Annotated in this window: 54 protein-coding genes and 1 pseudogene (1 of these 55 only partly in view); 11 read left to right on the top strand and 44 right to left on the bottom strand. The window is 66.6% G+C overall.

Features of this window, described 5'->3' with window-relative positions:
- From D9599_RS15550 to D9599_RS15540, 3 genes are all read left to right on the top strand, one after another.
- Positions 1–278 carry the 3' portion of an IS5 family transposase gene (locus D9599_RS15550; RefSeq protein ID WP_198382193.1) on the top strand. It extends 544 nt beyond the left edge of the window, so 278 of the gene's 822 nt are visible here — the last part of the coding sequence; the start codon falls outside the window, past its left edge; it ends in the stop codon at positions 276–278.
- A 192-nt stretch (positions 279–470) separates the two neighbouring features.
- Positions 471–1,580 (top strand): S-(hydroxymethyl)glutathione dehydrogenase/class III alcohol dehydrogenase, encoded by a 1,110-nt coding sequence (locus D9599_RS15545; protein WP_198382192.1) that lies wholly within the window; start codon positions 471–473, stop codon positions 1,578–1,580.
- Between the two features lie 409 nt (positions 1,581–1,989).
- Entirely contained in the window at positions 1,990–4,635 is a 2,646-nt protein-coding gene (locus D9599_RS15540) for an excinuclease ABC subunit UvrA (protein WP_198382277.1), read from the top strand.
- 256 nt (positions 4,636–4,891) lie between these two features.
- Here D9599_RS15540 and D9599_RS15535 read toward each other — a convergent pair whose 3' ends face one another.
- The 9 genes from D9599_RS15535 to D9599_RS15495 form a co-directional block, all read right to left on the bottom strand.
- A complete protein-coding gene (locus tag D9599_RS15535; RefSeq protein WP_072493507.1) occupies positions 4,892–5,461 on the bottom strand; it encodes a type 1 glutamine amidotransferase domain-containing protein in 570 nt (189 codons plus the stop codon).
- Between the two features lie 31 nt (positions 5,462–5,492).
- Entirely contained in the window at positions 5,493–6,632 is a 1,140-nt protein-coding gene (locus D9599_RS15530) for a glutathione-independent formaldehyde dehydrogenase (protein WP_198382191.1), read from the bottom strand.
- A 248-nt stretch (positions 6,633–6,880) separates the two neighbouring features.
- Positions 6,881–7,228 carry an IS66 family insertion sequence element accessory protein TnpB gene (gene tnpB / locus D9599_RS15525; RefSeq protein ID WP_198382190.1) on the bottom strand — a complete coding sequence of 116 codons (348 nt, stop codon included), beginning with the start codon at positions 7,226–7,228 and terminating at the stop codon, positions 6,881–6,883.
- Entirely contained in the window at positions 7,225–7,593 is a 369-nt protein-coding gene (gene tnpA, locus D9599_RS15520; protein WP_198382189.1) for an IS66-like element accessory protein TnpA, read from the bottom strand. The genes tnpB and tnpA overlap by 4 nt, the downstream gene beginning before the upstream one ends.
- 470 nt (positions 7,594–8,063) lie before the next feature.
- Positions 8,064–8,357, bottom strand: coding sequence for a putative quinol monooxygenase (locus D9599_RS15515; protein ID WP_037093999.1), 294 nt, complete (start codon positions 8,355–8,357; stop codon positions 8,064–8,066).
- 111 nt (positions 8,358–8,468) lie between these two features.
- A complete protein-coding gene (locus D9599_RS15510) occupies positions 8,469–9,209 on the bottom strand; it encodes an SDR family oxidoreductase (protein ID WP_178823784.1) in 741 nt (246 codons plus the stop codon).
- Positions 9,210–9,226: 17 nt separating this feature from the next.
- The gene (locus D9599_RS15505) at positions 9,227–9,403 is read right to left on the bottom strand and encodes a hypothetical protein (RefSeq protein ID WP_156450915.1); all 177 of its coding nucleotides are present in this window, start codon (positions 9,401–9,403) and stop codon (positions 9,227–9,229) included.
- Between the two features lie 11 nt (positions 9,404–9,414).
- Positions 9,415–9,711: a putative quinol monooxygenase gene (locus D9599_RS15500; RefSeq protein ID WP_066521495.1), complete on the bottom strand. Its 297-nt coding sequence runs from the start codon at positions 9,709–9,711 to the stop codon at positions 9,415–9,417.
- A gap of 71 nt (positions 9,712–9,782) precedes the next feature.
- Positions 9,783–10,577 (bottom strand): type 1 glutamine amidotransferase domain-containing protein, encoded by a 795-nt coding sequence (locus D9599_RS15495; protein WP_198382188.1) that lies wholly within the window; start codon positions 10,575–10,577, stop codon positions 9,783–9,785.
- A 113-nt stretch (positions 10,578–10,690) separates the two neighbouring features.
- Here D9599_RS15495 and D9599_RS15490 point away from each other — a divergent pair, with 113 nt between their 5' ends.
- A complete protein-coding gene (locus D9599_RS15490; protein ID WP_198382187.1) occupies positions 10,691–11,626 on the top strand; it encodes a LysR substrate-binding domain-containing protein in 936 nt (311 codons plus the stop codon).
- A gap of 111 nt (positions 11,627–11,737) precedes the next feature.
- A protein-coding gene (locus tag D9599_RS15485) for an IS5 family transposase (protein WP_198382186.1) occupies positions 11,738–12,495 on the top strand; the annotation gives its coding sequence in 2 pieces (ribosomal slippage) (positions 11,738–12,071 and positions 12,071–12,495; 759 coding nt in all).
- A 384-nt stretch (positions 12,496–12,879) separates the two neighbouring features.
- Here the strand turns inward: D9599_RS15485 and D9599_RS15480 are convergent.
- From D9599_RS15480 to D9599_RS15345, 29 genes are all read right to left on the bottom strand, one after another.
- Positions 12,880–13,194 carry a hypothetical protein gene (locus D9599_RS15480; RefSeq protein ID WP_198382185.1) on the bottom strand — a complete coding sequence of 105 codons (315 nt, stop codon included), beginning with the start codon at positions 13,192–13,194 and terminating at the stop codon, positions 12,880–12,882.
- A gap of 67 nt (positions 13,195–13,261) precedes the next feature.
- Positions 13,262–15,016: a ParB N-terminal domain-containing protein gene (locus tag D9599_RS15475; RefSeq protein WP_198382184.1), complete on the bottom strand. Its 1,755-nt coding sequence runs from the start codon at positions 15,014–15,016 to the stop codon at positions 13,262–13,264.
- 396 nt (positions 15,017–15,412) lie between these two features.
- The gene (locus D9599_RS15470) at positions 15,413–20,503 is read right to left on the bottom strand and encodes an N-6 DNA methylase (protein WP_198382183.1); all 5,091 of its coding nucleotides are present in this window, start codon (positions 20,501–20,503) and stop codon (positions 15,413–15,415) included.
- A 352-nt stretch (positions 20,504–20,855) separates the two neighbouring features.
- Entirely contained in the window at positions 20,856–21,149 is a 294-nt protein-coding gene (locus D9599_RS15465) for a hypothetical protein (RefSeq protein ID WP_198382182.1), read from the bottom strand.
- On the bottom strand, positions 21,134–21,805 hold the full coding sequence (locus tag D9599_RS15460) for a hypothetical protein (protein ID WP_198382181.1): 672 nt from the start codon (positions 21,803–21,805) through the stop codon (positions 21,134–21,136). The genes D9599_RS15465 and D9599_RS15460 overlap by 16 nt, the downstream gene beginning before the upstream one ends.
- Positions 21,802–21,984: a hypothetical protein gene (locus tag D9599_RS15455; protein WP_198382180.1), complete on the bottom strand. Its 183-nt coding sequence runs from the start codon at positions 21,982–21,984 to the stop codon at positions 21,802–21,804. The genes D9599_RS15460 and D9599_RS15455 overlap by 4 nt, the downstream gene beginning before the upstream one ends.
- 9 nt (positions 21,985–21,993) lie before the next feature.
- Positions 21,994–22,452: a hypothetical protein gene (locus tag D9599_RS15450; protein ID WP_198382179.1), complete on the bottom strand. Its 459-nt coding sequence runs from the start codon at positions 22,450–22,452 to the stop codon at positions 21,994–21,996.
- 52 nt (positions 22,453–22,504) lie between these two features.
- Positions 22,505–22,969, bottom strand: a complete 465-nt coding sequence (locus D9599_RS15445) for a DUF6876 family protein (RefSeq protein WP_198382178.1) — start codon at positions 22,967–22,969, stop codon at positions 22,505–22,507.
- Positions 22,970–23,138: 169 nt separating this feature from the next.
- On the bottom strand, positions 23,139–23,861 hold the full coding sequence (locus D9599_RS15440) for a phosphoadenosine phosphosulfate reductase family protein (RefSeq protein WP_232480548.1): 723 nt from the start codon (positions 23,859–23,861) through the stop codon (positions 23,139–23,141).
- Complete coding sequence (locus tag D9599_RS31380) at positions 23,821–24,147, bottom strand: hypothetical protein (protein ID WP_232480547.1); 327 nt, start codon at positions 24,145–24,147, stop codon at positions 23,821–23,823. The genes D9599_RS15440 and D9599_RS31380 overlap by 41 nt, the downstream gene beginning before the upstream one ends.
- On the bottom strand, positions 24,144–25,118 hold the full coding sequence (locus D9599_RS15435; RefSeq protein WP_198382177.1) for an ArdC family protein: 975 nt from the start codon (positions 25,116–25,118) through the stop codon (positions 24,144–24,146). The genes D9599_RS31380 and D9599_RS15435 overlap by 4 nt, the downstream gene beginning before the upstream one ends.
- Positions 25,119–25,260: 142 nt before the next feature.
- Positions 25,261–25,593: a hypothetical protein gene (locus D9599_RS15430; RefSeq protein ID WP_198382176.1), complete on the bottom strand. Its 333-nt coding sequence runs from the start codon at positions 25,591–25,593 to the stop codon at positions 25,261–25,263.
- Between the two features lie 11 nt (positions 25,594–25,604).
- Entirely contained in the window at positions 25,605–25,952 is a 348-nt protein-coding gene (locus D9599_RS15425; protein ID WP_198382175.1) for a hypothetical protein, read from the bottom strand.
- A 158-nt stretch (positions 25,953–26,110) separates the two neighbouring features.
- Entirely contained in the window at positions 26,111–26,485 is a 375-nt protein-coding gene (locus tag D9599_RS15420) for a hypothetical protein (RefSeq protein ID WP_198382174.1), read from the bottom strand.
- 116 nt (positions 26,486–26,601) lie between these two features.
- Positions 26,602–26,931, bottom strand: coding sequence for a hypothetical protein (locus D9599_RS15415; RefSeq protein ID WP_198382173.1), 330 nt, complete (start codon positions 26,929–26,931; stop codon positions 26,602–26,604).
- Complete coding sequence (locus D9599_RS15410) at positions 26,928–27,731, bottom strand: XF1762 family protein (RefSeq protein WP_198382172.1); 804 nt, start codon at positions 27,729–27,731, stop codon at positions 26,928–26,930. The genes D9599_RS15415 and D9599_RS15410 overlap by 4 nt, the downstream gene beginning before the upstream one ends.
- Before the next feature lie 3 nt (positions 27,732–27,734).
- Positions 27,735–28,325 carry a hypothetical protein gene (locus tag D9599_RS15405; RefSeq protein ID WP_198382171.1) on the bottom strand — a complete coding sequence of 197 codons (591 nt, stop codon included), beginning with the start codon at positions 28,323–28,325 and terminating at the stop codon, positions 27,735–27,737.
- Between the two features lie 56 nt (positions 28,326–28,381).
- Positions 28,382–28,750: a hypothetical protein gene (locus tag D9599_RS15400; protein ID WP_198382170.1), complete on the bottom strand. Its 369-nt coding sequence runs from the start codon at positions 28,748–28,750 to the stop codon at positions 28,382–28,384.
- Entirely contained in the window at positions 28,747–28,920 is a 174-nt protein-coding gene (locus D9599_RS15395; RefSeq protein WP_198382169.1) for a hypothetical protein, read from the bottom strand. Before D9599_RS15395 ends, D9599_RS15400 begins: the two co-directional genes overlap by 4 nt.
- A gap of 202 nt (positions 28,921–29,122) precedes the next feature.
- Complete coding sequence (locus tag D9599_RS15390) at positions 29,123–29,968, bottom strand: hypothetical protein (protein ID WP_198382168.1); 846 nt, start codon at positions 29,966–29,968, stop codon at positions 29,123–29,125.
- 51 nt (positions 29,969–30,019) lie between these two features.
- A complete protein-coding gene (locus tag D9599_RS15385) occupies positions 30,020–32,071 on the bottom strand; it encodes an ATP-dependent helicase (RefSeq protein WP_198382167.1) in 2,052 nt (683 codons plus the stop codon).
- Complete coding sequence (locus D9599_RS15380) at positions 32,055–32,393, bottom strand: hypothetical protein (protein ID WP_198382166.1); 339 nt, start codon at positions 32,391–32,393, stop codon at positions 32,055–32,057. The genes D9599_RS15385 and D9599_RS15380 overlap by 17 nt, the downstream gene beginning before the upstream one ends.
- Positions 32,390–33,343 carry a DUF3991 and TOPRIM domain-containing protein gene (locus tag D9599_RS15375; RefSeq protein WP_232480546.1) on the bottom strand — a complete coding sequence of 318 codons (954 nt, stop codon included), beginning with the start codon at positions 33,341–33,343 and terminating at the stop codon, positions 32,390–32,392. Before D9599_RS15375 ends, D9599_RS15380 begins: the two co-directional genes overlap by 4 nt.
- 823 nt (positions 33,344–34,166) lie before the next feature.
- Positions 34,167–34,829: a ParA family protein gene (locus D9599_RS15370; RefSeq protein WP_255531586.1), complete on the bottom strand. Its 663-nt coding sequence runs from the start codon at positions 34,827–34,829 to the stop codon at positions 34,167–34,169.
- Positions 34,830–35,230: 401 nt separating this feature from the next.
- Entirely contained in the window at positions 35,231–38,521 is a 3,291-nt protein-coding gene (locus D9599_RS15365) for an error-prone DNA polymerase (RefSeq protein WP_198382164.1), read from the bottom strand.
- Positions 38,522–38,527: 6 nt separating this feature from the next.
- The gene (locus D9599_RS15360; protein WP_198382163.1) at positions 38,528–40,039 is read right to left on the bottom strand and encodes a DNA polymerase Y family protein; all 1,512 of its coding nucleotides are present in this window, start codon (positions 40,037–40,039) and stop codon (positions 38,528–38,530) included.
- Entirely contained in the window at positions 40,029–40,265 is a 237-nt protein-coding gene (locus D9599_RS15355) for a hypothetical protein (RefSeq protein ID WP_140883778.1), read from the bottom strand. Before D9599_RS15355 ends, D9599_RS15360 begins: the two co-directional genes overlap by 11 nt.
- 153 nt (positions 40,266–40,418) lie before the next feature.
- Entirely contained in the window at positions 40,419–41,693 is a 1,275-nt protein-coding gene (gene repC, locus D9599_RS15350; protein ID WP_198382162.1) for a plasmid replication protein RepC, read from the bottom strand.
- A gap of 362 nt (positions 41,694–42,055) precedes the next feature.
- Entirely contained in the window at positions 42,056–42,439 is a 384-nt protein-coding gene (locus tag D9599_RS15345; RefSeq protein WP_198382161.1) for a hypothetical protein, read from the bottom strand.
- Between the two features lie 333 nt (positions 42,440–42,772).
- Between D9599_RS15345 and D9599_RS15340 the strand changes: the two genes are divergently transcribed.
- The 5 genes from D9599_RS15340 to D9599_RS15320 all read left to right on the top strand — a co-directional run bounded on the left by D9599_RS15340 (position 42,773) and on the right by D9599_RS15320 (position 46,689).
- A complete protein-coding gene (locus tag D9599_RS15340; protein ID WP_198382160.1) occupies positions 42,773–43,573 on the top strand; it encodes a UPF0489 family protein in 801 nt (266 codons plus the stop codon).
- Positions 43,570–44,586 carry a tyrosine-type recombinase/integrase gene (locus D9599_RS15335; RefSeq protein ID WP_198382159.1) on the top strand — a complete coding sequence of 339 codons (1,017 nt, stop codon included), beginning with the start codon at positions 43,570–43,572 and terminating at the stop codon, positions 44,584–44,586. Before D9599_RS15340 ends, D9599_RS15335 begins: the two co-directional genes overlap by 4 nt.
- Positions 44,583–45,332 carry a hypothetical protein gene (locus D9599_RS15330; RefSeq protein ID WP_198382158.1) on the top strand — a complete coding sequence of 250 codons (750 nt, stop codon included), beginning with the start codon at positions 44,583–44,585 and terminating at the stop codon, positions 45,330–45,332. The genes D9599_RS15335 and D9599_RS15330 overlap by 4 nt, the downstream gene beginning before the upstream one ends.
- Positions 45,329–46,141, top strand: a complete 813-nt coding sequence (locus D9599_RS15325; RefSeq protein WP_198382157.1) for a ScpA family protein — start codon at positions 45,329–45,331, stop codon at positions 46,139–46,141. Before D9599_RS15330 ends, D9599_RS15325 begins: the two co-directional genes overlap by 4 nt.
- Positions 46,142–46,248: 107 nt before the next feature.
- Entirely contained in the window at positions 46,249–46,689 is a 441-nt protein-coding gene (locus D9599_RS15320; RefSeq protein ID WP_309228637.1) for a helix-turn-helix transcriptional regulator, read from the top strand.
- Positions 46,690–47,148: 459 nt separating this feature from the next.
- Here D9599_RS15320 and D9599_RS15315 read toward each other — a convergent pair whose 3' ends face one another.
- From D9599_RS15315 to D9599_RS32450, 6 genes and pseudogenes are all read right to left on the bottom strand, one after another.
- Positions 47,149–48,936, bottom strand: a complete 1,788-nt coding sequence (locus tag D9599_RS15315; protein ID WP_198382156.1) for an AIPR family protein — start codon at positions 48,934–48,936, stop codon at positions 47,149–47,151.
- Positions 48,933–49,952, bottom strand: a complete 1,020-nt coding sequence (locus D9599_RS15310; RefSeq protein ID WP_198382155.1) for a PD-(D/E)XK motif protein — start codon at positions 49,950–49,952, stop codon at positions 48,933–48,935. The genes D9599_RS15315 and D9599_RS15310 overlap by 4 nt, the downstream gene beginning before the upstream one ends.
- On the bottom strand, positions 49,936–52,794 hold the full coding sequence (locus D9599_RS15305) for a Z1 domain-containing protein (protein ID WP_198382154.1): 2,859 nt from the start codon (positions 52,792–52,794) through the stop codon (positions 49,936–49,938). Before D9599_RS15305 ends, D9599_RS15310 begins: the two co-directional genes overlap by 17 nt.
- 6 nt (positions 52,795–52,800) lie before the next feature.
- Positions 52,801–54,264, bottom strand: a complete 1,464-nt coding sequence (locus D9599_RS15300; protein ID WP_198382153.1) for an ATP-binding protein — start codon at positions 54,262–54,264, stop codon at positions 52,801–52,803.
- A 50-nt stretch (positions 54,265–54,314) separates the two neighbouring features.
- Positions 54,315–56,345, bottom strand: a complete 2,031-nt coding sequence (locus D9599_RS32280) for a sigma-70 family RNA polymerase sigma factor (protein WP_309228636.1) — start codon at positions 56,343–56,345, stop codon at positions 54,315–54,317.
- A 183-nt stretch (positions 56,346–56,528) separates the two neighbouring features.
- Positions 56,529–56,741, bottom strand: a pseudogene (locus D9599_RS32450) (ankyrin repeat domain-containing protein); the annotation flags it as partial.
- Positions 56,742–56,978: 237 nt separating this feature from the next.
- Here D9599_RS32450 and D9599_RS15290 point away from each other — a divergent pair.
- Positions 56,979–57,330, top strand: a 352-nt coding sequence (locus D9599_RS15290; RefSeq protein ID WP_232480544.1) for a very short patch repair endonuclease, incomplete at its 3' end; no start/stop codon positions are given.

The raw sequence follows: 57,330 nt of genomic DNA, 5'->3' as shown, positions 1-57,330 counted from the left end.
GGCCCTGGCTGAAGCACCTCTTCGCGGATGCGGGCTACGACCGGACGACGCTGATGGACAAGGCCGCTTTCCTCGATTTCGTCGTTGAGATCGTCAGGCGCTCCGATCCGAAGGGGTTCCACATCCTCCCGCGCCGCTGGGTGGTGGAGAGGACGTTCGGCTGGATGATCCGCTGGCGGCGCCTGGTCCGCGACTACGAGCAGCGCCTCGACGTCTCCGAGGCCATGATCCACGTCGCCATGGGTGCCCTCCTCCTGCGAAGGGTCGCCCATCGCTGATTTCTCAAACAGTCACTTAGAAGCCAGCCCCTGCTGCCTTCTCTGGTTTGAGATCCTCGTTAGGACACCTCTTGTATACTGCTATGGAGTATGATAAAGATACTCCCTACTAGTATGAGAATGTCGACGAATTTGCGCTGACGCAACGGCCTCGCACCAGCAATCAGTTTAACTCAACGAGGGTATCCCAACATGAAATCTCGCGCCGCTGTAGCCTTCGAGGCGGGCAAGCCACTCGAAATCGTCGAGATCGATGTCGCCCCACCCCGGAAAGGCGAAGTCCTCATACGGGTGACGCACACCGGTGTGTGCCACACCGACGCGTACACGCTGGCGGGGAGTGATCCGGAGGGTGTTTTCCCGGTGGTTCTGGGCCACGAGGGCGCGGGCATCGTTGTCGAGGTCGGTGAAGGCGTCACCAGCGTCGGGCCGGGCGATCACGTGATTCCGCTCTACACCGCCGAGTGCGGCAAGTGCGACTTCTGCCTGTCGGGCAAGACCAACCTGTGCGTCGCTGTCCGCGAAACGCAGGGCAAGGGCTTGATGCCCGATGGGACCACCCGCTTTTCGTACAATGGTCAGCCCCTCTATCATTACATGGGCTGTTCAACCTTCAGTGAATATACTGTCGTCGCCGAAGTCTCGCTCGCCAAGATCAATCCCGAGGCAAACCCCGAACATGTCTGCCTGCTCGGCTGCGGCGTCACGACCGGCATCGGCGCAGTCCACAATACCGCCAAGGTCCAGCCCGGAGACTCGGTGGCCGTGTTCGGCCTCGGTGGCATCGGCCTCGCGGCGATTCAGGGTGCGCGCCAGGCGAAGGCGGGTCGCATCATCGCCATCGACACCAATCCGTCCAAGTTCGAGCTGGCACGCCAGTTCGGTGCGACCGAGTGCATCAACCCCAAGGACCATGACAAGCCCATCCAGCAAGTGCTGATCGAGATGTCGGGCTGGGGCATCGATCATACCTTCGAGTGCATCGGCAACGTCCACGTCATGCGCGCCGCGCTTGAAGCAGCGCACCGTGGCTGGGGTCAGTCGATCGTGATTGGCGTTGCCGGCGCGGGCGAGGAAATCTCCACCCGCCCATTCCAGCTCGTCACGGGCCGCGTATGGAAGGGGTCCGCTTTCGGTGGCGTCAAGGGACGGACACAGCTCCCCGGCATGGTCGAGGACGCGATGAGAGGCGATATCGATCTGGCCCCATTCGTAACCCACACGATGGGTTTGGAGGAGATCAACGAGGCCTTCGCACTGATGCACGAAGGCAAGTCGATCCGCACGGTCATTCACTACTGACCCGCCGATCCGAAGCGGCGCGAGGCGCTCGGATCGACAACTCGGCCGTCATCATGGCCCGACCCCGGCCATGATGAAGCGCGCTCTGGCAAATGGGCAACGCGTCGCGATGCGGTAACAAGCGCCGAAGTGCGGTCGTTACATGCCGATAGCGGCACGGACCAGGGCCGCCTGGCCCAGGCGCTTACCAGCAGAGTGTGTGTGGCCTCGTCGCGCGACCCAACGGGAAAAATGGTTTTTTCGTAACCTTTGTCTAATGCTGGAAAAATATTTCAAAGGTGCCGAACATCGGGCCAGCCTGGCCGTCGAATGTATTGAGTCGGAAATGCATTCATCTGTTACCCGACTGTGATGAACCACGGGCCGCACGGGCGTATAGGGCAGGAAGACTGAATTGAAGAGCAAGGATATTCACGCGACGACGCCGGCCACCGATCATGGGCATACAGGGCCGCCCGCTTGCGTGCAGGTTCGCGGCGCGCGCCAGAATAACCTCAAAAATATTGACGTCGATGTACCGCGCGACGCCTTCGTGGTGTTCACCGGCATATCGGGCTCGGGCAAGTCATCGCTCGCGTTCGGCACCCTTTATGCCGAAGCCCAGCGGCGTTATCTGGAATCGGTTGCGCCCTATGCCCGTCGCCTGATCGACCAGGCCGGCGTGCCGGAGGTCGACGCGATCGACGGTTTGCCGCCTGCGGTCGCGTTGCAGCAGCAGCGCGGCTCGGCCAACGCGCGATCCTCGGTCGGCAGCGTGACGACGCTCTCCAGCCTGGTGCGGATGCTCTATTCGCGCGTCGGCGAATATCCGCGCCATCAACCCATGCTCTATGCGGAGGATTTCTCCCCCAACACCGTGACCGGGGCCTGCCCGACATGCCACGGGATCGGGCGCGTCTATGACGCGACTGAGGCGACGATGGTACCCGACGATACACTCACCATTCGCGAGCGGGCAATCGCCGCATGGCCTCCGGCGTGGCACGGCCAAAACCTGCGCGATATTCTTGTGTCGCTTGGTTATGACGTCGATACGCCATGGCGCGATCTGCCAAAGAAGGATCGCGACTGGATCCTCTTCACTGAAGAGGCGCCGACGGTGCCGGTCTATGCGGGCCTGACGCCCGAACAGACCCGGACGGCGCTCAAGCGCCGCATGGAGCCGAGCTACCAGGGCACCTTCACCGGCGCGCGCCGCTATGTGCTGGAAACCTTCGCCAACACTAAAAGCGCGCTGATGAAGAAGCGCGTCTCGCAATATATCATCGGCCGCGATTGCCCGACCTGCGACGGCAAGCGCCTGAAGCGCGAAGCCCTGTCGGTCAAATTCGCCGGCCTCGACATTGCCGAGTTCGGCGACCTGACGGTGCTCAAGCTGAAGGACTTGCTGATGCCCGTCGCGCATGGCGCGTATGGGGCGGTCTCCGCCCCCTCAAAGGGCCATGTTCTGGAAAAAGCGGCCCGCGATGCAGCGGTCGAACAACGGGTTGCGGCGGGCGGCTCTGCGCACAAGAGCGCGCCCGACGTACGCCGCACGCCCAATCTCTCCGACGAGAAGCGGATCGCCGCCCAACGCCTTGCCTGCGAATTGATCGAGCGGCTAGAGCCGCTGATCGATCTTGGCCTTGGCTACATTTCGCTCGACCGCAGCACGCCGACGCTCTCCTCCGGAGAGTTGCAGCGCTTGCGGCTTGCCACGCAATTGTCGTCACAGCTTTTCGGCGTGGTCTATGTGCTTGACGAGCCTTCGGCAGGGTTGCACCCGGCAGATGGCGAAGCCTTGCTCACCATCCTCGAGCGTCTCAAGGCGGCGGGCAACTCCCTGTTCGTCGTCGAACATGATCTCGACGTGATCCGCCGCGCGGAATGGCTCGTCGATGTCGGGCCAGGAGCCGGGGAAAAGGGCGGTGAAGTCCTCTACAGCGGGCCGATAGAGGGGCTTGCCGACGTCGAGACTTCGATCACCCGCCGCTACCTGTTCGCAGAGCCGCTCCGCAGTGAGCGCACACCGCGCGATCCCAAGGCATGGCTACGCCTGGAAGGGATCAGGCGGAACAATCTCCATGGTCTCGACGTAGAGTTTCCCATCGGCTGCTTCACCGCTGTCACCGGCGTTTCGGGATCGGGCAAATCCAGTCTTGTCAGTCAGGCGCTGCCCGAGCTCGTCACGGAACACCTCGGCAGCTCCCCCGTGGCCGAGGAGGAGGATATCGATCCGCTGCTCGATGTTGCGCAGAACGACACTGAAGGACGCATTGTTGCAGGCATGGAGCATGTTCGCAGGCTGGTGCGGGTCGATCAGAAACCGATCGGCCGCACGCCGCGCTCGAACCTATCCACCTACAGCGGCATGTTCGACCATGTGCGACGGATCTTCGCTGATACGCCGCTCGCCCGCCGGCGGCACTACAGCCCGGGAAGGTTCTCGTTCAACGTCGCGCAAGGCCGCTGCCCTGTGTGCGAGGGCGAGGGATACGTCATGGTGGAGCTGCTGTTCCTGCCGAGCGTTTTTGCCCCGTGCTCGACCTGTCATGGCTCTCGCTACAACCCGCAAACGCTCGAAGTCGAATGGAACGGGCGCAATATCGCCCAGGTGCTCGAACTGACGGTCGACGATGCGTGCGATTTCTTCGCTGGCGAGGCATCTGTGATGCGCTCCCTAGACGTGTTGCGGGAGATCGGTCTTGGCTATCTGAGGCTCGGTCAGCCGGCGACCGAGCTGTCTGGCGGGGAGGCGCAGCGCATCAAGCTGGCGACTGAACTGCAACGCGCTCAACGCGGCAACACGATCTACATCCTCGACGAGCCAACTTCGGGGCTTCACCCCTCCGATGGCGACCGGCTGATGCAACACCTGCAGGGCCTCGTAGACGCCGGCAATACCGTCGTAGTCGTCGAACATGACATGCGCGCCATCACACAGGCGGACTGGATCATCGACCTGGGACCGGGGGCCGGGGAAGATGGGGGCCGTATCGTTGCCAGCGGCGTCCCTGGCGCCGTTGCGGAAGCGGAAGGCAGTCTCACCGCCCGCTATCTCAAGGCGGCGCTGTAGGTCGTAAATCTGGCCGAACGCACGTTCGATCAGGTGCATCTCAACCACACGTTGGAATGGGTCGAATCTGGAAGCGGGAGCCGGCGATGTGTCACCGCGGTTGACGCGGCTTAGGGTTTGAGTGCCCGTCAGGTGCGCCGTGTTCGTGTGATACGCGGCGTGGTGGATGGCCAATCGCTGGCCATCCGCCACGCTTGCTTTGTGCGGACCTTCTCCAGGGAGAGGGCCCTCACATGGTTCGTCGAAACGCCCCGTCTTAATTCCCTGCTGCGAGCGCTGCGCCTACACCTTCTGCGATTTCCTCAACGAGTTTGGCACAGAAGGCGGGCAAATCATTGGGATCGCGGCTGGTAACAAGGCCGTTGTCGACCACGACTTCCTCATTGGTCCATGCACCGCCGGCGTTCTCGATATCGACCTTCAGCGTCGGGTAGGACGTCAAGGTGCGACCCTTAAGCACGCCCGCCTCGATCAATGTCCAGGGTGCATGGCATATAGCCGCAACAGGTTTTTTCTGATCGAAGAAAGCCCGGATGAAACCAATTGCCTCGACGCTGCCGCGCAGCTTGTCGGCACCGACAGTCCCTCCGGGCACAACAAGTCCGTCGAAATCGTCGGCTTTGACCTCGGAAAACGTCTTGTCGATAGTATAGCTGCCGCCCTCGTCAAGATCGCTATTGACTGTGCGAGCCTTGCCCGGTTCAAAACTGACCACGGTCACTTTGCCACCAGCGTCCTCGACAGCTTGCTTGGGCTTCGAGAATTCTGGTTCTTCCGTCCCGCGGGGTGCGATCAGAATGGCAACTGATTTGCCTTCCAAAGTCATAATTAATTTCCTATTCCGTCGAAGACTAAGGTCAGGTGCTTGGCTTGAGCACGACCTTCGTCCAACCAGCATCGCGCTCGTCGAAATGCTTGTAGGCGTCTGGTGCCTGATCAAGCGGCAGTCGGTGCGAGATGATTTGGGCAGGATTGGCCCGGTTTTGCTCGATAAGCTTCATCAGTCGCCGGTTGTAGTGCTTCACATTGCACTGGCCGGTGCCGATCTTCTGGCCCTTGAACCAGAAGTTGCCGAAGTCGAACGCCATCTTGCCTTCCTTCTGGAGATCGTCGGGCGCGTTCGGGTCTTCCGCAATGAACACGCCGACGACGCCGATTCCGCCGGTGGCCTTCGTGCTTTTGACGAGGCAGTTCATCGTGTAATTGCTGCGCTCCTTGCCGTGGCGATCGCAACACTGATATCCGACCGCCTCGACCCCCCGGTCGGTCCCGAGGCCGCCGGTCGCGTCAAGGATCTGCTGGGCGGGATCGCCCTTGCGCATGTCGATCGGAATAGCGCCCATCGCCTCGGCCAGTTTCAGGCGGTCATCGTGAGAATCGACCACGAAGATCTGAGAGGCACCGCGGATTTCGGCTGAGTGCGCGGCCATTAAACCGACCGGACCGGCGCCGTAGATCGCGATGCTTTCGCCAGGCAGGAAACCTGACAGTTCGACGCCATGCCAACCCGTCGGGAAGATGTCGGAGAGCATGACATAGTCATCCTCCTTCTCTTTGGCGTTCTCGGGCAGCTTCAGACAATTGAAGTCCGCATAAGGAACGCGCATCAACTCGGCCTGACCGCCTTGCCACGGCCCCATCTCGGCAAAGCCATACGCTGCGCCGGCGGTTCCGGGGTTGGTCGTGAGGCAAAAACCCGTCAGACCGCGTTCGCAATTTTCGCAAAACCCGCAACCCACGTTGAACGGCATACAGACGCGATCGCCCTTCTTGATCCGATCTACGGCAGCGCCGACCTCGATGACTTCACCAAGGTTTTCGTGACCAAAAACCCTGCCCTTCTCGAAGCTGGTACGGCCCTCGTACATGTGAAGGTCAGACCCGCAAATGTTGGTGGTGGTCACCCGAATGATCACATCGGTCGGTTTCTCGATCTTGGGATCGTCGATGGTATCCACGGAAACGTCTTTGGGTCCGTTGTATACGACAGCTTTCATGGACTTTTCCTTTCGTAGCGCTGCTCAAGACGTCATCAAGTCTAGGGCTTGCTGATGATCCGGTCCAGCGCAACGGCGAAGGAACGTACCTGACGTGCCCCCGTAGAAGCAGTCCGCCGGTTATGTGAACCGGCGGACTGCTGGTCTGCGCCTCAACGTCTCCGGTCTGGTCCGGCGCGGGCGTCATGGGAGGAGTGAATCAGACGGCGAAACCCACCGCCAGCACAATCACCCCTGTCCTGACAGGATCAGCCCGCGACCTGCGGCCGGTAGGTGTGCTGCGGGTTCCTCCAGTCGATCCCGTCCAGCATGTAGGCCAGCTGCGCCGACGAGATGGACACGGCGCCATCCGCGGGGGGGGGCCACAGGAAGCGTCCCCGCTCCAGCCGCTTGGCGTAAAGCGACATGCCGAGCCCGTCATGCCAGACAATCTTAACCAGGTCGCCGCGCTTGCCGCGGAATACGTAGAGATCCCCGGCGTGCGGGTCGCGCCCGAGGGCCTGCTGCACCTGCAGCGCCAGCCCGTTCATGCCGCGGCGCATGTCGGTGTGGCCCACCGCCAGCCAGACCCGCACACCGGAGGGGACGGGGATCACCGCCGCAGCACCGACAGCACGCGCCGCAGCGCCGCCGCGTCCACGTCCGCCCCCACCCGCACACAGGTGCCGTCCGGCAGTGCGATCTCGATCCGCGGGTCCGTCGCCGCCGCGGGCGCACCAAGCCCGGGCGGCACGGCGTCGCTCACCTGCAGGGGCAGAAACACCGGCTCCCGAGGATCAGCCACCGCAAGCCGTCCCTGCCGCAGCTGACGCCGCCAGTACCACAGCAACCCGCGGCTGATGTCGTGCCGCCGGGCCACCTCCGACGTCCGCGCTCCAGGCTGCGCCGCCTCGGCCAGCATGCGCAGCTTGTCCTCGGCACACCAGCGCCGCCGCCGCTCCACCCCGGTGATGATCTCCATCCTGCCCCGCCCTTTGCGTCGCCCTTACGAGCGTCACTAAGGTCAGCGATCATCACCCCTTAAAACAGGCGGCCCTCGGCGGATGGGTACGAAGGAACTCGCATCTTTCCAACTGATCTCAGAGTCCTGAACCGCCTGATGCCTGAAAGGTTCCTTCCCGTTCGGCAGTTTTCGAACCGATTTTCGGCGGCTTTTCGATTTCTTGGGCCGGGAAGGTCTAAAAAGCGGCGGATTGATGCACTCAAGAAATCCCTGCGAAAACAACGGCGCCATGACGGCGCAGTGCATAGACGCAGCCTTATCAGCAGCACCATCAAAAGCGGTATAAGCGCAAAAAGATAAGGCCATCCACTATCGCGGATGGCCTGCCGTATTGCTTCTATTGAGTTCAGAAGCAGGCCCGTCCATTCCAGAGGGCAGACGTCCCAAACCGTACAGTCGAACGGCAGCTTGGGGTGCCGACCGCTCCGCTATTTCGCGGCCAGCAGGGTGAACTTGTGAATCTGCGGCGGTTCAGAAAACAGTTCTTCTGCCTTGTCCATCAGTGCGGCGGCAACCTTGCCGTCAAGATGGGCCTGCCGATCCTCCTCTGTGTCGAACGTATCGAAGATCGCGTACGCACCGGGACCTTCCTCGATCGCATACCAAGTCAGAGTGCCCGCCTCAGCTTGAACGAGCGGCAATGCCGAGGTCAGGAAATTGGCGACATCGCGCTCTTTCCCGGGCTTGGCCTTCAGTGGTACATACAGGGCAAGTTTGGGCATAAATGACTCCTCAAGTGAAGCGGACAGATATTATTCGGCAAAGTAACGGACGAGCGGGCCGGTAGGTTTCCCATGAGGCGGAGCACACGCGGCCCCGCCTCTTCGTCGAAATCAGAACTGCTGTGCGGTCGGCCGGATGACGATCGCGTTGACGTCGACGTCATCAGGTTGTTCGACAGCGAACGCGATAGCACGCGCCACCGATGCCGCCGGGATGGCCTGCTTGTAGAAGTCCAGCACCGTCTCGGCAGCCGCGCCAGAGGTCGTGAACTTCAAATCGCTTTCGACAGCTCCAGGCTCGATTGACGTGACCCGGACCTTTTCCCCCACCTCGTGGCGCAAGCCCTCGCTGATCGCGCTGACGGCGAACTTGGTGCCGGAGTAGACCGTGCCGCCCGGTGCGAAGACCTTGATGCCCGCAACCGAGCTCAAGTTGATGATGTGACCGCTGCCCTGCTCGAGAAAACCGGGAAGGGCCGCCGCGATGCCGTAGAGCGTACCCTTCAGATTGACGTCGATCATCTGGTCCCACTCGTCGGTGTTGACCTCGGCCATCGGACGGATCGGCATCAGCCCGGCGTTGTTGATCAGCACGTCGAGGCGGCCGAAGTCGGCAATGATTGCGGCGACGACGGACTGGACCGCCGATTTGTCGGTCACGTCCAGCGCGTAGCTACGTGCCGTGCCGCCAATTGCGGCGATGTCCGCGACGACCTCGTCGAGCCTGTCCTTGCGCCGCGCGGCGATGGCCACCTTGGCGCCGCGTTCCGCGAGAAGACGCGCGGTTTCCGCGCCGATGCCGGTGCTGCCGCCGGTAATGAGAACAACCTTGCCTTCGATACCCTTGGTCATGACTGTATTCCTTCAAGTCAGTTGTTGATTTTTCGCCGGATCGCGGCCCCGCGCCAGCGATAGGCGCGTAGATGAATGAGGCCCAAGAGCCCCGCGCGAAGCGCAGGTGCCAACAGGCCGGTCATCCGCAACACGTCTGTGTCGAACGCCTTTACAAGCCGTGCCGTACCCACCCATTCTTCAGGCTTGCCCATTGGCACCATCCTCAGGTTGACGAGACGGGGTTGAGGACAAACGCGGCGCGCTCGGACAGATCGCCGATCTGAGAGAGGTAGTTCTGGAAGTGGGGCGTTGCACGGTGGGCGGCGACTGCATCCGCGTCCGCGTACAGCTCGTCGAGCACGAAACGATTCGGATCGCTCTGGTCCTGCCAGAGATCGTAGCGCAAATTGCCCGGTTCGGCACGGCTTGGCTTTAGCATGGCGTCGAGCAGAGCGCGCAGGCGGTCGACGGTATCCGCACGGGCGGTTAGGACGGCGACGATCTTCACGTTGGCGGTCATGGCACCATAACCTGTCCTGGTTATATCCGAAGCGGGGCGCATCCTGAGCGCCCCGCCCGTCATCCTGGTACTCACGCAGCGGCGCAATCGAGGGCTTCGATCAACGCGTCGGCCATGGCCCGGTCCGACGCGGGATTCTGACCCGTGATCAGTTCCCGGTCCACGACGACATTCGAAGCGAAGTTCTTGTCGGTGACAGAGACGTCGCCACCGGCCGACCGCAGCGCCTTTTCCATGTCGAAGTAGAGTTCGCCCCTCAGCACTTGCTCCTCGGCGATCTTTTCCTCGCTCGCCGAAAAGACTGTCATGCGGTAACCCGCGTAGATCCAGTCTCGCGCCAGGTCGGCCGCCCCGGCGTCATCGCCTTCCTCCAGCGCCTTGCGGAAGGCCGGAGCATCGTCGAGCGCGGCGACAACGACCACCGGTCCGTGGCAGAGGAGCGCGGTCGGCTTGGCCGCCGCGTGAAAGTGACGGAGGATCGTGCCCGCATCGCGGTCCTGCATCAGATCGACGATGGGCGCGTGACCTCCCGGCACGAACACGCCAACGAAGCCGTCCAGACCCTCGTCGACGACCGATTTCAGCGTGCGGACGTCGTTCATGGCCGGGTGGCTGGCGAAGAAGTCCTTGGCGCGCTGGTATGCCGCCTCATCACCGCCGAAGTGGTCCTTCGTGTCGGAGCCGGCGTCGATGTGCGGCTTGGTCCCGTTGGGCGTAGCGAGAACAATATCATAGCCGGCGTCGAGCAGTGCCAGCGCGGGGACTGCCGTCTCGTTGAGATACTGACCGACCGTTGCGGTACTGCCGCTACGCAGACCGAGCTGTGTCGCGTTCGATCCAAGAACGAGAACCTGACCCTTGCTCATCTGAACCTCCATGTTCGCGGCGCCCGTCGCCGATGGATGGGAAATGGGCCTCGTTGATATATTCTAGAAGTTTATCTTTCTAATGTTAGATATACTTCTCACAGGATGACTGCATGCGCTACGATCTAAACCTGCTGCCGATCTTCGTCGCGTTGATGGAGGAGCGCAGCGTCACGCGGGCTGCCGAGCGCATGGGCATGACGCAGCCCGCCCTCTCTAACGCCTTGTTGCGTCTGCGACAGATGCTTCAGGACCAGCTGTTCGTACGCGAGCGCTATGGCATCCGGCCGACCCCGATCGCGCTTGAACTCTCACCGCTGATCGCCGAGGCACTCGCCCAGCTCGACGACGCGGTCCTCGGTCAGCAGGCCTTCGACCCCGCACACGCCGAACGGCTCTTCACGATCGCGCCGAACGGCTATGTCGAGTTCGTCATCGTCCCCGCTGTCCTGGCGCGCCTGGAGAAGGTCGCGCCCGGCATCAAGCTCCGCCTGACCCCCTTCGGCAACGATCTTGCGGAAACAGGCGTCGTGTCGGGCACGACGGCACTCGTGCTGGGCCGCATCGTCGATCCGCCCGATAACCTCGTCGTCCAGCACCTGATGGATGAAGGCCTCGCTTGCGCGGTCCGCGCCGATCATCCGGCCATCGGCGATGCCATGACGCGCGAGCAGTTCGAGACGATGAAGCATGTCAACATCGTGCCGCCCGGACGGATGCGCGCCGGTTTGTTTCAGACGCTGGCGCAGCAGCAGCTGAAGCGCGACGTCGCGATCTCCGTGACCAACTTCTTCGCGGCAGCCGAGATGGTAGCGGTGACCGACTATTGCGCCACCCTGCCCTCGCTCATCTGCCGACAGCTGATGCACGACCCCCGGCTGAAGGTCCTGCCCGCCCCGGTCGACCTCGGCAGCTTTCCCGTCGAGATGGCCTGGCACGTCCGTTACCGCCACGATCCCGCCCACCGCTGGCTACGGGCGCTGATCGGCGAAGTCATCACCGACTTCAAGGACAAGACGGCAGCAACAGCCATGACGTCGCCAACGTGATGGACTTCATTCGGCCGAGCGACGCCGGTTGAACTTCACAAACATTCCCTAGGGTCAGGACCCATTGATATGAGCGTCGCGATCTGATTCAGGCTCCGCGAGGAGACCGGGATGAGCGACCTGTTTTGGCTAAGGGATGAGCAGATGGAGCGGCTGCGGCCGTTCTTTCCGAAGAGCCACGGCAAGCCTCGAGTGGATGACCGGCGGGTGCTGAGCGGCATCGTGTTCGTCAACCGCAACGGGCTGCGCTGGCGCGATGCTCCTGGCGCGTACGGCCCGCACAAGACGCTGTACAACCGCTGGAAGCGCTGGGGTGAGGCAGGCGTGTTCACGCGCATCATGGAAGGTCTGGCTGCGGTGGGCGCCGAACCCAAAACGGTGATGATCGACGCGACCTACCTGAAGGCGCACCGCACGGCATCGAGCCTGCGGGTAAAAAGGGGGATCTCGGCCGCCTGATCGGACGCACGAAAGGCGGCATGAACACCAAGCTCCATGCCGTCGCCGACGCGAACGGTCGCCCCTTGAGCTTCTTCATGACCGCCGGTCAGGTCAGCGACTACACCGGTGCGGCCGCGCTGCTGGACGACCTGCCAAAAGCGCAGTGGCTGCTCGGCGACCGCGGCTACGACGCCGACTGGTTCAGGGACGCTCTTCAGGCCAAGGGCATCCAGCCTTGCATCCCAGGCCGCAGGTCGCGCAACGAGCCCGTCCGGTACGATAAGCGCCGCTATCGGCGCCGCAGCCGCATCGAGATCATGTTCGGCCGCCTCAAAGACTGGCGCCGCGTCGCCACCCGCTACGATCGCTGCCCTACGGCCTTCTTCTCCGCCATCGCCCTCGCTGCCACCGTCATCTTCTGGCTGTGATCAACGATTCCTGACCCTAGCGGGACGCGGCGACGGCTACTATCGGGATCGTCCATCGAGTAGGGCGCGGCGGATCCAGGTCACTTCGCTATCAGCACTAGAGCACGTCATGGCCGAGCCAACGATGCCTGGGAGTTGAACGTAGCTACGGGGGACGCTGATTGCCTGTTGCTGCCATCTTCCTGAAAGGTTTTGGTTGAGCGGGATTGGAGACGGCGGGCAGCGAGGGGCCTCCAACTGGGCAGAGTGGGGGCGGGGGCGCGTTGCGGATCGTTCACCACAAAGCAGACATCCTGAAGTGGACTTTCTACAGCCTCCTCCCACCCTGTGCAGCGGTAGATCAGCCAAGGCGGATGCGGGCGGAACGGCTTCACCGGTAGCCCCTCATGGCTCGGCGAACCCCATTTCCTCTGCGGCCTCGGTGATGGCCTCGTTCGCGGCGTCGCCGGGATGGACACCGTCGTCATAGGCGTCCCGCCAGAGGCGGTCGGGCAGGTCCAGCAGGCCCACCATAACCCGCCCCGAAATGCGGGCGTTGGCGACACGGAGGAAGCCGTAGAAGCCGAGATGGCCCCCGGCGTACTCGAACAGGCGGTCGTGGGTGTCCCGGGCACCCGGAGTGTGGTGGATCGGTTCCTTGCCGGCGAGCTGGAACGGCTCGGCGGCCGAGCCGCGCGCGGCGACGGTGGTGAAGGCCATGGGGCGATGTCCTCGGGGCGGGTGAGCTGGAGAGGGGAGGCCCAGCCTTCTGGCCGGGCCACGTCGATCAAACGGCGTGCGCCGTGGGCGCCCCGACCTCGCCGGGCGGCGGCATGACACCAGTTTCGGGGCCTTCCCCCTCGTCGCCGTCGAGCAGGTGCTCCGGGTTCTCCATCCCCTCCTCATCCCCGGCATCATCCTCATCCGCAGCGTGGCCGCCGCGCCGCAGGGCGGTCCTCTCGGCCTCACGGGCGCGGTCCGCCTCCGCTTGGCGCCGCTCCGCATCGGTGAAGTCGAAGCACACGAGCGGGTGCAGGAAGGTCCGGCCCTTCAGCTGCTCGACGATCGCCGCGCGGGTCGCTTTGCCGGTGTTGCGTGGCACGACACCCGTGGCAGTGGCCGTGCGCTCAATCGCCGCCTTGCTGAGGTTGCCGAGGAACTCCTCGGTGGCCGTGGTCGGCAACCAGGCGTCGGCATCCACGGCGATGCCGGCGACACGCGCGGCCCTGCCGGAGGAGGAGAAGCCCACCCGGCAGGACAGCGCCTGGCGCAGCATGCCGCGCGCGGCGGTGCGCAGCGTGGCCGGGTCGGCGGTCAGCACGCCGCCCTCGGTGATCGAGGCGGCCAGCGAGCCGCGCTCACCGCTGCCGATGTCGTTGCCATGGGCCCCGGAGCGAACGCTAACGTTCTTCCCGGCCAGGGCCAGCACCAGCAGGCCGATCAAGGCGTCGTCGCCGATCTCGGCCTCCGCGAAGGCGGTGTGCAACGCCTCGGTACGGAGGTCGCCCACCATGGCCTCGCCCTTCTGGGTAAGGTCGGGGCGCACGGCCTTGGGTGCCACGTCGTCCTCGCCGGTCCCACCGCCCGTGGAGGCGCGGCGCTGGACCGGCTCGGGCATCCGGAACAGGACGGTGTCCACCTCGAAGGTGCGGTGGTTGACGTAGTAGCCCACCGTGTCGTTCGGGCCGGGCCTGGACGAGTAGAGCTGCTGCGCCCGGGGCGGGAGCTGCGGGCGGTGGTACTCATCCATCCCCACCATGACCCCACCCTCGGGCAGGTTGGCCTCCAGCCAGGACCGCTGCGCCTGCAGAAAGGCATCGGCTTGGGTGGTGAAGCGCGGATCGGTATCGCCCGGGGCGAACAGGTCGTCCTCCCAGACGATGCCGAACGCTTCCGTCTCGGCCGCGCCGAACTTCGCGAGGGTGAAGGAGACCCGGCGCTTGTCGAGCCCGTGCGAGATCATGTGCCAGTTGGCGCGCTCGTTCCGCTTCGGCTTCTGCGACTTCCACACCGAGGCCTGCTCCTCGGCCGAGGCAAGGCCGATGGTGCGCAGCTGCTGTTCGGTGGGCATGTCGCCGCGGGCCATCTGCGTCAGCATGGCCGGCAGGATGTGCGTCATGTGGCGCAGCACGTTCACTCGGCGCACCGACATATTCATCGCGGTGGAAATGGCCTCCGGCGTCCAGTCCTCACTGACCAGAGCCTCGACCGCGCGCCACTGATCCACCGGGTTCATGTTGGCGCGGACCATGTTCTCGGCGAAGGCGCGCACCCCGTCGGCTCCGGCCACGACGTCGTCGCCGTCCTCACGGATGAGGACGTGGATGCTCTTCAGCTTGGCCTTGATCGCCACGTCGCGGCGACGGTGCCCGGCGATCAGCACCACCTCGCCGTCGCGCTCGCGCGCGGTGGGCGGCTGCAGGATGCCAACAGCCTGCACGTTGGCCAGCAGCAGGGCGTCGGCTTCCGGCCCGGCCGTGGTACGGCGGGGGTTCTCGGGGTTGTCGCGCAGCTTCCTGGGGTCGATCTCGATGAGCTTCATGGTCGGGCTTCCCGCTCCGCAGAGGTTCCTGTCCTCCCATTCCTGGGTTGACCCCTCCCCGGCAGCGACCGGACGGGCCCCGGCACCACGGCGGGCGAGCGGCCCTGCCCCGGCGCGGGACGCGGCCCGCGCAGCGGGGTGCGGCCTAGCGGGGCCGGGCTGCGCAGGCGGCCGTGGAGCGAAGCGGTGCCGGGGCACGACCGGGTGCGACCGCTTCTCCCCCTCTCCTTCTTCCTCAAACCAGCATGCTGCGTCGCACAAACAACTTGCCTTTCAATCCTCCCGACGCGATCTTGTGCAGCGCAGCATCCGGCTTGCCGATGCTGCCTTTCTTGGACGTTTCCTCCCTAAACTCGGGCGGCACCCTCGGGCGCCGCCCTTCTTTTTGCCCGCAGGTCAGGCCGCGGCGGGGAATGCTTCTTCCTTGCCGGTCAGGGCCAGGGAGGTCTCGAGCTCGGCCATCTCGGCGCGCTTGGCGTCGAGGTCGGCCTGGAACTCGAAGCCCTCGCCGAGCCGCGCCTCGTAGGCGGGCAGCTGCCGCTGGGCCTCGGTCAGCGCCCGGCGGTACTCGGCCAACTCCGCCTCGAAGCGGCCGAGATCGTATTCCAGCCGCGACACCAGCCCCATGGCGGTGAGGTCGTCCTCCACCCGCACCTCGTGCTCGCCGCCGGCGCGGGTGAGCAGCAGGTGGACCTCCAGGTCGGCGCCCTGGCGGTAGCGGCGGGCCTCCAGCTTGAGCGGGAAGCCGCCGACCTGCCCGAGGTCCCAGTCACCCTTGCGGCCCTCGAACTGCACGGTGCGGATGAACTTCAGCAGCGCGGCGCCGGCCGGCTTGCGCTCGGCGAAGCTCCGGCCCTCCACCTCCATGCGGAAGTCGTCGGACCGGGTGGAGACGCGCCGCGCCAAGTCCGCCTCGGTGTCGGCGATGGCCTGGGTGGCCCGGCCGATGGTCGAGCGCGCTTCGGCCACCCGCCGCCGCACGGCGTGCTGGTCGTCGAAGTGCGCCGCGCGCAGGCGGTCCAGCCGCGCCAGCTCGGCCTCCAGCCCGGCCTTCTGCATCAGGCGAGGGTCGCCGGAGGCGATGGCCTTGGCCATGGCGAACTGGTTGGCCTGCGAACCGACGTCCTCCAGCCGGCGGATTGAGCGGTCGCCGCCCAGCGCCGCGGCGATGAAGCGCGCCTTGCGCTCGTTGTTCTGCCACATCTGGGCGTCCATCGAGCCCAGCGTGGCGTAGGCGTAGAGGCCGATCTCCTCGTTCTGGTTGCCCTGGCGCTCGATGCGCCCCTCGCGCTGCTCGATCTCGGAGGGAAGCCAGGGCACGTCGAGGTGGTGCAGGGCGGCCAGTCGGCGCTGGGCGTTCACGCCGGTCCCCATGGTGGCCGAGGAGCCCAGCAGGAAGTCCATCTGGCCGTTGTTCATGGCATTGAACAGCGACTGCTTGGCCTCGGACTTCTTGTAGTCCTGCATGAAGGCGATGCGCTCGGCCGGAACGCCGCGCGCGATCAGCCCCTCGCGGATCCAGCGGTAGGCGGAGAAGCCGCGCGTCGCCAGTGCTCCCTCGGTTCCCAGGTCCGAGAAGATCATCTGAGTGGCGCCGGGCACCGGGTGCGCTGAGCCGTCTGGCTTGCGGAAACGCCGGTCGCGGGTTTCGGACCAGATACGGAAGGCGTTGTCGATGAGCAGGTTGAGCTTGTTTTCGGGCTCGTTGTCCTGCTCGGGCACCACGAAGCGCAAGTCGATGGCGGCGTGCCGGCCGTCGGTGATGACGGACAGCAGGATGTCCTGTCCCTTCTCGGGCTTGCCCTTACGCTCCTCGATCGCCTTGATACGCGCCGCCAGGGTACGCTGGTAGGACTTGAAGGCCGGGCTCGCCGGGGCGGTGATGATCTGGCGCTTGCCGCCCGTGATGGTCGGCAGCTTCAGGTACTGCCGGAGGTCGTCCTTCAACACCACGTCCGCGACGGTGCGGAACATGGCGATCAGGTCGGCGACGTTGACGAACTCCGAGAAGCGCGTGACCGGCTTGTAGTTGCCCGACGGCTGAAGCTCCAGCTCGGTGCGGGTGTCGCCGAAGTTGGAGGCCCAGGCATCGAACTCCTGGATGCCGCGCTCCTCCAGCATCTCCGGCTGCATGAAGCGCTGCAGCGTGAACATTTCGCCCAGGGTGTTGGTGATGGGCGTGCCCGACGCCAGGATCAGCGCGCGGCCGGGATTGATGGTGCTGATGAAGCGCGACTTCACGAACAGGTCCCAGGCGCGCTGCGAGCCGTCCGGGGCGATGCCCTTCAGGCCGCCCATGTTGGTGGCGAAGCTCAGCTTGCGGAACTCCTGCGCCTCGTCGGCGATCACCTGATCAACGCCGATCTCGGCGATGGTCAGCATGTCGTCCTTCGTGCTGGACAGGCTTTCCAGCTTCTCCTGCATCCCCTCCTTCATGCGCTCGATGCGCTTGCGTGCGATGCGGTCGTCGCCGTCGAGCCGCTCCAGCAGGGCGGAGTAGGCGTCCAGCTGGGCCTGCACGAGGCCGCGCTCGAACTCGGCCGGGGTGGCGATGAACTTGAAGGCCGAGTGGGTGATGATGATGCAGTCCCAGTTGGCCGTCGCCGCGCGGGCCAGGAAGCGGCCGCGCTTGTCCTTGGTGAAGTTGGTCTCGTCGGCCACCAGGATGCGGGCACCCGGATAGAGCTGCAGGAACTCGCGCGAGGCCTGGGCCAGGCAGTGGCCCGGCACGGTCAGCATCGCCTTGCCGATCAGGCCGAGGCGCTTCTGTTCCATGATCGCCGCGGCGATGGTGAAGGTCTTCCCCGCCCCGACCGCGTGGGCAATGTAGGTCTGGCCCGAGGCGACGATGCGCCAGATGACGCGCTTCTGGTGGGCGCGCAGCTGGATCACCGAGGAGGCGCCGGGCAGCTGCAGGTGCTCGCCCGAGAAGTGCCGCGGCACGAGGCTGTTGAAGGCGTCGTTGTACAGGCGCACCAGCCGCTCGGCGCGGTCGCTGTCGGTCCACACCCACCGCTCGAAGGTGCCCTTGATCTTGGCCAGCTTGTCCTTGGCCGCCTCAGTCTCCTGGGCGTTGATCTGGCGGTGCTCGCCCTGCTCGTCGCGCCAGACGTCCCAGATCTGAGGAATTGATGCGTTGAGTGCATCATCGAGGAGTTCACCGGCGTGGCGGCGGTGCGTGCCCCATTCGGAGGTGGCCGAAGCCTCGCCCGCGAAGCGGTGGATCTCGATGCTCCAGTGCGCCACCTCCACGGTGTGCCGCACCATGGTCGTCACCCCCATCACCTCGCGGATGAAGTCGGCGATGTCGCTGGCCGGCAGCCACGGCGCGCCGAGGCGGGCGGTGATGTCGGAGGGCCGCAGATCCTCCGGCTGCACCCGCTCCAGGGCGGCCACGTTGCGGGCGTAGCGCTCGTCGAGCACTGCCGCGCCCTTGGCGGCGGCCAGCTTGCGGCGGACGTGGCCAGACAGGTACTCGTCGGCGGTCTGCCAGGCCTCGAAGCCCTCGGTGGTCAGGCCGGGGTCGAGGAACACGGTGTCGCCGAGCTCGGCCAGCACCGTGGCGCGGTCGCGGCCGATCAGCTCACCGATGCGGTCGAGATCCACCACGGCCCGCTCGGCCAGCGTCACCGCTAGGGCGTCGGCGGCCGACACGATCACCGGCTCGGCGGGAGCGTGGATCACCCGGTCGGTGAAGATCGGCCCCTTGGTCGCTTCGCCGGTCTCGAGGTCGTACTCCTCGATCGACGACACCAGCCAGCTGTCGGGGTCGTCCAGGAAGGGCTGCAGGTTCGGGCGGCGTACGCTCTCGCGCACCTCGCCCGTGGCCTCGTCGGTCGAGGTCGAGACATTGGTGAGGTTGATGGGGCCGAAGCTGCGCACGAAGGCACCGTAGGCGGCGCGCAGCCGCACCTGGGCGGCGCCGAAGGGCTCGTCACGCTCCTGGGCGCGGATCACCTCGCGCACGGCGTCGCGCACCGGGATCAGGCCGCGGATGATCCGCGCGTGCTTGGCGAACAGGCCGACCGTGCCCCTACCCGACTTCACCGCCACCTCCTCGGTGCGGCCGTCGACCACCTGCAGCAGGGTACCGTCGTCGCCCAGCAGGTAGGAGCCTTCCTTGACCGTGGCGCCCTCGGCGGCGGTGCCGACCAGCAGGGTCGGCTTGGCCGCCCGGACCGGCGCCGCGGCGGCGTGCGGGGGCTGGTGAATGCCCTCGGGCAGCCGGGCCACGGCCTCCATCAGGGTGGTGTCGAGGTCGCGGCCGTCGCGGGCGCAGTCGTAGGTCAAGCCGAACTGGCTGCTGGTCCAGCCGTGCCGCCCAAGCACCATCTCCGGGTGCGCTGCGAAGTAGGCGTTGACGTGGATCGCCGCCTCGCCGTCCTCGGCCGGGACCACCTCCTCCAGGTGGGCCCATTCCACTCCGTTGGCGGCGGCGCCGCGCTCGCGGCGCTGCAGGAACAGCACGTCCACCACCACGTCGGTGCCGGCGGCGGCGGCGAAGGCGCCGGCCGGCAGGCGAATGGCGCCCACCAGGTCGGCCATGGCGGCGATGTGCTCGCGCGCCGTGGGGTCCACCTTGTCCATGGTGCCGTGCGAGGTGACGAAGGCGGCGAGGCCGCCGGGCTTCAGGCGCTCCAGGGCGCGGGCGATGAAGTAGTCGTGCAGCTTGAGGCCGAGCTTGCCGGCCGCGTCGTCGGCCCGCACCGTGCGGTCGGAGAAGGGCGGGTTGCCGACGGCGAGGTCGAAGCTCTCGGCCAGCTTGGCGCGGGTGAAGTCCTCGTTGCGGATCCAGGCCTTGGGGTAGAGCAGCGCCGCGATACGGGCGGTGATCGGGTCCATCTCGATGCCGGTGACGGCGGAGCAGTCCTCGATTTCTTCGGGGCGCAGGGCCAGGAATTGCCCGGTGCCGCAGCTCGGCTCGAGGATGGAGCCGCGCTGGAAGCCCATGCGGGCCAGCCCGGCCCACACGCCGCGAACGATGTATTCCGGGGTGAAGTGGGCGTACTGGGTGCAGCGACTCAACGACGCCAGTTCCGCGGCCGACACGGCCTGCTCCAGCCCGTCGCCCTGCTCGGCCCAGCCCTCGCGCCACGCCTCGCCGGGGCGGCGGAACAGGGTGTTGGCGAGGTCGCCGGCGCCATAGCCGACGAAGCGGGCCAGCACGGCCTGCTCCTCGGCCGTCGCCGGCCGGGTCTCGCCCTCGATCCGCTGCAGCAGGCGGATGGCCGCTAGGTTGTCGGCCGCGCGGGCCTTCCAGCCGGCAGCGAGGCCGCGATCGCCGGCAAGGCGGAAGTCGCGGGCTACGACGCGCGGGATCGCCGGGGCAATCGGCGCCGCGGCCGCGTCGTCGTCGTCGTCGTCATCGTCCCCCTTCAGGGCGGGCAGCAGGCCGCCGCTGCTCCCTCCGAACAGCCCGAAGGGGGAGGTCAGCGCGGTGGTGTCGAACAGGCTCAGCTGGGCGGAAGCGGGGGCGGTCTTGGCCATGGCGCGGGGTTCCCGTGCGCGCACGCGCGAGCGCCCGGCGGCCCAATGGGGCGGCCGGGTGCGCGTGACGCGGTGCTGGTGGTGGGTGGGGACTCTGGTGGGGGCGACGCCCTCGGGGGCGCCGGTCGAGGTCAGGCCGGGTCGGGGATCATCCCCTTTCCCGATCCATCTTCTTCCTCGTGACCCCTCCACGCCGGCCGCCCGGTTCGGGGCGGGGCAAGGGCGCCGCGCAGCGGCGGGAGCGGAGCGACTTCACCCTTGCCGCGCCCCGGGCCGCGGTGGCAGCGGTTCTCCTCCTCTATCCCTTTTCAACCCTCCTCTCATGCCCTCATGAGGTCATGATCCGCAGCCCTCACGCGAACAGGTCTGACTGGACTCGGCGGCCGCCCTCGCGCATCGCCGCGAGCATCAGCCGGTAGGCCTCGGTCGCCTCGGATTGCCGGCGGCGCTTGAGCCCGGCCTTGCTGTCGTTGCCGTCCCAGACCGCGCGCCAGCCGGTGACGCCCTCGCTGGTTTCGCCGATCAGCACGAAGCGGGCCCGCCCCTTCACGGGCATTTCCACCTGGATGTGGTCACGCTCGTGTGCGGGATCGCCCAGCCGGGTGATCCGGGCCTTGAGGCCCTGCCCGGTCAGGGCGGCAAGCATGTTGGGGATGAGTGCGGATCGGCCCGCACCTCCGGCGGCGGCGGCACGCGGCGACGTCGCACGGCCGGGTCGGGATCGAAGTCCTGCGGTCGGGGCCGCGCGAAGCAGGACGGGTTGGCCACCGGATCGACCCAGAGGTCGGCCATGGTGGGCGGAGCGTTGGAGCGCCGCGCCCACTTCGCCTCGGCCAGCATCCAGGCCTGCTTGCCCGGGCCGAGCGCGATCCGCTCGGCGCAGGCCTCGAACTGCCGCTTGAGGCGGACCTGCATTTGCCACTCTGCCTCGGGCACGGCCGCGACCGCGCGGGCCAGGGTCTGCAGGCGGTGCTCGAAGTCGTCGCGCGTGACCGGCTCCCGGCCCGGCACGCGGGGGCCGTGCAGCAGCTCGCGGGCGTGCTCGCGGATCTCGTCGCGGGTCATCACCACCTGGATGGCGACGACGTCGGCGGCGAGGAGCGGTCCCTCCACCTTGCCGACCAGCGGCAGGCCGGGGCCGGTGCGGTGCAGGAAATGCTGCCGGGTGATCGGGTTGTAGATGCCCTCGATCACGCGCCCGTCGCGCAGCGTCAGGCGCAGGCGCGAGCGGTCCTCCTGCCCGTCGAGCGGATGCGGGCCCGGTTCCGGCAGAACGTCGGGCAACTCCTCCCAGGCCATCACGGCAGTAGCGCCAGTTGCACGGCCCGCGCCGGCACGGCTGGGCCAGTGGACGGAGCGGCCATCGCCACGGCCAAGAGATGCTTGGGCAGCCGGCACAGGAAGCTCTGCCCGACCGGGCGAAAGATCGGCCCGCGCCGCCCGGCGGGCGTCGGCACGACCTCGAACTCGATCGCGATCACCCTGCCTTTCTAGAAGCCGAGCGGCTCAGTGAGGTGCAGCCTCTGCCCCGGCCGGAAGCGCTGGGCCGCGGCGGCGGCCTCGCGGCGCTCGGCAACGGCCACGGCGACGCGCTCGCGCCAGTCGGCCGCGCTGCCCGGGTCCGGGATCTCCTCGACGGGGGAAAGCAGCGCCATGATGCGTGTGGGGCAGTCCACCTCGCACGGGCCGCTGCACTCGCTCATCGACTTGCGACCGAAGCCGTCCTTGGCGTTGTTGAACACCAGGATGACGGCCGCGAATGTGTAGGTCCGACCAGCGTGCTCGCCGGTTTTGTGGCGGTGACGAACGGCCATGTAGACGGCGCGGCCGAGCTGAGAGGCGGCCAGCACCTCGCTGCGGGCGGCATCGGTCTCGTTGGTATAGAGCCGGGTGAGATAGTCCGCCGGCGTTTCGTGGGCGAGCGGACGATCGGCAACGAGCCAGCCCATGGGGGCCTCCTCATGCGCGGGGTGGGAAGAAAAGGGGCAGCCGGGAAGGGGCTCAGCGCTCCGAGCGCAGGGCGATCAGCTTGGCCTCGACGCGCAGCGCGACCGCGGTGAGCGGGAAGTCAGTCCAGGCGACCGCCCGGTCGTGCAGCACCCGGCCGCGCCCGTCGCCGCAGGCGAGCGCGGCGGAGCGGTCGCGGGACACGCCCAATGTCCAGATTTGCACCGGCAGGCGGCGGACGGCCGGATCGGCTTGGGCCGTGCAAACCTGATCCAGCAGCCAGAAGCAGCCGGCCTCGTTGGCTAGGTGCATCACGCCCTTGGTGAGCCGCAGCGTCACCCCGGCGTAGTTGTGCCGCCCGGCGGGTTCGGCATCGCGATAGCCGGCGAGGTCCTGGCGCAGCCGCTCGGCGAAGGCGATCTGCAGGCCGATGCCGAGCCATTCCACGCGGTGCTCGTCGTCGCTGCCCTGCGGAATCGCGGGGGCATATCGGGAAAGGGTGTCGATGCTGGCGCTCACGGCCCGGCTCCTCGGTTCCGCCCCCTTCATTCCGGGGCTTCCCCTCCACGACCGCCGACACCCGCGCCGGGTGGGGCAAGGGCGCGCGCAGCGCGGGAGGCGAGAGCCGACGCAACCTTGCGGCACCCGGTCGGCGTGCGGCAGATCCGTCTCTCTCGTCCCTCCCCTCTCAGGTCGGCCCCACGGCCTCGCCGAAGGCACCCGCCGGGAGAGGCCACGCCGAGGGCAGGCCGAGGATCGGCAGGTCCCAGCTCTCGCCGAGGGCGAGCGCCACGAGATCGGGGCGGGCCAGGGCAGCCGGATAGGGTCGGCCGAGGTCGGCTAGGGCGCGGACCGAGCGGGCGCGCTGGATGGTGCGGCCGAACTTCTCCTCGTAGGCCGCGATGCGCTCGAACAGCGCCGGGGCGATCAGGCGGATGGTGGCCCACTGCGCCGCCGAGCCGAAGATGCAGGCCATGCAGGACAGGCGCGACCAGCCGAGTTCGTAGGCCGGGTGCGGCCGCACGCCGTGGAGCTGCAGGGCATCCCATACCCGACCCTCGTCCCAGCCGTGGACCGGGCGCCAGTGGTCGACGTGGCGCGGCCGGCGTGCGCCGCCGCGCGTGTCGGTGCGGTGCGGCTCGAAGGTGGCGTAGCGCGCCCGCGCCGCGCTCTCCTGCGCCCGCTCCCCGGTCACGACCAGGGTGCGGCGGCCGAGAAAGCGGTCCTGTCCGGCGATGGAAGCGGCGCCGACGCCGATCTTGAGGGCAGCCGAGCACCAGCGGACCGACAGGTCGGCCGAAGTCTGCGGGAACAGCAGCCGGGTGTTGCGCGGCCCCTTCCCTCCTGTCCTCATGAGGCCATGAGGTGTCTCAAACAGGATCGGCGCCGTCGGTGCATCCTGGCGCAGCATCTCGTGCTCGAAGCCGCCTTCGCCAGGACCGGAGCAGCGGCAGGCCGAAGGCTGCAGCCTGGGCGGCAACGTAGGCGCTGGTCACCGGCCAGTCCATGAATGCTGCGCCGCGGCCGTCCACCTCATGGTGGTGCAGCTCGATGCGCGCCGGATCCACACCGCGCTCCAGAAGGTCGAGCAGGCACGCCGTGGCGTCTTTGCCGCCGGAGGTGAACAGCACGAGGTGGTCGTAGGAGCGCAGGTCGGGCGCGTCCCCGACCTCGCGCGTCAGCACGACGGCGCTCACGCCTCCTCGGCGGGCGCGTCGCGCCGCGCCTCCTCGGCCGCGACGCGGGCGTGCTCGGGGTGGAAGCCGAGCAGGTAGTCGGCCATGCGCTGCGCCTCGGCCGCTGCGCGGAAGATCTCGCGCTTATCCTGCTTGAGGGTGCGCAGCCAGGACGCCACGTAGCTGGCGTGGTTGGGGATGTCGCAGGGCAGGCCCAGCTCGGCGCCGACGAACACCGATGTCAGTTCCGCCCTCAACTCCTCCTGGGCGTAAGCATGGCTGCCGAAGCGGCCGGTCAAGTCGCGGTCCAGGCGATGCCTAGCGCCGGAGGCGTGCGCCAGCTCGTGCAGGCCGGTGGCACAGTAGCCTTCCGGCGTGGCGAAAGCCGCGCGCGGCGGCATCTGGATGTGGTCGGTGGACGGGCAGTAGTAGGCGCGGTCGCCGCCCTCGCGGAACACCACGCCGCTGTTGCGCAGGATGGTCTCGGCCGCCTCGGGCGTGCGCCAGGACGCTTCCTCAACGGAAGGCGCCTCGAAGGCGGGGATGCCGTCCACCTGGGAGGCGTGGAACACGGTGTAGGCGCGCAGCACCGGCACGGTGCGGGTGCCGCCCTCCCCCTCCCCGCCGGCATCAGGCGCAGCGTCGCCGTCGCGCAGGGTCAGCTTGCGGAAGAAGAACACGCGCGAGCCGCGCTCGCCGCGGCGGACCTGCCAGCCCTTGCCCTCGGCCTGCTTGTAGGTGAGCCAGCGGGGATCGCCGCCGGCGAAGCCCATCCCGGTCATGCCGAGCAGCAGCACGTTGATGCCATGATAGCGCCGACCGGTGACGGCGTTGCGCAGCGACAGCGGCCCGGCGGCGGCCTTGTCCTGGTCCCAGGGGCGGCGCCACGGCACCGTAGCGGCTTCGAGGGCCGCGACCACCTGGTCGGTGATCTCGGCGTAGTGGTCGCGGGGAGCCGGGCGCTCGGACGACTGGCGGCGGGACTGGGCCATCGGTGTTCCCTTTCATTTTCTCGGAACACCCTCCCGCCCCCGCGTCCGGGGTGGCCGGGGCAAGGGCGCGCGGAGCGCGGGAGCGCAGCGACGAACCCTTGCGGCGGCCACCCTGGTGCGGGACGGCCCTTCCCTCTCCCCTTCATCCTGCCTGCGTCAGCTCCTCTTCCTCCTCCGCCCTCTCTGCTGTGGCCCCCTCGGCCTCCCAGTCGAACACCGGGAAGCCGTCGAGGCTCGCGGCGTCGCTGTCGAACAGGAGGTACTCACAGCCGTGCCGACGCGCTTCCTCGAACAGGGCCCACAGCGTGTCGGAGATCTGCGGACGCTCCTCGCAGGCGAAGACGAACCAGCCGTAGGGCGTGCTGGCGCAGAGCAGCTCGCCGGCATCGTGACCGGCGCAGGCTTCGAGGAGGGCTCGGTCCTGGTTCGCAAGATGGGCGTTGGACAGGTCGAGGAAGTGGCGGATGGCATTCATCGGGTGGTTCCTCACCGGCTCGCGTGGTCGGCCATGACGGCGGGACGAGATGGAGCAGGGAGCCGCACAGGCAGCGCGTGCAGCCTGTCCCAGGTCAGCGCCCCGCAGGCGCTCATGCGACCGCTGCGCAGCGCGATGTGGGCACGCGTGTAGTGCGAGCGGTGGAAGCCGCCCTGCGGCGGCAGGCGGCAGCGCTCCCCCTCCAGGGCGCCGCAGGTGGGACAAGCGACGGCGATCGTCGGATCGGTGTCGAAGGTCGCGCTGCAGCGGGTGCAGGCGATCGGCTCGCCCGCGTTGGCCGCGGGGATGCGGGTGAACAGGTCCGGCCCAGGGCGGGCAGCAAGGCGGCGGATTTCCATGGCGGTGTTCCTTTCCGAACACCTCCCGGGCGGCCGTCGCCCCGCGCCGCCGGGGCAGGGGCGCCGCGCAGCGGCGGGCCGTCAGGCCCTCGCCCTTGCGGCGGGGGACGGGGTGCGGCACCTCTCCCCCTCTCACCTCTGTTCCTCCTCTCGCCTTCTCATGCTGCGAGCGCGGCCGCACCCGAAACCGGCGGACTGACCAGCTTGCGGTAGGTGGCGTCCTCGCCGACGTCCTCGCGCAGGAAAGCGTGGTGGGCGAAGGTTCCAGCCTTCTCGGCGTCGTAGAAGCCCCGCGGCTTACGCTGGCCCTTGGCCATGCTGACGAAGATATCGAAGCTGGCGTCAGGGTTGGCGGCCAGCACGTCGCGGCCGAACTCGGCCACGGCGCGGGTGATTCCGCCCAGGCCCTCGACGGCGAGACGGCGCTGCGGCGAGCCGCCGCCGATGCACAGCCCGATCTGCGTCGAAATGCACCCGCCCTCGCGCACGCGGCGGCCGGGGTAGGCGGAGAGAGTGATGCTGGTGGTGGCCACGGGGTGGTCCCTTTCTAAGTGGATGTGTTCGCCGGGGCCGGTCCATCCTGCCTCGACCCCTCCGCCGCGGCCGGACGCGGGTCGGCGGGGCAAGGGCGCGGCGCAGCCGCGGGCCGTCAGGCCTCCCCTTGCGGCGCCGGGCCGCCGTGCGGCACGGCTCTCTCACCGCTTTCCTCGCTCTCGCCGATCGGGCTCGTCTCCTGCATCTCCCTGGCATGGTCGGCCTCAGCCTCCAGGCGGCGCATGATCGTGTGGCGCAGGGCGGCATCGGCCTCGTCGCGCAGAACGCGCTCAAGCAGCGCGGCCGTCGCGCGGCAGGACAGCTCCAGCCCATCGTCGGGGCCGAAGCGCTCGGCCATTTGGAAGCTCAGGGCGCCCAGGGCCTCGGCGGCGCGGGCTAGGTCGAGCAGATCGGCCGCGCTCCACGGGATCGGCGGCCGGCTCATGCCGCGGCATCCAGGGTCAGCGGCATGATGGTCGGCGGCACGGGCAGCCGGTGAAGCGCACGGCGGGGCTTCAGCGTCCGGCTCCAGCGGAGCTTGTCGATCAGCGGGGCACGGTCGGTGCGCGCCCGCGTGGGGCTGTTCCACGACCGGCCGCGAACGTGGGCTTCCTTGATCCAGCCCGCAGCGCGGAGGCTGCCGCCCTCCTCATCGGCCCGGGTGTAGGTGACGATGCGCTCGAAGCCGCGTGCCTCGGCCTCTCTCGCTGCCCAGCCGTACAGCTGCGAGCAGGCGTTCCAGGCCAGGGCGCGCGGAACGTCGCGGCGGATGCACAGCCGGTTCACCTCGACCGTGCCTCGGCCCATCAGGCCGCGGGCGACCGGGTTGCCGACCATCACCACGCCCAGCAGCGTGGCGCCGTTAGTGATGGCGGCCCCGTAGCGCCAAGCGGTCGGGGCGGCGTTGTGGGCGTGGTGACGCCGCACGAAGTTGGCGGCGCGAGTGAAGCTCACCGGCCGGATCTCCAGCTTCCAGTCCAGCAGCAACTGGCCGCAGCCGGTGTCGGCCACCCGGCGCAGGCCGTGGCCGAGCAGGACCTCGGCACCGAGGTGGCGCAGCAGACCGCGCGCCCAGGCCGGGTCATCGGCCATGCCGGCGCAGACCTCCTCATAGGAGGCGTGGCAGCAGGTCTCCAGCTGGAAAGCGTGGTCGGACCACGCCTCCGCCAGCTCCAGCACGGCAGCTTCGCCGCACCAGGAGCAGATCGCGGCGGCCCTCTCGGGCGCCTCGCAAGCGAGGACCACGGCTCAGGCTGCCCGACGGCCAAGCCGCTCGGCGCAGCGGAGGTGCAGCTCCCGCGCGACCGCCCCGAGATCGCGGATCATCTCACCGAGGTTCGGCGCCTCGGCCGTGAGGCGGATGCGGTGGTTCTCCTCGAAGAAGCTGCCGTGCTCACGCACCTCCAGCAGCACCGTGCCATCGACCCGCAGCACGCGGGCCAGCCGGGCGAGGATCTGGCCGAGATCCTCGGTGCGCCCCTCCTGCTCGACCAGCCGCGCCATGGCGCGCTGCAGGGCGGCGAGCGGCTTGCCGAAGCGGGCGAGATCGCTCGTGGTGAACACCTCGCCGTTCTCCGGCATGTAGCCGTAGCGCAGCGCGTAGGGCGCGGTCTGCCGGTCATCAACCTGACAGGTGAAGCGAAAGTTCTCGTGCAGGATCGGGCGCGCCCCGTCCTCGTGCCACATCAGCGGCCGCAGCTCGCCGTAGCGGCACGGCATCGTGCCGTCGCGCGTGTACATCACCAGGGCGTCGACGTGGGCGTAGGCAGCGTCACGGGTGGCCTGCGCGAGGTAGGGACGCAGGACGAGCAGCCGGGGCAACCGTGCCGGAATGGACATGTGGGTTCCTTTCGGACCGGGATGAAGAGGGCAGTCGGGAGGGCGCGGGGCGCCCATCAGGATTCCGGATCGAGCACCGGAAGAAGCGGCGGCAGCGGCTGCGTCAGCAGCTTGCGGGCCCGGCCGCGCCAGCCAGCGAACCATTCCACCAGGTCAGCACCCGACACCGGCTCGTCCTCGTCGAAGGCCCCGGCCTCGAAGGCCAGAGCCTCGTCCAGCAGGCGCTTCATGCCGGGAGCGCGGGCGAGCAGCGCGACGTAAGCCTCGGTCTCGCCGATGCCGCGGTCGGCGCCGCCGTGGACGATGGCGACCTCGACAACCGGGAAGCAATCGGCGCGGGACAGGGCGAAGCCATCCGCCATGTCGTCCTGCAGCGCCCGGACGGTGAGATGGCCGTCAATATCGGGCAGGATGACGGGGCTCACCGGCGGGCCTCCCGGTGGGCGGGCACCGTGACGGTGGAAGCGTGCTGCGCCAGGAAGCCCGGCAGCACAGCGCCGCCGAGCAGGATGGCAACGATGAAGATCAGGCCGACGGCGGCTTCGATGTCCTGCCTACGGCCCCTACGCCTGGCAACGCGCTCTGCGAGATCCATGGATCCCATTCCTTCTGCTGAGTCTTCTTCTCGAAGACCCAGCCCGCCGGCCGCCCCGACCGGAGCGAGGCCAGGGCGCCGCGTAGCGGCGGGAGGCGCAAGCCGACGAACCCTTGCCGCGCTTCGGGAGAGGGTGGCAGGGCCTCCTGCCACTCTGCCCCCCTCCCCTCCCCTTTCTTCTCAATCCTTTCTTCGACGCCCCTCAGCGCCCTTGCACGGGACGCCTGAGCAGTGCCTCGACGCGGGCGAAGAAGCCCGGAGGTGGCCCTGGCCGCCACGACCGCTCTCCGGGCTCGGCGGCAGGAACGTCTGCGAACGCCCGCAGGAACTCGTCACGACATGGCACGGTATGCGGGGGCACGTCCTTGAGACGCCCGAGGATCTCGCGGATGGTCCAGGGGCGTTCACGGCCCTCGGGTAGCAGGGCCGTGACCATGTCCCTCGCCAGATTCAGATGCACCCACCGTGGATCGTCCATCGCCGGCCCGATAACAGACAGGATGTTGAGTTGCTTGCCGAGCCAGCGGATCAGCTGGCCGCCCATCTCCGCATACTCCGGCAGAGGACAGGGCCGCTGGAAGTCCGGATCGAGGCCGAGGTCGGCACACAGGGTCCGGTACTCCGGGGTGTCCCAACTGTATTCTCTCAAATCCAGGAAGCGTGCCAGGAGCGGATGGGCGTGCGCCAGATCCTGGATCTTGTTCTCCACCCTGTCCGTCCAGCCCATGAGGATGGGGGAATGGTGCCCCACGGCCTGACGAAGATAGGCGACCGCGACGTCCCCCTCCCGGCGGCAGAAGAACCAGGCCACGCGACCGCCCCAGGCGGAGAAGAACCTGTCCGCGGCCTGACGGTCCATCTCCCGGTCCAGGCTCTGCACGAACTCGGCCGCCGCGAGGGCCGGCTCGACGTTGCTGCGGGGCAGAAGCACAGGATCGCTCCATCGCTCGGTCTCGGCCTGCCAGTCCGCAACCCAGACCATATGGGGTACGGCGTTCGAGGAGCGGTAGCGCTCGAGGCGCTGGATGAAGGAGGCTGCGGTGTGCATCGCTGGTTTCCTGTGGGGATGTAATCGAGCAGCGGCCTGCAGGCCGGGCTGCTATGCCGTCGGCCGGGCCCGCAGGCCGGCGAGCATCTCGTTGAGGGCGTCCATGCCGGCTTGGCGCGGCGAGGCCCGCGTCTGTCGCCGTACCTCAGGGCGCAGCCAGCCCTCGTGGCGGTTGTCGGCCGGGATGTCGTCGAGGAAGGGCGAGGGATCGACGTAGCCGCGGCGGAACTCGGCGTAGCTGACGGCTACCCGCTCCTTGCCCCGGGTCAGTGCCACGTAGGCGAGGCGCCGCTCCTCGGAAGCCTCGCCGTACTGGCTCGGGAACACAGTGGTGTTCCACGCCGGCAGGAAGACGTGGGCAAACTCCAGCCCCTTGGCCCGGTGCAGGGTGAGCAGCTGCACCCGCCCCTCGGTGTCCTCGCCCGGGGCGGCGCTGGCCAGGGCGGCATGTTCCAGCAGCTCGGCCGCCGAGTGGAAGCTGCCGGCCAGCAGCACCAGCTCGGCCAGGTTCTCCAGCCGCCCCTCCACGGTCTCGGCCCGGCTGTCGCGCAGCCACTGGCGGTAGCCGGTGCGGTCGAGCAGCATGGACAGGCGGTCGGCGACCGTGGCTCCTGCATCGGCCGCGACCGAGCGTACGGCGTCCGCAAAGGCTCCGGCCGCCCCCCTGACCTTGGGCGGCAGTTCGGCGGTATGGGAGGCGCCGAGCAGCGAGGAACCCCGCCACTCGGCATCGCGCTCCAGCAGGTCGAGCGCCTTCGGGCCAATGCCGCGCGGCGGGCTGTTGCAGACGCGGCGGAACGCCTCGTCGGACTGGCAGTCGTCCGGGCAGGTGGCGAGGCGCAGCAGTGCCAGGGCATCCTTCACCTCGGCGCGCTGGTAGAAACCGACATCGCCCACGAGCACGTAGGGCACCTTGGCCCGCAGCAGCTCCTCCTCGATGCCGCGCGACAGGTGGTTGGCGCGGTACAGCACGGCGATGTCCTGCCAGCGCACGCCCTCGGCGCCGCGCTTGCGGATCTCGGCGGCGATGCCGATGGCCTCGGCCTCGTCGTTGCGGAACCTGACCACCTCAATCGGCTGGCCCTGCTCACGGGTCGGACGAAGCGTTTTGCCCAACCGCGTCTCGTCGCGCGCGATCACCGCGTTGGCCGCGGCGAGGATATGGCCGGTGGAGCGGAAGTTCTCCTCCAGCTTGACCAGGGCGGCGCCGCGGAAGTCGCGCGTGAAGCGACGGATGTACTCGATATCCGCGCCGCGCCACCCGAACACCGCCTGGTCATCGTCACCCACGGCGAAGATCTCGCCATGGTCCTTGGCCATCAGCCGGAGCCAGCGGTACTGGGACGCGTTCACGTCCTGGTACTCGTCGGCCAGCAGGCAGGAGAAGCGACCGGCGAAGCGTAGCCGGCGCTCCTCGTCCCTTCCCATGGCGACGGTGGGCCAGAGCAGCAGGTCGCCGAAGTCGGCAGCGTTGGCCTCGCGCAGCCGGCGCTGGTACTCCGGGTAGATGCGGGCTGCGGCGCGCAGCCCGGAGGCGTCGGCCAGCGGATTGGACGCGAGCATGGCCTCGGCCCGGATAGTCGCCTCGCCCGGGGTGATGAGGTTGTCCTTGAAGCGGCTGATGTGGCCGGAGACCGCCTTCACCGGGTCCTTGCCCATGCTGTCATCGTCACAGGCCTCGGCGCCCATGGCCTTCATGGTGCGCTTGAGCAGGCGCTTGCTGTCGTCGGCGTCTAGCACGTCGAAGCCTTCGCGCAGCCCGGCCATCTCCGGCTCCTGCCGCAGCTGGCGGGCGCCGAGGCCGTGGAAGGTGCCGATCCAGGACGGTGCCGCCTGCCCACCTATCAGGGCGACGATGCGCTCGCGCATCTCGCCGGCCGCCTTGTTGGTGAAGGTCACGGCAAGGATGCGCTGCGCCGGGATGCCGCGCTCGGCGATGCGCAGGGCGACACCGGCGGTCAGGGTCTTGGTCTTGCCGGTTCCGGCCCCCGCCAGTACCAGCACCGGCCCGTGCATCCCGGCGGCCTCGCCCTGCGAGCGGGTCAGCCCGGCGACCAAGCGGGCGCGGTTGAGAGAATCAGAATTGTCAGATGCGGTCGGCATGGCAGTTCCATCCGTGACAGACGATCAGAGCGGCGTCCGGACCGTCGTCGTGGTCGAGGCTGAGCAGGGTGAAGGCGTCGTCCAGCAGCCAGCGGCCGTCCTGGTCGCGCTCGCCCGCAACCACCACACCGCGGTAGTGGTCGCAGCCGTTGTCGGCCTCGACCAGCACCGGCTGGTCGATCGCGGCATCGCCGGTGGGCGGCACAACACACCGGGCCTGCAGCTTCGGGGGCAGCCGGAGGAAGGCGGCGTGCAGCGCGCGCGCGAGCACGTTTGCCTCCAGGCTGGGAGCCGTGGCGGTGCTCTCGGTGGTGAAGCTCATGCCCCCCTCCCCTTTGTCAGGACGTCGTTCCAGTCGTTCAGCCCGCCAGGTGGCAGCAGCCGCTCGCAGCGCACGCCCGCCGCGGCGGCGCGCTCGGCCAGGAAGGCGGAGTAGCGCTCACCCGGCGGGTCGTTGTCGGTGGCCGTGACCAGCAAGGCACCCGGTAGGGGAGTCATCTGCGCCAGCAGCAGATCCAGGGCGCGAACCGACCCCGGCCCCATGCCCCCCGTAGTGGCGACGTACAGGGTGTCGCCCTGCAAGCGCTCGACAGCGGCGAGGCTGAGGGCGTCGATCGGCGCCTCGGCCACGGCCAGCCGGCGCGGCTGCACCGCACGCAAGGGGATCCAGCCGGGCATCCGGAACAGGGTCTTGTCCCCGCCCTTGGCGAAGCCGCGAAACTCCGGTCCCCGCATGTCAAAGCCGGTGAGCGCCCCCGCCTCGTCGCGGTGCGCGAACCACGCGGTGCCGTAGCCGCCCTCCCGTATGGCGTCGGCCGCCGTGGCGGCGCGCAGCACCGGGCTGGGCAACCGGCGGACCTCGGCAAGATAGCGCCAAGCCCGCGAGCCCGGTCTCAGCGGTTTCGCCGCCGCCCAACGCTCGGCAGCCGGAGCGCTCCCCTCCCCGCGCGAACGCGCCCGTTCATGCTCGGGGAAGCTGGGCTGCAGGCCGACCATCTCGCGCAGCAGTTTGCGGGCGTGGCCGAAGTTCAGGTCCGGGCGCAGGTGCTGCACCAGCCCGAACACGTCGCCCTTCGCGGTGCTACCAGCATCCCACCAGCCGTGGCCGCCGTGGTTGACGATGATGATCTCGCCCTGGCCGCGCCGGTACTTCAGGCAGTCCCGGGTGCTCTCGGCCTTGTCCAGCCTCCACGGCGGCGGCATGCGTTCCAGCAGCGCGGCGCAGTTCACGCCTTCCCGCAGCCGCTGCAGCTCCTCGTCCTGACCACTCATCCATCGGAATCCTTCTCCTGGATTCCACCCGCCGACCGCGAGGCGGGCGCGGGACAAGGGCGCGGCCGGGGCCTGCCCCGGCCCGGGAGCGCAGCGACGCACCCTTGTCGCGCGTCAGCCGCTAGCGGTAGCGGCTTCCCCCCTCCCCTCCTGCTTCCCATGCCTCTTGGCTCCCTGAGCGCGTCCGGCTCAGGTTCGCGGGCAGTGGCGCGAACGGGAAAAAGATGTCGCCTCTAATTTCGAGTAGGTCGGGCATGCTCGCTGCGCCCGTCCGTAGACCCCCAGAGGCGGTGTTGAGGCTGTGGCAGGTTGATGCGACAGGCAGTCGGGGTAGGCGGCCATTGACGGGCCGCACAAACAATAACTGCCACCTAGCTAATGCGCCGACGGAACTTCATGAGGTCATGAGATAATTTTATCATGGCCTCATGAGGCGTGGAGGTCATTTGATGCGCAGCGAGTGACCATGGTTCTCCAGCCAGAGATCAAGCGCTTCCCGGGCTAGTTGACTGAGCGTCATTCGACGTCGTTTGGCGATGATACTCAGCTCTACATGGCTATCCTCGGACAACGCGACTTGGACCATGGACTTGCCTTGTCGCCAGTCATTAGGCTCGCGTGCCGGAGGGCGACGGCGGCCCGCGAGCGGCGGAGTGGCCTCATCACCTCCTACTTTTCCAGCACCTACTTCTTTGGTGGGGGGCGTAGCGGCTGGACGTTGCCCACGGTTTCTCGCGAGGCGTTCCGCTAAGCCGTCCTGCTGTGCCAACCCTTCGGCCGCGATGTCTAGGTCTGCGAGGGGTGTTGCCCGTCTAGCCATTCGCTATGCCGCCCTACCAGTTTTGGACGTCTTGATGTCCAACGCCTTCTTCAGCCACTGCCAAACGATGCGGATCTCTTTGGCAGCACTCTGTCCTGGTTCGAACTCTGTCACTCCCTGACCGTTTTCAAGCGCGAGACGGTAGTCTGCTCGGTGGGTGTACGGCACGGGGACCACCTTCCCGCCAGCTCTGTCGATGGCTGCGGTCGCATCGCTGCGGCGGCGAGTAGCACCAGCGTTCCAATCAATCAGCAGAACGTAGTGAGGCTTGTTGTCGGCACGGAGCCGGCTGAGCGTCGGACCGAGGGTCGAGAGTTCAAGGTCAGTCGGGTGACAAGGGATAAGGATTAGGTCTGCTGAGGCGATGGCCGCCATAATAGCATTATTGTCTCGCCCTGCGGTGTCGAGAAACACAAGGTCCGCACCAGCTTGCTCAAGCTCGTTTAAGCGGTCTTCGACATCGATCGGAACGCATGTTTCGGCGAGAGGACGCGGTGATAGCCCCTGCTTCTTTCGCAACCGCGCCCAGCGACCAACCGATGCCTGCGGGTCGAGATCAAGGACCGCCACCTCAAATCCGTCCTCTACGGCCGCACATGAAAGGTTCAAAGCCGCCGTCGATTTACCCATGCCCCCTTTGTCGGAGGTCACCGCGATTACCCTCATAACCTCATGTCCCTCTGACCTCTACATCTCATGATTCTTATACCTCATGAGGTGATGAGGCAATGGATTTTGGGGGTTGATCTGCATGGCATGCCGAGGCGTTAGCACATGATCTCCTTTACTCATGAGGTCATGGAATCATGCGTTCCAGTGGGCCGGGCTCGCTTCGGCGTGTTGCTTCCAGACTAGTCTTCCAAGCCAAGCCGTGGGGTACGCTTTTGCGAAGATCACCGAGCCTTCTCACTCCCAAGCTCATGACCTCATGATGTAGCTCTGCGATCATCTTAAGCGGCGTCACAAACCAAGCTGGATCTCACCACGGTTCAGTGGGGGCATGATTTCAACTTCTCATGGCCTCATGTTTTAATGACTTCATGAAATGGCCGACGCTCTGAGTTCGTCTATCGGAAGTCGCGGCTGCTCGGCATGAGCCTTTGAGGTCCCGCCGAACCTGGATCAGGGCGCCTTACCTCATCAGCATGCCCGATGGCACGCTCGCTCCATCCTTCATGTCGAGATCCCTGCATCAGTCCTTGTAGAAGGTCGGAGCGGTCCTCAAGCTTGCGGCAGATCAGATGGGTGATCGGCACCTCGGCCCGCTCAGCCTCGCGTTCCACCCTGGCGTCGACCACCAGCAGCCGGGCGCCGATCAGCGCGGCTCGGTCACGGATGCCGACATCGGTATAGACGACGAGGTTGGCCGTACCGTGCTCGTCCTCGACCGTGACAAAGACGATCCCCTTGGCCGTGCCGGGTCGCTGCCGCATCAGCACCATGCCCGCCAGTTTGATCCGCTGCCCGGCGCGCATGCCCTCGAGGTCGCGGGTGTCGTGGCAGCCGAGCGCGTGCAGCTGTGGGCGCAGCAGGGCGAGCGGATGCTGGCGTAGGGTCAGCCCGGTCGCGGTGTAGTCCAGCACCACCGACTGCCCGTCCGCCTCAGCCGGCAGGGCAGGGGAGGCTTCCCGCAGGAGGGGAGGGTCGCCCGCCGCCGCGGCCTGTGCAGCCAGCCGGAGCAGGGGAGGGGTGTCGTTCTCCACCCCCTTGGCGTCCCACATCGCCGCCCGGCGATCGAGGCCCATGCCGGCAAAGCCGTCCGCCTCGGCCAGCGCCTCGATCGCCTTGCGTCCCACCCCGGCCCGCCGGACCACCTCGTCCACCGAGGCGTAGGGCGAACCGTTGCCCGTCCGCCGGGCCTCGGCCACCCGCCTGCCGTCCTCGGCCGAAAGGCCAGCGGCCATGCGCAGCCCGAGCCGCAGGGCAAGGCCCTCGGCGCTGCCCGCCTCCGGCTCCAGGGTACAGTCCCAGCGGCTCTCGTTGATGTCCAGCCGTCGCACCACCACCCGGTGCTGCTGCGCATCGCGCACGATCTGCGCCGGGGCGTAGAAGCCCATCGGCTGGCTGTTCAGTAGCGCGGCCGCGAACACTGCCGGGTGGTGGCACTTCACCCAGGCCGAGGCGTAGGCCAGGTGCGCGAAGCTGGCGGCGTGGCTCTCGGGAAAGCCGTAAGAGCCAAAGCCCTCGATCTGCTTGAACACGCGCTCGGCCAGCTCGGGGTCATAGCCGCGGCGCACCATGCCGCCGACCAGCTTGTCCCGGTACACCGCCACACCCTGCGTGTACTTGAAGGTGGCCATAGCGCGGCGCAGCTGGTCAGCCTCACCGGGCGAAAAGCCGGCAGCGACGATGGCCACCCGCATCGCCTGCTCCTGGAACAGCGGCACGCCCAAAGTGCGGCCGAGAACCTGTTTCAGTTCGTCCTTCGGGCCGTGCTCCGGGGCAGGGGAGGGGTAGACCGGTTCCTCGTCGCCCCAGCGGCGGCGTAGGTAGGGGTGGACCATGTCGCCCTGGATCGGACCTGGCCTGACAAGGGCCACCTGCACCACCAGGTCGTAGAACCTCGATGGCCGCAAACGCGGCAGCATGTTCATCTGCGCCCGGCTCTCGACCTGGAACACGCCCAGCGAGTCGGCCCGGCGCAGCATGGCGTAGGTCTGGTCGCAGTCGCGCGGCACATCGGCGAGGTCGAGGTCGGCGATGCGGTGCCGACGCAGCAGATCGAAGCCGCGCCGCAGGCAGCTCAGCATCCCTAGCGCCAGGATGTCGACCTTGAGCAGGCCGAGCGCCTCGACGTCGTTCTTGTCCCATTCCAGCACCGTGCGCCCGTCCATGGCAGCGTTACCGACCACGGCCATCTCGATCAGCGGCCCGCGCGACATGACGAAGCCGCCGACGTGGGTGGCGAGGTGGCGAGGGAAGTCCTGGATCTCCTCGGCCAGCTCCAGCGCAAGGCCGAGACGGCGATCGGAGAGGTCGAGGCCTTCCGCCGCGGCGATCTCGGCCAAGCTATCGTCCCGCCCCGGGCCCCAGCTGGCCTTGGCCAATCGCCCGGTGACGTCCTCCGACAGTCCGAGCGCCTTGCCCACCTCGCGCACTGCCGAGCGGCCGCGAAAGCGGATCACGGTACCGACGATGGCCGCGCGATCGCGGCCGTAGCGGCGATAGATGAACTGGATCACCTCCTCGCGGCGCTCATGCTCGAAGTCGACGTCAATATCCGGCGGCTCGGCCCGCTCCACCGACAGGAAGCGCTCGAACAGCAGGTCATGCTTGGAGGGGTCTACCGCGGTGATGCCGAGCACGTAGCAGACGGAGGAGTTGGCGGCGGAGCCGCGCCCCTGGCACAGGATGTCCTGATCGCGGGCGAAGCGCACCACCTCATCCACCGTCAGAAAGTAGGGCGCGTAGTCCAGCCGCTCGATCAGCTGCAGCTCGTGCGCGATGCGGCCCTGGATGTCCGGCGGAGTACCGCGCGGGAAGCGGCGGGCGCAGGCTTCGGCGACGCGGCCCTCCAACGTCTGCTGCGGCGTGCGGCCGGGCTCCATGATCTCGTCGGGGTACTCGTGGCGCAGCTGGTTCAGGGAGAAGCCCCGGCAGGTCTCGAGCACGCGCAGCGTGTTGCCCAGGGCGGCCGGGGCGCGACGGAACAGCCGGGCCATCTCGGCTGGGTCTTTGAGGTGCCGCTCGGCGTTGGGCTCGGCCAGCGGCCCGAGCCGGTCCACCGGCCGGCCAAGACGGATCGCCGTCAGCACGTCGGCCAAGCGGCGGCGCGAAGCGACATGGTAGCGCACGTCGTTGGTGGCCAGGAGATCGACCCGGGCAAAGGCAGTCATCTCGGCCAGCGCCTCCAGCCGATCCTCGTCGATGTCGTCGAAGCGGATCGTCGCCGTGCAGAGCAGCGGCAGCGCCAGCCGATCCCGGAGGGCTGGGGCGTCGGCCAGGAGGCGGTCGGCGAAGGCGGCGTCCGGGCGGACGGGGGAAACAGCGGCCATGCACCAGCCCTCGGCATGCCCGATCATTTCGTCGCGGGTGAGCGCGCACTCGCCTTTGGGTGAGCGCATGCGGCCGAGAGACAGCAGCCGGGTCAGGCGGCCGAATGAGGCCCGGTCGGTCGGCCACACCAGGTACTCGGCGCCGTCCTCCAGCCGCAGGCGGCAGCCCACGGCGTAGGGGATGCCGGCCTCCCTGGCGGCGACGTGGCCGCGCACGGCGCCGGCCAGGCTGTTGGTGTCGCAGATGCCCACCCCGGCGTGTCCGAGTACGGACGCCGCGACCACCAGCTCGCCGGGATGCGAGGCACCATCTAGCAGAGTGAAGTTAGAGCGGCAGCCGAGTTCCGCGTAGGCCGAAACCATGCTGCCTCACGCCATCACGCCGTGGAGGAACCAGCGGGCCGGGGCAGAAGGGCGGTCGATGCCGAGCCGGCACACCCACAGCCGGCTGCCCTCCTCGGTCTCAACCCGGAAGTAATCGCGCCGCGGGCGGTCGTGCTTGTCGCCCCACCATTCCGGCTCCAGCCGCTCAGGCCCGGCGGCGTGCCGGACGCGGTGGACCTGCCCATCCAGGCGTAAGCGCGCAGGGGGGCCGTCCGGCACCTCCGCCACGACGGCGAGCTCCTTGGGCTGCGGCAGCAGGCGCACCGGGCGCCGCCGTTCCTCCCAGCCGTCCGTTATTTCGGGGACGGCATAGGGATCAACCGGAGCAAAGCTGTCCTCGGGCCAGTGACTACCAGTTGGTGCCGCCCGCCACAGTACGGCGTGCTGGCTTAGGCGGTCGATCAGCTTGGACAGCATCCGCTCTTGCTCTCCAGCTTGGCCAGCACCGCCCAGGCCACTCAGCTGCCGCGCTCCAAGAGCGTTTGTCTCAGTGGCGCGCAGAATCATGCGCTCGAAGCCGAGGTCGGGTTCCAGGGTGCCGAGCGGCTCGGCGAATAGCCGGCGCAGATGGGCGGCGTCACGTGAAGGGCTACCGACGCCGATGGCCACCTCCTGCACGTCGCTATCGACGCGGAAAGCGAGCAGGCTAAGACGGCGTGCGCCGCGGCCGGCCTCCTCGAGCACCGCACACAGCTCGTCCAGCAGCGCATCTACGGCACGGTCGATTGCTGGACGGGTGACGATTGGCTCCAGAAAGGAGCGGATCGCCAGCAGGGCAACGGGCGGCTGTACCAGCGTCAGCGGCCGCGCCCGCGCTCCCGAGGCGAAGTCCAGCGCATCAAGCAGCGGCCGACCGAAGCGGCGCGTGAGCGGCGCTCGCGGCTGGCGCAGCACATCGCCCAGAGTCAGCAGGCCAAGCCGGGCAAGGCCGCTCGCGATCTCGCCCGGCAACCGCAGCGTCGTGACCGGCAGCGCACCAATCGCCGCCAGATCACCACCGACGGGCACCACGACGCCGTTGTGCCCGGCTCGGACCAGGGCGGCTGCGGCGTCGGCATTGCCGGCCATCCCGACTCGCGCTCGGTAACTAGCTCGGCGAAAGCAGCTCTCCACCTCGGCCAGTATCGACAGCTCACCGCCGAACAGGTCGGTGCAGCCGGTGACGTCGAGGATCAACCCGTCCGGGGCATCCAATGCCACGATCGGCGTAAAGCGCAGCGCCCAGTGCCCAAGCCTTTGCAGCAGCTCCGCCTCTCCTGCTGGCTCGGCGGGCCGCAACACAAGATCGGGCAGCATGGCTTGGGCATCGGCCAGGGCTTGTCCGGCGTGCAGGTGCGGGGCGTCGACGCAGATCAGCGTCCGCCGGTTGCCCACGGCCTGCCACGTCGCGATCGCCTGGCCCGCGAGGCTCGGCTCACGGCGCCGAAGTGCGTCCACCGCCAGCCAGGGCAGATGCACGGCGACGAAGCGGCGGGCAGTGCCCGAGTCACCCCGCACTGTGGGGACGCCCCCTCGTAGGTTTGCGCATCAGCACGAAGCCGGCCCGCTCCAGATGCTGGGTCAGGTGCTGCGCCGCTAACCCGGCGACCATCTCTCCGCCATGCGGCCGTGGCCGTCCTCGCTCGTCGTAGCGCAGGGCGTAGGACAGCGCTTCGGCCACCTCCTCCGGACGAGCGGGGGTCAGGGAGTTCTCGTTGGATTCGTTCGGAAAGTGGTCGGCCATGCCGCCACCCTATCGGGCGAATCGCGAACAAAACAAGAACTGATTCCCAGGTCGCGTGCTGGCAAAGCCGCGAGAGCAGGCTCCATGACTCGCGGAATGCCTGCGCCGTAAGGCTTTGCGCGGCCGGATGAATCCTGCGTGGCAGCACGAAAATCAGCCCAGCAGCCGGCCGAAGCTCCCCTGCGGCACCGCTCCACAGCGAGTCGCCTTGCCCGGCCGCCCGGCCATGTCCGCGAGGCCATGCAGCGTCTTGTCGAGCCGCAACTCGCCCTTGAGGTGCTGCTCCACCATCTTCCGGAGGTAGCCGGTCGGATTGTGGACCATCTTGGCCGCATGCTTGGTCGCGATGGTGCCCACCACGATCGCCGCTCCCCGACCGCCCAGCACCAGCCGGGCCTGCCCGTAGGTGTGCGCGGAGATCTGCAGGTGCTGGCGCACCATCTGGCTGGCTCTCTCGACGTCCGACCAGTCCGGCCGCGAGGAACTTACCCAATCCCGGTAGGCCGGGACGAGGTGCAGCAGCACTTCAGGGTTCATCGGGAAGCCGCGAAGCAGGTCGTCCTTCGCCGCACTGGTGGCTGCGACGACAGGTTGGATCAGAGTACCGACCTCACCGCCCACTCCACCTCCTTCCTGAGCTGGGCGTGAGCCTTCCTGTGCAATTGCTTTAGCAATTACGGTCTCAGTAGTAGTTGTAGTAGGGGTGCCCTCGTGGGGACCCTGGGGTTCCCTATCAACGCATTCCACAGGCTCGACGGCGACCTGGATAGCGTCGGCCACCCGGTAGTGCAGGGCCTTCAGACGGGCCTCGATCGGCACTAGGCGCAGAGGATCGGAGACGCCCTTGGCCGGCTGCGCCAAGGCCTTCGCCTCGGCGGCCCAGTCCAGCCAGTCGCCCCCCTCCAGCCCGTGCTCGATGCCGTGGTCGGTCATGGACAGCACGCGCCGAGCCCAGGCGCTGCACTGGGCGCGCAAGGCCTTGGCTTCTTGCAGGAGGGCCTCGTACTCGGCCGAGGCGGCCAGGAACTCGGGCATGCGCTCGCCCACCGGGCTCAGGTCGAAGCCGCAAGCCTGCAGGATCTGCTGGGTGCGCGGGCAGCGCCGGCCCCAGCGCTTGCCGGTGCCGAGGTCGATCGCCCGGATCAGCCCGAGGTCGATCAGCTTGCGGATCCGCTTCTTAAGGCCGCTCAGGGACAGGTCGAGGTGCCGGCAGAGCTCCTCGTTGGAGGGCCACACCACCCGTGCCCAACCGGCCTGCCAGTCCGCCTTGCGGCTGTAGCGGAAGAAGGTGTCCACGGTGCCGGGCACCCAGCGCGGGAAGCCCATGGCGGGCACGGCCGCCTTGAAGGCTGACAGCACCCGGCCGCGGTCCAACTCCTCCAGGATACCGCTCAGGCCGGCGGTGGCCTGCAACTCGGCCTTGGTCACTGTCCGACGCCCGGTTTTCGGGTGTGGAACCACTTCAAAATGAACGCTCGGCATAGCTCGCTCCTCGCGAGCGCGCGACCGCACCGTCGACAAAGCTCTCCCGTTGCCATGCGAAGTCTCGCTTGACGAAGGGTGGGCTCGATCCTAAATTGGGGGTGACAGCGACCCAATTTAGAGTTTTCAATGCGATACGGCTGGTGCTTGGCGGCACCGGCCGTTTTCGTTTTCAGCGCGCTATGGGTCGTGTCCTCACAGGACGGTTGAAGATCTGCCCGGAAGCGTTGGCGGACGAGTCCGGACAATGAACATTGCGGGCAAGCGGCGGGTAAGTCCAGCCATAACGCTCCGCAAAAAAATGGAAGCTACGCGGCTAGCGCCCGCTGCAACATACCGAGGCGGCGGAGATAGCTGTGGAAAGCAGTCATCACGACCGCCCCTCGCGTGACGCTATGCTCATTGGCAAGGCGGTCCACACCTGCCTTGAGCTTCTCATCCAGCCATAGAGACTTACGCGCCTTGCCTGAAGGGGGTGCCAGGAAGAGGACCTGCTCACCTGCCTCTACATGCTGAATGAGTTCGGCAATCGCTTCTTCATGAAGATCGCGGGCATAAATGCGCTTGTGGTCGGGGCCACCCTGCCGATTGCGAGTGTCCACGAGCTGCTGGATCGCATCCATAAAGCCTGGCGGCAGTGGAGCATCCAACTTGGCCATGCTCGCCGTTCTGTCGGTCAGGGGGCGGACCATCCTAGCGTTCCACGGGGCTCCAGCCCCTGCACCTGGGGCATACAACGTTGCTTCTACACCAAAGCATGCCTGAGAAAGGTGTAGAGGGCCAGAATCCTTATGGTTTGTGATCGAAGGTCGAGGGCTCACGCTGTGGGTTCCGAGAGTTACGGCTCTACTCCTGGCCCTAGTCGGCGCGAACGAGCAGGCGCTTGCAGGCTCAAGATCCTCGCTTGACTTACGATAACGCCCCTTATCGTAAGTCCGGTGTTTGAAAGCCTTGTTCGCGGGCGGTCGGGGCGGCAAACTGGTGCTGAGATGCCCCGAGCGGGGCGGGCGAACGGGAGGGTGATGGTGGCCGGCAGCGTGACGTCCGGCCCTGCCGCCGCCCTGACGCGGCGGACAATCGCCGGGAAATCAGTGGTTTCCTTCGAGAGCCACCACTACGCCCTGCTGCCCTGGAGCGAGTGGCGCCAGGAGGTTGGCCATCCGATGCGGCTACTGAGCATCGACTATCACACCGACACCAACGATGCCTTTCAGGCCTATGGCTGTTACGCTCGCAACCCCACTCCCTTTGGGTCTAGACCCTTCTGGGAGCAGGACCAGGCTGACCGGCTCGCCCAGCTCTCAGCCGCCGATGCGGCGTCGGTCGAAGCCGCGGTCCGCGACCTCCGTCACGACGAACACATCGACGCAGCCATTCGATGCGGCATTCTCGACACGGCTTTCATCCTCGGCCACGGAACCGGCGGAGTTTCGGACGAACTCCCACTGGACCGGATGGTCTTGCTTGGTGACAGAAAGTCGCGGTGGGGCGACGACGCCGAGCGCCGCTTCCGAGACGAGATCATCGAGGCTGGCTTTCTGCAGGAGCGACTTGGACAGGCGGTCGAGATCTGCAGAGCAGCCGGGACGAGCGATCCGCTCGCAGTTCCATTCATCCTCGACATTGATCTGGACGCATTCAACACGAGGCGGGCAATCGCACCGCACGATCCCGGCGTCTTCCACGACCTGATCCGCCGAGCCTACGCGATCACCATCGCACAGGAACCAGGATGCGTTGAGACGTGCCAGATCGAGGGAGAGGGGCTCACCGCTCCCTGGTTGGAGAAGCAACTCATGGTCCACATACAGCGAGCACTGTCGTGACTGGCCTGCCCGCACCCGCGGCGAAGGGGAGCGTCGCGAGCGGCGATGCGGCGGCGCAGTGGGTGGCCGAGCCGACTGAGCAGGGCCTCGCTGCCCTGCTGGCAACGGAGGAGTACCTGAAGCTTTCCTTCGCACCCGCCACCCAGCGCGCCTACAGCACGGACTGGAAGGACTTCATGGCCTTCTGCGCCGCGATGGGCTTCGTCGCCATGCCGGCCACCCCGAAGACGATCAGTGCCTACCTCGTGCATTCGTCCAAGACCCGCTCGCCCGCGACTGTCCGGCGTCGCCTGGCGGCAATCCGTCTGGCGCACCGCCTCGCCCGGGTCGCGGTGCCCACCGACGATCCCGAGGTGCAGACCACCCTGCGCGGCGCGCATCGCCGGCACGGCCGCCCCACCCAGCAGGCTGCCGCCATCCGCTTGGCCGATCTCCGCCGGCTGCTGGCGACCTGCGAGGACGACACGGTGGGGCGGCGCGACCGCGCCCTGTTGCTGCTCGGCTTCGCCGGCGCCCTGCGGCGCTCGGAGATCGTCGCGCTCGACGTCACCGACGTCGTGCACAAGCCCGACGGCCTCCGCCTGCGCATCCGCCGCTCCAAGACCGACCAGGAGGCCGAAGGCGCCGAGGTAGGCATTCCCCGCGGCAAGCATCCCGCCACCTGTCCGATCCGGGCCCTCGAGGCGTGGCTCGCCACGCTGAAGCACCGCACCGGGCCGCTGTTCCGCGCCGTGCATCAGAGCGGCGCCATCGGGCGTGACCGCCTGAACCCGGCCTCGGTACGCTTCGTCCTGCTGTCCCGGGCCGGCAGGGCGGGGCTGCCGGTGGCGGGGGCGAGCCGCCTCACCGCGCACGGCCTGCGCGCCGGCTTCATCACCGAGGCCTACGATCGCGGCCTGCGCGACCGCGACATCATGGGGCACAGCCGGCACCGCGACGTGAAGACGATGCACGGCTACGTCCGTCTCGCCCGCCTCCTCACCGACAGCCCGGCGGGCCAAGTCGGGCTGTGACGGCCTTCCGCTTTCCCTGGGACGAGGCGCCGGTCCGGCCGTCCCGCCCCCGGGACGCGAAGCCGAGCATCCCCAAGCGGCCGCGCGGGCGTCCGAAGGATGCTCCAACCGACCAGACCGGGGCGGTTGCGCCGAAGACCCCGGAGCGGCAGGGGACGGCGACCACGATCGGGGACGTGGCCGTCCGCCACACGGAATGGCTGCCCTTCCGGCTGACCGTCCATGGGCCGGCCGAAGCCGTCGCGGTCTTCGCCGTCGCCGCGGCCGGGCCGGGCGTCACCCCCTGGCAGGTCGACTTCGCGGCGATGGAAGAGGACGTGTTCCATCGCTTGGCCTCCCTCTACCCCCGCACCGGGCGGCTATCGCTGGAGGGCTGCCGTGTCTTCGCGGCCCAGCTGCGCGAGCGCGCCGAGGATCGGCACCGGCAGGTCCTGGTGGCGGCCGAAGGGAGCCGGGCCCGGCCGCTGGACCTGCACGCCCTGCTGCCCGTGCCGGCGGCCGTCCTGGCCCTCGGCCCGGACCATCCCGACGCCCGGCAATGGCTTCGATCCCGCTGGGGCACCGAGGAGCTGCGCCGGGTGGAGCGGCTGTCCGGGTCTCCGAGGCGGCAATCCAAGGGGCAGGCGGAGGTGGGGTTCGGGTTTTTCGCGGCGGATGCCGGACCCGCCGCCGCGGTGCTTCGGCTGGCCAAAGCCTGGCCCGACCTGCGACTGGACCTGCGGCCTGCCGTCGGCACCTCTGGATGACGGCGGCCGGGCGGGGTGGCCCCGCCTCCGCCCCGGTCGTGCAGCTCGACGGCTACGAGGGGCCGATCGACTTCCTGCTGGAGCTGGCCCGCGCCCAGAAGGTGGATCTCGGCTGCCTGTCGATCGTGGCACTGGTGGACCAGTACGTCGCCGCGGTGGAGGCGCCGGGGGCGAGGGTGACGCTGGCCGAGCGGGGCGACTGGCTCATCGCCGCCAGCTGGCTGGTGCTGCTGAAGTCGAAGCTTCTGGTCCAGGCCGAGGACGAGCCGGAGGTGCCGGAAGCGGAGCGCCTGCGCGAGGGCCTGATCCGCGCCGAGCAGCGTCGGCAAGCCCGGGCCCTGGCAGGCTGGCTGGAGCGGCGGCCGCAGCTGGGACAGGAGATCTTTGCCCGCGGGGCTCCAGAGGCAGCGCCCGCCTCGAGCCGTGGAGAGAGCGGCGACCTGCTGGATCTGCTGCTGGCGTGCTTCGACCTGATGGATGCACCGAGGGCGGCGTCACTTGAATCAGTGAGATCCTATACTCCGCCTCAGCTAGAGATCTGGCCTCTCGCGGAAGCTCTCGCTCACCTGCGGACTTGGTTGCGCGACCAGCCTAGTGAGACCGAACTGAGTGGGTTGGTGCCCGGACTGAAGGGAACTGCTGGCACCTCGCCTCTACGCTCCCGTTCCAATCTTGCAAGCGGTTTCCTGGCCGGGCTTGAATTGGTCAAGCAAGGTGAAGCCATCATGCTTCAGAAGCAGGCCTTTGATCCTCTCTGGATTAGGTCGCCATCTTCCACTTCAGTGATGGGCGATCCTGCCCAGTCATAGGCTGCCGTTGACAACGGGAAACACACTGGCCTCACTTCCCCCTTGCGCCAACTATTTTGGTTGGCTATCGTGTGCCAACTAAAATAGTTGGAGATGGCGTATCGACCATGGAAGCAATGCCCGAACAAATCCGCGCAGGCCGCGCACTGCTAGATTGGACGCAGGCCCAGGCAGCCGAGGCTGCAAGCGTGTCGCTCAGCACAGTGAAGGACTTCGAGGCTGGCCGACGGGCTCCGACGCGCGCCAGTCTGGATGCTATGCAGGCCGCCCTTGAGGCTGCAGGAGTAGAGTTCACGGGTGGTGACACTCCGGGCGTGAGGCTCCGCGGCGGGGTGCAGTTATTCTGGAATCCAGACTTCATTGGCGTCAGCGAGGGTAACCGGGCGGCAGCCTTGCAAAGGAAGTGGTTTCGAACGTCTGACGAGGCGGTTGCATGGGCCAAAGAGAGATGGCCCACCTTGCGCGGATGCGCCCCAAACGTCGTGGACATCCGACGCAACATCTTGCTGTCGTCCGAAGACATCGCGCTGGAGTTCGAAGCAGTATGAGCCACGAGCGCCGCTGGATAGTGTTGGGTACGGATGGCCGTCACGTGACCCTAGGACGTCACAGTGACCCGTCGGGAGAGGAGGTAGCAACCGCAGAACGCGCATTGGCGGCCCAGGGCGCGTCGGGATGGCTCGCAGTCATGGAGGGCGATTACTGGGCCCGTATGGGGAAGCCGTCGATCATGATGGTCAGACCGCTGGCTGGCCCCGCTATCGCCTTCAACGCCGCGGCAGCTGCCTTCGAGGAGGCTAGACTCCGGGCCGTGCAGCCAGCCTAACGACGTCGGAGAGCCTCGCTTGGTAATGGGGCTCGTCTGACCTGCAACTTTAGAAAGGGCCCACCGGTCATGTAAGATCGGCGAAATCGTGGAGGGCTTGGAGATGGCAACCTCATGCACCTCGCCGAAACTGCTGAGCCTTTCAACAAAGCAAAACGGGCTCTAACGCTCGCCACGTTCATCAGGCGCTTTGTGCTCTCACTTCCTCCTGCGGCATCGGCATGGTGATGGACCGGAGTTGCTCCCAGCACTCGGGCCTCTTTGCCCGCTCCGAAACCATCCGGCCTGCTGCCGATTCATGCAGCGCCTTGTCCACATGCCGGGCCCACTCGGCGGCCAACGCCATCAATGGAGGTGCGAGAACTTGATCCGCCCAGATACGGTCGAGATCCATCTTGTCCTTCAGGCGCTGCCCCATCAATGCGACGGTATAGGCGATGACATTGGCCTGGAAAGCCGGCAACAGTGGGCGAACCACCTTTTGCACAGCCCTGAAGATGATGACCTGTGCGATGATCCGCTTCATGTCGGCCGCGTTCACCAGTGGCCATCGCCTCGCACCTTCGTCCTCGTCGAGCAGTGCACTGAACTTCTCGAAGTTCTTCTGCAGGCCCTGACTGGCGATGTCCGGATAGCCGGCCCATGCCATCAGGCACTTGGCGAGCTCTGTCTTGTTGACCTTGTACGTCGGCGGGAACTCCACCTTCAGCTTCTTGAGCCGAGGCGGCGTGTCACCTTTGCGGGACAGCATTACGTTGTAGCTACCCGCTGCACGCTCGTAGAACCATCTGGTCACACCGTCCGGGCAGTAGGTTGCCTGTGTCAGTCGCTCGAGGTCTCGATGGAAGGGACGGTTCGCTGACAGGTCTGAAACCTTCACTGCACTCTGGCTGTTGGCAAACCTGGAGACGTTCGCGACAAGAACCTCCCTCGCACTATCACCCTGCTCGTCCTCGCTACCGACGATGATGATCTTCGCTGGAACCCGAACACGACGAAGGTCGACGTCTGGAGTCTTCTTTTTCGTGAAATAGATGGATGCCGTGGTCTGGCCACCGTTGACGATCTGCACCCCGCGAAGCCATGCGATGCCTGGTCCACCCTCCGGCGTCACCTCGTAGCCCGCGGCATCCGCTATCACGACAATGCCGTTATTGAACGCGACGAAATGCTCCGGCGCAGACCTCAGGGTGTCACGGATGCCACGGTTCACCTTGTTCGTGGCGCTCAGGAAGGAGCGCACATTGGCTTCGAGCAGGCGGGCACCGAACTTCTCGTATGTCAGTCGGAGCGCCTCACCAGGGATGGCAGCCAAGGCAGTGCTGTAGACGGTGTCCTCACCCGGGAGAAGGACGCAAGGCAGAGGCGAACCGGACAAGGTCTTGAAATCCAGGATCATCTCGTCCCTTGGCTTTCCCTCCGAAAGATGCCGGTACAGCCGCTCAACATCCATGACCTCAAGACGGACGGTCTTCCCATTAACCTCTCTGCTCTTGAAGCTCTTTGACTTGGCAACACGATCCGTCAGGACGTGCACCGTAATGTGGTCGAGCTTCGGGAAGATCATCTCGATAATCTGCGCCAGCTCATGGGCGTCATTGGCTGCGTCGATGCGCGAGGCCAAACGGCCTTCCGCGCATTTCGTCAGGAACGCGAGGCAGCGAGTGGCAGCCTGGGTCGTCTCGTTGTCGGGGATCGGTAGCGGCTTCTCACTGCCGGAGTAGAGGCTCACGAAAAGATCGAGCTGCTCGTCGTCCCTGCTGACTGCATAGCCGCTCAGCCTCAGCTTTGTCCGATCAACCATTGCATCGTAGTGGCAGGTGACAGGATCCGACGTCATGCCGATCTCGGCCATGTGGTCCATGACATGCTCAGCGAAGACCATCTCGCTGTACGGCGGTGCGTCGCCGCTCTCCATCCGCTCGCGGATGTCGGCCTGGAGCTGACCAAGAAATTCGTCAAGCGTCATGGCCAGCTTGCATCCTGCAGAACATCGGAGAGGGTGACGGCAGTGAGACCGGAAACATCGAGATCAATGACATAGGAAGCCGAGATGACGCCTCGCGGCACCGCTCTAACAGTCAAGGCCGGAAAGCCATCAGCGACCTTGAAGAGGCGCACATCATCAAGCTTCAGACGACGCGAGTAGTGCGACGTCATCGCCTCGATGTATCCATAACGGAGTAGTCTGTGGGAAAAGGCAGATACCGCCTCGAGAGATCCGGACAGCAGTGCGCGGGTCGCAGCCACCTGCTCCGGCAGCGACAGGCCCACGGGATCATCCCTCAGGCGGACCGCCGCTAGGTGCAGGGGCGACCGTACTGCTTGGTCGAGCTGGTCCAGCGACGAGATGGTCGCCCTGAAGCCGGTGACCGCGACCGAGGACTTGACCTCGATCGCTCCAACCTGGAGCACGAAGTCGTGCAGGCCTCGCATGGGACCTTCCCAGGCGCTCACGGCCGCCATGGGATCCTGGAGATCCTCGGCCAATTTGGTTAGGATGTGCAGCTCTCCATGCAGGCCGATCTCGTCCTCCTTGCTCAGGACGCCACTACGGTCCTTCAGCATAAAATCCTGCCAAGCCCTTATCCTTGCGACCACGCAGGCCATGACGACCTGTGCATTATGCGTGCCTTCTTCCGAGCGGATTAAGGACAGGAGATCCTGTGCCATCGCCCCGAAGAGGTCGAGCGGCGCCCCTGGCTGCCGTGCAAGGGCAATGAATACGAGGCGTGGCAGTGCGGGCTCGCGCACGATCTCGACGTGGAAGCCACGTCCTGCAGGCATTTCGGACGTCGAGGGTGGCCTGACGTCCTGGAAGCCCAGTAGTAACCCCTCACGATCATCCGGCATGTGCCGCGCCGCCATGATTCGGCAGGACCCGATAGTGGCGAGATAGGTGCTGCGCCATCCTGCCTCGCCATCGAGACCGGCCAGTGCACGCCAAGCTTCGGCCAGCCGAAGCGGGTCACTCGGAGGAGCCATAGTCCTGCTCCCAGAGCACGTTGTTTGCCACGTAGGCCACCTTCACGCCTGAGCGGCTGCCTGGAAAGCTCATGCCGAGCCCGACCACGCCTTCCACATCCTCGGAGAATTCCACATCAGTCTTCTGCGGGTCCAGCACGTAGAGGAGCATCAGGCCCTTGTCTGGCCGGGCCGAGACGCCGGCTGCTCCGAAACCTCTGATGCGCCTGATGGCGACGCCGCTTGGCGCATCAGGTTCCTGACCCTGTGAGCGCCCTGGATCCGCGCGCCACATCTCACGAGTTAATGTAAGGGAGGCGGCCCATGCCTCTTCCCCGAGATCGATCGCCTCATCACGTGGTGCCAGGAGGCGGCCAATCGAGAAGCGGTCGAGATTGGCGGGGATGTGGGGCCGCTTCGTACGCATCGGCATTTTGACCGAGATACCGCGTCCCAAATCGATAGAGCGGCGATCGCCGCCACCAAGTATCGCAACGGTCCACGACGTCAGTTCACCGGTGCGCGCCATTGATTCGATGAACTCGGCAAGGTGCGCGGCACTCGTCTTGTGGGCCTCGGGATGGGTCCTGTAGTTCGCAAGGAAGGTAACGATCCGCTGCGCGGGCACGGCATCCCAGAGCGCGCCTTCCCATTCCTGCCGGGTGTCCGGTCTCGTACGCCGGATCGGTGACATCTCGGTCGGACTGCCCATCTCCTCCACAAGCGACCGGAGCGCCTTGAGGTTGGAGCTGAGGATTGCCGGGTCGCGATGAAAGGCGACCGTCTCCACAACCTGTCCACTGAAGGACAGCATCATTGTCTTGGCCGCACGCATCTTGAGCCGTGATGTCACCATCAGCACCGAGTGCGACTGGACCTTAAGGCCGTAGTCCTTCGGAGTGCCGCCGCTGGCCTGCATCATGTCGAACTCCTCCCGGAGTTCCTCTGACGCGTCGGCGATATGGCCGAACCATTCGATGAGGTCGGATGTCGTGTAGAGCCGGCAAAGGTCGAGGTATCCAGGCCGGTAGCCGAACCAGCGCCCCATCTGCATCAACGTATCGTACATCCGCGAGGCACGCAGGAAGTAGCTCGTGCAGAGACCTTCCAGGGTAAGGCCGCGGGCCAGCTTATCACCCCCGATGGCGATGACCTTCAGGCCGCGACCTGAATTGTCGGCGTAGTCGAGGGCATCCTTCGCCGTGCCGTTGATCATCCGGACGTTCACGTCGGCGACCACATCCGGGAGGACGGCAGCTATTGCTTCCCATGCCATGGGACTAATCGATGGATCGTCGCCGCGTTCGGCAATCATCGCCGTGACGGGCACGAAGTCCTTGTCCCAGAGCGCGTGGAGATCCGCCAGCAGCTTCTCGCTGCCGATCCCCCGCCGGAGGCGCTGGGAAATGCTCCGAACAATCTCCGTGACCTGCCGATGGACCTCGGCCTGGACGGCAGTGAAGCGGGTGACGTGGATGAGCATCGAACTGTGACGCTGGCCCTGCCCGCGGACCTTTCTGGCGGCACAGGCGAGCAGAAAGGACAGGATGGCCTCGTGCAGCGATCCGGGCAACTCGTCGGCACTCGGCCGGTGGTGGCTCTTGTGGCCTTGCGGCATCCAGCCGGAGCCTTCTGCCTCGCCCTGTTGATCGGAGACTTCATGGGCCAGGGGGAGGCCTCCCTCGCGGCCCGTGGCTCCACGAAGGCCGAAGATCTTCGCCGGACCGACGTAGTTCGACGGGGCTGCGAGATTGACGATGAACGAGCTCGGGAAGAGGTCCGGACCCTCTTCACGCGTGTGGCCGCGATCGTGGATGAAGATGTTGGCGAACGGTGTCGCCGTATAGCCGACATAGGCCGCCCGGGTGAAGGAGTGGAGCAGGCGCCGGACAAGGCGGTTGATGACGGTCGGCGAGTGTTCCTCGTCCGGACGTCCCTGCTCGTCGAATACCTGCTCACCAGTATCCACCGACGCATGGTCCGCTTCATCATCCAGCAGCAGCAGCGGCAGTTTCGTGACGAGTCTCCGCCCGGTCTCCTGGTCCCGACTGTCGGCAGCATGGTTCTGGACCCAGGACAGGAGACGGGTCAGGACGGTCTTGTTCTTCTTCACGACGAAGAGCCACGGCCGCTGCTCGGGACTGATGCCCAGGCTGCCAGCCAGCCGTGTCGAGAAGTCACCCTTGTCCGTGCGGTTGGTCACGTAATTGGGACGGATGGATGGATCGCCGTCGATCTCTCCGACGCCAATCGTCGTTGTATCGCCAGGCGACGGTGCCGTCGCATAACCGAGGAAGCCTTCGTCTAGCCGCATCTGCGTCTGGGACCTGAGATTGTTGTGCAGTCCGGCAAGGACGATGATGATCTTGTAGCCGGCGTCCGCCGCCTTGCAGATCAGGCCGGTGTAGTTGGCGGTCTTCCCCGACTGCACATGCCCCACCACCAAGCCTCGACGATCCCAGTCGCCTGATCTCTGTGGATCCTCCAGCAAGCCGAGAATGCCGTCGGTGGATCGGTCGAGAGCATCAAGCGCTTCCGAAGGAAGATCTCTTTCGAGCCACTCGCGATAGCGCCGCCACAGGCGCCATTCGTGCTTCCTCTCCGCATCAAGCCAAGCGATATGTCCGGCCTCATCCTTCAGGGCTCCGTCACGCCCGATCCACATACTGAAGCGGCGGACGAGTTCCTCCGTTATGGCAGCCCGGTCGAGCCCCTCTCCCCAGGCCGGCTTCATTCGCAGCACCACATCGATCTGCTCGCCAATCAGCGTCGGGCCGATACGGCTTCTGTCGGGTTCGTCGAGCAGAAGCTCCTGTACGAACTTCACCACCTTCTGGGCATGGCTTTCCGGTACTGCATCCATGGCGGGTCAGGTCTCGATCGGAGGGAGGTCGGGAAGAGCGGCAACAACATCGGGGTACGCGTCGAAGGGCTCTGCCAGTAGAAGACGCTGTCTGGCCTCGGAAGACGTCAGTCCACGCCGACGGACGAGGTTCCGGTACATGACATCCAGCACTTGGTGGAGCTCGGCTGGCGGACCAGCTGTGAAGCCGGTACGGGGCGTCTCCTTGGCCTCCGCCGTGTCCAGCCAGATGCGCTGGACCGGCACCGTCTCCTCCACGACCCGGAGCATGGCGCGCACAAGAGGAGCAAGCTCATCAGCCTGCTGGAGGACCGCCGCCACGGCGGGATGATGCTCATCGATCCGGTACCGGATGCCGTCGGAATTGTGTATCGCCGCCCAGGCCTGGACAACTGGCTGTCCACTCACCCGACCAGTGAGAGTCTTGCCGCGCCACGCGAAGACACGACGTGCGCGGTTTCGCGTATCCTCGGCGAGGGCGGTCAGCTTCGATCGAACCTCAACCGGAAGTCGGGCCGTCGACTTCCGGATGTCGATCTTCCATGCAGCATCAGAGGCATTCCCGATCTCCACGCGGATGCGTGCGAGCCGATGAGCCTCCTCCTTCGTCCACGACCGCCCGCGTCCGAGCCCCAACCAGGATCCTCCCAGGAGAAGGCGTCCCTGCCTGTAGACATAGAAGCCCTGCTGTGCCGTCCATCCGTCAGGGCCGGCAGCATCTTCGTAAGATCTTGCATCCAGCCGATCCTTGTGGGGCAGGACATGAGCCTGGACAGTTACAGGACCGGAAGAACTGGGGAAGCGTTCCTCGGGAGACGACCAAGTGTCGCGATGGTCCGTCATGAAGGGATCCCACGGCTTCACGCGGCTCCCGTTCAGCGTGATGCGAAGACGTGGTCGAAGCCCCTCCATGTAGAGGTGGAAGACCATGGACAGATGGCGCTCGACCCGGTCCATGAGGTCGAGCAGGTCCTGCTCGCGGAATCCGGGGGTCAGCAGGCGGTCGAGAACTTCCCAGGCGACGAGCGTGCCGTGGCCGGTGGAGGCCAGGAGCGTCAGCAGGTCGTCGGAACCGGGCGCCGGACCTTCGAGCAGCTCCCAGTCCTGTCCTCCCGCCGCTGCGATCTCGTCAAGGTCCCATCGCAGGCACGCCGTTGTCCCATGCCTGCGGGACACGACGGTCAGTCGCCGGCACTGCGAGAAGGACGCGGTCTTCAACCCGAGGCCGAACCGCCCCAGGTCGCCCGGCAGCCGCGGCTCGAGCGGGCTTCGATCACCGAGACGCATGGCCTTCTCAAGCTGATCAGCCGTCATACCACTGCCATTGTCGGCTATGATCACGCGTGATGCGGCTCCCGCCCAGGTGAAGAAGACGTCCACCTGCGAAGCGCCCGCAGCTACGCTGTTGTCTATCAGGTCTGCCAAGGCCGTCGAAGTCGAGTAGCCCAGGCCTCGCAAGGCTTCGATCATCGCTGTAGCCCGCGGTGGAGCGGCGATCCTCCTCTGGCTTGGCTGCCCTGTCATGGGACCATGCTCTCGAAGTGGCGCGAGGGAAGGTGCCGGGGCAGCCGATCGAGTGCCTTTGCCTCGATCTGCCGAATCCGTTCGCGGGTCACCCGGTACAACTGCCCCACCTCCTCCAGTGTGAGAGGATGGCCATCGGTGATGCCGAAGCGCAGGTCCAGGATGCGTGCTGCCCGCTGGTCAAGCTTCTGCAACGCCTCAAGCAAGGCAAGTCTCAAATCGTTCTGAAGAACGGTCGCAAGAGGTGTCTCAGGATCGATAAGTTCCGGAACGCAGGCTTCCCTGGTCAAACCCAGCTCATGATCCGCCACGGCGGACAGACCTGCAGCCTCCTCCAAGGGCATGATCTCACGCTCGGCAGCGAGAGCCCGCTCCACTGCCCGCACATCCAGTTCCGTCACCTGCGCGAGGTCGAGGGCCGATGGCTCGAAGCCATGTTTAACCCTGAAGGCATCGGCGTGCCGCCGTGTCTTGGCCATACGCTCCAGCAGGTGGACGGGGACGCGGACTGTTCGGCCAGTGTCCTGCGTACAACGGCTCATCGACTGTCGGATCCACCACGTTGCGTAGGTACCGAAGCGCAATCCGCGCTCGACATCATACTTGTCGATCGCCCTGAGTAGGGCGATCTGGCCCTCCTGAACGAGATCGAGGAAAGGCACCGCAGGGCGTGCGTATCGTCGCGCGTGCCAGACGATGCGACGCAGGTTCGCTTTGACGATCATCTCTCTCAGAACAAGGTACCGTTCCAGTGCCGACTCTATCGCAGTCTCGGATCCGGATGCCTGGAGGCTCGCGGTGACACGGCGCAGTAGGTGGAGACCCTGCGGCGTGTTCTCCTCAATGCAGTTCGGCGCTTTGCGGCGTCGGGGTGCAGATCGCCTTCCTTTAGGAAGAGCGCGTTCGGCCAGCTCTAGTAGGCGGCGGGTTGTCAGCGCCATCGCCGACAAGCTCCGCACCATATCTCCCGCCTCCGCGTCTCTCTGGGCAGCTTCCCTCAGGCAAGCCGCCAGCCCCTTAGCCGCCGAACTGTCCTCCTCCCTGAATTGATCCGAGGAATCGTCAACGTCCTCCTCGATTGCAGTCCAGTCCACGTCCGAAACTTCCCTTGGCACGAGAAGGCCAGCATCCAGCCGGTCGGCCCAGGACTGCAGGGTGGCCGGGGTAGAGGCGCAAGGAGCTGCCAGCTTCAGCAGATCCCGACGAGCCGACGCCAATTCCCGGAACAGGCGCACCTCCTCGGAGGCGGAGGCGATGCGTGCGCGCGACGCCTCCTCCAGTAGCAGGCTCTCCGCGTCAGGAAAGGCTCCAGCCATGCCGTCGAGGAGTTCGAGTGTGTCGGCAATGTCCGATCTGTGAAGGAAGGAACTGCCCGCTGCCGAGTCATCATCAGCATCCCGCGACAGATCAAGCGCGTGTTCCCGCTGGACCAGTACGCCAAGGTCACTGAGCACGGCACGGAGAGCGACGGTTACAGCCTCTTCCTTTCCGCGTGTTGCGGCGTGCACCGTCAGATCATCAAGCGCTTCCTCCGGCACCCATCCATGGCGGAACGCCGCCTCCAGCAGATGCACGACCGCACGGTGCCCATCGAACCCCTCTGCGAACAGGGCCAGCCACGTCGGCGCGACCCCAGGCAGCTCCAGGTCTGTGTCGGCCCAGTCCTGATCGGAGATGGACGCGGTGTGACTGGTCAGCTGAGCATCAAGTGCGGCCGCCGCCCTCTCAACGCCGATCGCCGAAATGAGTAGCAGAGGCTCAAGCTCGGGTTCCCACTGCTGATCCGCAGCGGAAGATCCAACTGCCGCACTTGATGGCTCGGCCAGTAATGGAGGCGCGGCTATCGTGCCTTGGCTTGCTACGGGCTCCACTTCGGGCGTCTCTTCGGCTGGCGGGGCGGCGGTTTGCGCTCCATCATCCACGATCCACTCATCGGCGATTTCCGCCGTGTGGCTCTCCTCGATAGTCTCTACCGGATCAGTACTTGCAACCTTGATATCCAGCGCCGGCAGCGTAGCAGCAGGCACATTATCCCCTTCCGGACTGCTGCCTGAGCAAGGGCGGTTGTCTTCCGAAAGGACCCGAGGGCAGTCTAGCGGTTCAGGATTTGCAGTGCATTCCTGGGATGGCTCGCAGAGCTGAATCTCTGGCGGCGGGGCTTGTTCCAATGTGCTCGCCGCACTGGCGCCCTGGTACCTTGAGATCAGTGCGACAACAGGGGAGTGCCCGGCGGACTGTGCAGCTGCGAGCGCGTCTTGGTTGTCGTCATCCCGAGTAGTAGTATCGGCGCCAGCCTCAAGCAGAAGTCGGCAAACTTCAGCATGTCCACGCATTGCCGCCAGGATCAGAGGGCTGCGGCCCTTTCCGTCCCGGCCGTTCAAGGGTGCGCCACGCTTCAGATGGAACGCTACTGCTGCGGGCACACCCGACGCTAGCGTCAGGCGGAAGAGGGTGCTGAGAGAGGCTTCTTTGCTCAACTGGATCGTTCTGGACGGATTTATCCACTACGCTAAGTCATTATCGCATCTATAATCGTGCAACAAAAGTGGGGAAACGGCATATTCTGGTATGAAGCCGAGCCAAGAACCACCCCCCCTGCAAGACTCCATGCCCAGACCTATCGTCCTGAAATGACTGCCAGAAGACATCGAGGGGACATCATGTCCCCGGAGAAGCGGTCGGCTGTGATGGCCCGCATTCGGGGCAAGGACACCGGTCCCGAGCTGGCCATGGCAGCCGCTCTGAGGCCGACCCGCTTCCGATACGAGTCGCATGCAAGGGATCTCCCGGGACGCCCAGATTTCGTCTTCCGGCGCCATGGGGTGGTGGTTTTCGTGGACGGAGACTTCTGGCACGGCTGGCGGTTCCGGGACTGGAGGGACAAGCTTTCCGTGAAGTGGGAGGCCAAGATCGAGGCCAACCGCCAGAGGGACCTCCGAAATTTTAAGCGTCTCCGGGCTGAGGGCTGGCGCGTACTCCGCATTTGGGAGCACGAAGTAAAAGCCGATGCTA

The organism is Roseomonas sp. KE2513, assembly GCF_016107305.1.
In the GTDB taxonomy this organism is placed as follows: Bacteria; Pseudomonadota; Alphaproteobacteria; order Acetobacterales; family Acetobacteraceae; genus Roseomonas.
The sequence above is the reverse complement of the archived record's forward strand: the minus strand, read 5'-3'. Positions and strand labels throughout refer to the sequence as shown.

Bases quoted from the DNA above. Each gene is read 5' to 3' on its own strand.
- D9599_RS15545 (WP_198382192.1), top strand. From the start codon at position 471: ATGAAATCTCGCGCCGCTGTAGCCTTCGAGGCGGGCAAGCCACTCGAA.
- D9599_RS15535 (WP_072493507.1), bottom strand. From the start codon at position 5,461: ATGACTTTGGAAGGCAAATCAGTTGCCATTCTGATCGCACCCCGCGGG.
- D9599_RS15530 (WP_198382191.1), bottom strand. From the start codon at position 6,632: ATGAAAGCTGTCGTATACAACGGACCCAAAGACGTTTCCGTGGATACC.
- tnpA (WP_198382189.1), bottom strand. From the start codon at position 7,593: ATGGAGATCATCACCGGGGTGGAGCGGCGGCGGCGCTGGTGTGCCGAG.
- D9599_RS15515 (WP_037093999.1), bottom strand. From the start codon at position 8,357: ATGCCCAAACTTGCCCTGTATGTACCACTGAAGGCCAAGCCCGGGAAA.
- D9599_RS15510 (WP_178823784.1), bottom strand. From the start codon at position 9,209: ATGACCAAGGGTATCGAAGGCAAGGTTGTTCTCATTACCGGCGGCAGC.
- D9599_RS15505 (WP_156450915.1), bottom strand. From the start codon at position 9,403: ATGGGCAAGCCTGAAGAATGGGTGGGTACGGCACGGCTTGTAAAGGCG.
- D9599_RS15500 (WP_066521495.1), bottom strand. From the start codon at position 9,711: ATGACCGCCAACGTGAAGATCGTCGCCGTCCTAACCGCCCGTGCGGAT.
- D9599_RS15495 (WP_198382188.1), bottom strand. From the start codon at position 10,577: ATGAGCAAGGGTCAGGTTCTCGTTCTTGGATCGAACGCGACACAGCTC.
- D9599_RS15490 (WP_198382187.1), top strand. From the start codon at position 10,691: ATGCGCTACGATCTAAACCTGCTGCCGATCTTCGTCGCGTTGATGGAG.
- D9599_RS15480 (WP_198382185.1), bottom strand. From the start codon at position 13,194: ATGGCCTTCACCACCGTCGCCGCGCGCGGCTCGGCCGCCGAGCCGTTC.
- D9599_RS15475 (WP_198382184.1), bottom strand. From the start codon at position 15,016: ATGAAGCTCATCGAGATCGACCCCAGGAAGCTGCGCGACAACCCCGAG.
- D9599_RS15470 (WP_198382183.1), bottom strand. From the start codon at position 20,503: ATGGCCAAGACCGCCCCCGCTTCCGCCCAGCTGAGCCTGTTCGACACC.
- D9599_RS15465 (WP_198382182.1), bottom strand. From the start codon at position 21,149: ATGCTTGCCGCCCTGACCGGGCAGGGCCTCAAGGCCCGGATCACCCGG.
- D9599_RS15450 (WP_198382179.1), bottom strand. From the start codon at position 22,452: ATGGGCTGGCTCGTTGCCGATCGTCCGCTCGCCCACGAAACGCCGGCG.
- D9599_RS15440 (WP_232480548.1), bottom strand. From the start codon at position 23,861: ATGCTGCGCCAGGATGCACCGACGGCGCCGATCCTGTTTGAGACACCT.
- D9599_RS15435 (WP_198382177.1), bottom strand. From the start codon at position 25,118: ATGGCCCAGTCCCGCCGCCAGTCGTCCGAGCGCCCGGCTCCCCGCGAC.
- D9599_RS15430 (WP_198382176.1), bottom strand. From the start codon at position 25,593: ATGAATGCCATCCGCCACTTCCTCGACCTGTCCAACGCCCATCTTGCG.
- D9599_RS15425 (WP_198382175.1), bottom strand. From the start codon at position 25,952: ATGGAAATCCGCCGCCTTGCTGCCCGCCCTGGGCCGGACCTGTTCACC.
- D9599_RS15415 (WP_198382173.1), bottom strand. From the start codon at position 26,931: ATGAGCCGGCCGCCGATCCCGTGGAGCGCGGCCGATCTGCTCGACCTA.
- D9599_RS15405 (WP_198382171.1), bottom strand. From the start codon at position 28,325: ATGTCCATTCCGGCACGGTTGCCCCGGCTGCTCGTCCTGCGTCCCTAC.
- D9599_RS15395 (WP_198382169.1), bottom strand. From the start codon at position 28,920: ATGGATCTCGCAGAGCGCGTTGCCAGGCGTAGGGGCCGTAGGCAGGAC.
- D9599_RS15390 (WP_198382168.1), bottom strand. From the start codon at position 29,968: ATGCACACCGCAGCCTCCTTCATCCAGCGCCTCGAGCGCTACCGCTCC.
- D9599_RS15385 (WP_198382167.1), bottom strand. From the start codon at position 32,071: ATGCCGACCGCATCTGACAATTCTGATTCTCTCAACCGCGCCCGCTTG.
- D9599_RS15380 (WP_198382166.1), bottom strand. From the start codon at position 32,393: ATGAGCTTCACCACCGAGAGCACCGCCACGGCTCCCAGCCTGGAGGCA.
- D9599_RS15375 (WP_232480546.1), bottom strand. From the start codon at position 33,343: ATGAGTGGTCAGGACGAGGAGCTGCAGCGGCTGCGGGAAGGCGTGAAC.
- D9599_RS15370 (WP_255531586.1), bottom strand. From the start codon at position 34,829: ATGAGGGTAATCGCGGTGACCTCCGACAAAGGGGGCATGGGTAAATCG.
- D9599_RS15365 (WP_198382164.1), bottom strand. From the start codon at position 38,521: ATGGTTTCGGCCTACGCGGAACTCGGCTGCCGCTCTAACTTCACTCTG.
- D9599_RS15355 (WP_140883778.1), bottom strand. From the start codon at position 40,265: ATGGCCGACCACTTTCCGAACGAATCCAACGAGAACTCCCTGACCCCC.
- D9599_RS15345 (WP_198382161.1), bottom strand. From the start codon at position 42,439: ATGGTCCGCCCCCTGACCGACAGAACGGCGAGCATGGCCAAGTTGGAT.
- D9599_RS15325 (WP_198382157.1), top strand. From the start codon at position 45,329: ATGACGGCGGCCGGGCGGGGTGGCCCCGCCTCCGCCCCGGTCGTGCAG.
- D9599_RS15320 (WP_309228637.1), top strand. From the start codon at position 46,249: ATGGAAGCAATGCCCGAACAAATCCGCGCAGGCCGCGCACTGCTAGAT.
- D9599_RS15315 (WP_198382156.1), bottom strand. From the start codon at position 48,936: ATGACGCTTGACGAATTTCTTGGTCAGCTCCAGGCCGACATCCGCGAG.
- D9599_RS15310 (WP_198382155.1), bottom strand. From the start codon at position 49,952: ATGGCTCCTCCGAGTGACCCGCTTCGGCTGGCCGAAGCTTGGCGTGCA.
- D9599_RS15305 (WP_198382154.1), bottom strand. From the start codon at position 52,794: ATGGATGCAGTACCGGAAAGCCATGCCCAGAAGGTGGTGAAGTTCGTA.
- D9599_RS15300 (WP_198382153.1), bottom strand. From the start codon at position 54,264: ATGATCGAAGCCTTGCGAGGCCTGGGCTACTCGACTTCGACGGCCTTG.